This is a genomic window from Micromonospora sp. CPCC 206060, assembly GCF_036906895.1.
Lineage (GTDB): Bacteria > Actinomycetota > Actinomycetes > Mycobacteriales > Micromonosporaceae > Micromonospora.
In genome coordinates this window covers 1-45517 of the sequence record NZ_JBAKHU010000051.1, presented here as the reverse complement: position 1 = coordinate 45517, position 45517 = coordinate 1, and the positions used below count along the sequence as shown (strand labels likewise).

The 45517-nt window shown below is 71.8% G+C and carries 38 protein-coding genes and 1 pseudogene; 22 read left to right on the top strand and 17 right to left on the bottom strand.

The genetic code is table 11. From position 1 onward, the window contains the following. Window positions 1-616 precede the first annotated feature (616 nt). From V6U90_RS25035 to V6U90_RS25010, 6 genes are all read left to right on the top strand, one after another. The gene (locus tag V6U90_RS25035; protein ID WP_334441356.1) at window positions 617-1495 is read left to right on the top strand and encodes a helix-turn-helix domain-containing protein; all 879 of its coding nucleotides are present in this window, start codon (window positions 617-619) and stop codon (window positions 1493-1495) included. Then, window positions 1488-1688 (top strand): DUF397 domain-containing protein, encoded by a 201-nt coding sequence (locus V6U90_RS25030; protein ID WP_334441353.1) that lies wholly within the window; start codon window positions 1488-1490, stop codon window positions 1686-1688. The genes V6U90_RS25035 and V6U90_RS25030 overlap by 8 nt, the downstream gene beginning before the upstream one ends. Window positions 1689-1876: 188 nt before the next feature. After that, on the top strand, window positions 1877-2140 hold the full coding sequence (locus V6U90_RS25025) for a hypothetical protein (protein ID WP_334441350.1): 264 nt from the start codon (window positions 1877-1879) through the stop codon (window positions 2138-2140). A gap of 8 nt (window positions 2141-2148) precedes the next feature. Continuing rightward, window positions 2149-2409 carry a hypothetical protein gene (locus tag V6U90_RS25020; protein WP_334441348.1) on the top strand — a complete coding sequence of 87 codons (261 nt, stop codon included), beginning with the start codon at window positions 2149-2151 and terminating at the stop codon, window positions 2407-2409. Next, window positions 2406-3068 (top strand): hypothetical protein, encoded by a 663-nt coding sequence (locus V6U90_RS25015; protein WP_334441346.1) that lies wholly within the window; start codon window positions 2406-2408, stop codon window positions 3066-3068. The genes V6U90_RS25020 and V6U90_RS25015 overlap by 4 nt, the downstream gene beginning before the upstream one ends. Then, window positions 3052-3480, top strand: a complete 429-nt coding sequence (locus tag V6U90_RS25010; RefSeq protein WP_334441343.1) for a hypothetical protein — start codon at window positions 3052-3054, stop codon at window positions 3478-3480. The genes V6U90_RS25015 and V6U90_RS25010 overlap by 17 nt, the downstream gene beginning before the upstream one ends. Window positions 3481-3560: 80 nt before the next feature. On the opposite strand, the gene V6U90_RS25005 is transcribed toward V6U90_RS25010, so the two are convergent. Together V6U90_RS25005 and V6U90_RS25000 are read right to left on the bottom strand one after the other, a co-directional pair. Next, window positions 3561-3881 (bottom strand): hypothetical protein, encoded by a 321-nt coding sequence (locus V6U90_RS25005; protein WP_334441342.1) that lies wholly within the window; start codon window positions 3879-3881, stop codon window positions 3561-3563. A gap of 22 nt (window positions 3882-3903) precedes the next feature. After that, window positions 3904-5166 (bottom strand): acetyl-CoA C-acetyltransferase, encoded by a 1263-nt coding sequence (locus V6U90_RS25000; protein ID WP_334441340.1) that lies wholly within the window; start codon window positions 5164-5166, stop codon window positions 3904-3906. Window positions 5167-5292: 126 nt separating this feature from the next. On the opposite strand from V6U90_RS25000, the gene V6U90_RS24995 reads away from it, so the two are divergent. Genes V6U90_RS24995 through V6U90_RS24985 form a run of 3 tightly spaced genes read left to right on the top strand, consistent with a single transcriptional unit; the run spans window position 5293 to window position 11097 of the window. Further along, complete coding sequence (locus V6U90_RS24995; protein WP_334441338.1) at window positions 5293-10152, top strand: HD domain-containing protein; 4860 nt, start codon at window positions 5293-5295, stop codon at window positions 10150-10152. After that, on the top strand, window positions 10145-10483 hold the full coding sequence (locus tag V6U90_RS24990) for a hypothetical protein (RefSeq protein WP_334441336.1): 339 nt from the start codon (window positions 10145-10147) through the stop codon (window positions 10481-10483). The genes V6U90_RS24995 and V6U90_RS24990 overlap by 8 nt, the downstream gene beginning before the upstream one ends. After that, the gene (locus V6U90_RS24985) at window positions 10480-11097 is read left to right on the top strand and encodes a hypothetical protein (protein ID WP_334441334.1); all 618 of its coding nucleotides are present in this window, start codon (window positions 10480-10482) and stop codon (window positions 11095-11097) included. The genes V6U90_RS24990 and V6U90_RS24985 overlap by 4 nt, the downstream gene beginning before the upstream one ends. 22 nt (window positions 11098-11119) lie before the next feature. Here the strand turns inward: V6U90_RS24985 and V6U90_RS24980 are convergent, their stop codons facing one another. Next, the gene (locus V6U90_RS24980) at window positions 11120-11926 is read right to left on the bottom strand and encodes an SGNH/GDSL hydrolase family protein (protein WP_334441332.1); all 807 of its coding nucleotides are present in this window, start codon (window positions 11924-11926) and stop codon (window positions 11120-11122) included. Then, complete coding sequence (locus tag V6U90_RS24975; protein ID WP_334441330.1) at window positions 11923-13059, bottom strand: SGNH/GDSL hydrolase family protein; 1137 nt, start codon at window positions 13057-13059, stop codon at window positions 11923-11925. The genes V6U90_RS24980 and V6U90_RS24975 overlap by 4 nt, the downstream gene beginning before the upstream one ends. A 191-nt stretch (window positions 13060-13250) precedes the next feature. On the opposite strand from V6U90_RS24975, the gene V6U90_RS24970 reads away from it, so the two are divergent. Next, the gene (locus tag V6U90_RS24970; protein ID WP_334441327.1) at window positions 13251-13607 is read left to right on the top strand and encodes a DUF1232 domain-containing protein; all 357 of its coding nucleotides are present in this window, start codon (window positions 13251-13253) and stop codon (window positions 13605-13607) included. Window positions 13608-13690: 83 nt separating this feature from the next. After that, a complete protein-coding gene (locus V6U90_RS24965; protein WP_334441368.1) occupies window positions 13691-15061 on the top strand; it encodes a cystathionine beta-synthase in 1371 nt (456 codons plus the stop codon). Between the two features lie 394 nt (window positions 15062-15455). On the opposite strand, the gene V6U90_RS24960 is transcribed toward V6U90_RS24965, so the two are convergent. The 7 genes and pseudogenes from V6U90_RS24960 to V6U90_RS24930 all read right to left on the bottom strand — a co-directional run bounded on the left by V6U90_RS24960 (window position 15456) and on the right by V6U90_RS24930 (window position 19507). Further along, a complete protein-coding gene (locus V6U90_RS24960; protein ID WP_334441324.1) occupies window positions 15456-15965 on the bottom strand; it encodes a GNAT family N-acetyltransferase in 510 nt (169 codons plus the stop codon). Then, complete coding sequence (locus V6U90_RS24955) at window positions 15962-16891, bottom strand: ribonuclease Z (RefSeq protein ID WP_334441322.1); 930 nt, start codon at window positions 16889-16891, stop codon at window positions 15962-15964. The genes V6U90_RS24960 and V6U90_RS24955 overlap by 4 nt, the downstream gene beginning before the upstream one ends. Window positions 16892-17285: 394 nt before the next feature. Beyond that, a pseudogene (locus V6U90_RS24950) lies at window positions 17286-17597 on the bottom strand (N-acetylglutaminylglutamine amidotransferase); the annotation flags it as partial. 257 nt (window positions 17598-17854) lie between these two features. Next, window positions 17855-18517, bottom strand: a complete 663-nt coding sequence (gene msrA, locus V6U90_RS24945; protein WP_334441320.1) for a peptide-methionine (S)-S-oxide reductase MsrA — start codon at window positions 18515-18517, stop codon at window positions 17855-17857. 90 nt (window positions 18518-18607) lie between these two features. Next, entirely contained in the window at window positions 18608-18784 is a 177-nt protein-coding gene (locus tag V6U90_RS24940) for a hypothetical protein (RefSeq protein WP_334441318.1), read from the bottom strand. After that, a complete protein-coding gene (locus V6U90_RS24935; protein ID WP_334441316.1) occupies window positions 18774-18998 on the bottom strand; it encodes an NUDIX domain-containing protein in 225 nt (74 codons plus the stop codon). The genes V6U90_RS24940 and V6U90_RS24935 overlap by 11 nt, the downstream gene beginning before the upstream one ends. 107 nt (window positions 18999-19105) lie before the next feature. Next, window positions 19106-19507, bottom strand: a complete 402-nt coding sequence (locus V6U90_RS24930; protein ID WP_334441365.1) for an HIT family protein — start codon at window positions 19505-19507, stop codon at window positions 19106-19108. A 189-nt stretch (window positions 19508-19696) separates the two neighbouring features. On the opposite strand from V6U90_RS24930, the gene V6U90_RS24925 reads away from it, so the two are divergent. The 3 genes from V6U90_RS24925 (at window position 19697) to ilvA (ending at window position 24334) form a co-directional block, all read left to right on the top strand. Then, window positions 19697-20839, top strand: a complete 1143-nt coding sequence (locus tag V6U90_RS24925) for a cystathionine gamma-synthase (protein ID WP_334441314.1) — start codon at window positions 19697-19699, stop codon at window positions 20837-20839. A 17-nt stretch (window positions 20840-20856) separates the two neighbouring features. Then, the gene (locus tag V6U90_RS24920; RefSeq protein ID WP_334441312.1) at window positions 20857-22266 is read left to right on the top strand and encodes an amidase; all 1410 of its coding nucleotides are present in this window, start codon (window positions 20857-20859) and stop codon (window positions 22264-22266) included. An 847-nt stretch (window positions 22267-23113) separates the two neighbouring features. After that, the gene (ilvA, locus tag V6U90_RS24915; RefSeq protein WP_334441310.1) at window positions 23114-24334 is read left to right on the top strand and encodes a threonine ammonia-lyase; all 1221 of its coding nucleotides are present in this window, start codon (window positions 23114-23116) and stop codon (window positions 24332-24334) included. A gap of 41 nt (window positions 24335-24375) precedes the next feature. Here ilvA and greA read toward each other — a convergent pair whose 3' ends face one another. Further along, a complete protein-coding gene (greA, locus tag V6U90_RS24910; protein WP_334441308.1) occupies window positions 24376-24873 on the bottom strand; it encodes a transcription elongation factor GreA in 498 nt (165 codons plus the stop codon). A 231-nt stretch (window positions 24874-25104) separates the two neighbouring features. Next, window positions 25105-25530 (bottom strand): DUF4307 domain-containing protein, encoded by a 426-nt coding sequence (locus V6U90_RS24905; RefSeq protein ID WP_334441362.1) that lies wholly within the window; start codon window positions 25528-25530, stop codon window positions 25105-25107. A gap of 358 nt (window positions 25531-25888) precedes the next feature. Here V6U90_RS24905 and mca point away from each other — a divergent pair, with 358 nt between their 5' ends. The 4 genes from mca to V6U90_RS24885 all read left to right on the top strand — a co-directional run bounded on the left by mca (window position 25889) and on the right by V6U90_RS24885 (window position 31303). Continuing rightward, window positions 25889-26770, top strand: coding sequence for a mycothiol conjugate amidase Mca (mca, locus tag V6U90_RS24900; protein ID WP_334441306.1), 882 nt, complete (start codon window positions 25889-25891; stop codon window positions 26768-26770). A gap of 51 nt (window positions 26771-26821) precedes the next feature. Next, window positions 26822-27079: a hypothetical protein gene (locus V6U90_RS24895; RefSeq protein ID WP_334441304.1), complete on the top strand. Its 258-nt coding sequence runs from the start codon at window positions 26822-26824 to the stop codon at window positions 27077-27079. Between the two features lie 276 nt (window positions 27080-27355). Further along, window positions 27356-29854, top strand: coding sequence for a putative bifunctional diguanylate cyclase/phosphodiesterase (locus tag V6U90_RS24890; protein WP_334441359.1), 2499 nt, complete (start codon window positions 27356-27358; stop codon window positions 29852-29854). 267 nt (window positions 29855-30121) lie between these two features. Next, a complete protein-coding gene (locus V6U90_RS24885; protein WP_334441302.1) occupies window positions 30122-31303 on the top strand; it encodes a Cmx/CmrA family chloramphenicol efflux MFS transporter in 1182 nt (393 codons plus the stop codon). Window positions 31304-31460: 157 nt separating this feature from the next. On the opposite strand, the gene V6U90_RS24880 is transcribed toward V6U90_RS24885, so the two are convergent. Next, window positions 31461-32495: a phosphatidylinositol-specific phospholipase C domain-containing protein gene (locus V6U90_RS24880; RefSeq protein WP_334441300.1), complete on the bottom strand. Its 1035-nt coding sequence runs from the start codon at window positions 32493-32495 to the stop codon at window positions 31461-31463. 173 nt (window positions 32496-32668) lie between these two features. Between V6U90_RS24880 and V6U90_RS24875 the strand changes: the two genes are divergently transcribed. From V6U90_RS24875 to purE, 3 genes are all read left to right on the top strand, one after another. Continuing rightward, window positions 32669-34660, top strand: a complete 1992-nt coding sequence (locus tag V6U90_RS24875; RefSeq protein WP_334441298.1) for a thioredoxin domain-containing protein — start codon at window positions 32669-32671, stop codon at window positions 34658-34660. Between the two features lie 161 nt (window positions 34661-34821). Next, window positions 34822-35985, top strand: coding sequence for a 5-(carboxyamino)imidazole ribonucleotide synthase (locus V6U90_RS24870; RefSeq protein WP_334441296.1), 1164 nt, complete (start codon window positions 34822-34824; stop codon window positions 35983-35985). Continuing rightward, complete coding sequence (purE, locus tag V6U90_RS24865; protein WP_334441293.1) at window positions 35982-36488, top strand: 5-(carboxyamino)imidazole ribonucleotide mutase; 507 nt, start codon at window positions 35982-35984, stop codon at window positions 36486-36488. Before V6U90_RS24870 ends, purE begins: the two co-directional genes overlap by 4 nt. Window positions 36489-36632: 144 nt before the next feature. Here the strand turns inward: purE and V6U90_RS24860 are convergent, their stop codons facing one another. Together V6U90_RS24860 and V6U90_RS24855 are read right to left on the bottom strand one after the other, a co-directional pair. Next, the gene (locus tag V6U90_RS24860) at window positions 36633-41570 is read right to left on the bottom strand and encodes an SCO7613 C-terminal domain-containing membrane protein (protein WP_334441289.1); all 4938 of its coding nucleotides are present in this window, start codon (window positions 41568-41570) and stop codon (window positions 36633-36635) included. 175 nt (window positions 41571-41745) lie between these two features. After that, entirely contained in the window at window positions 41746-43173 is a 1428-nt protein-coding gene (locus V6U90_RS24855) for a UDP-glucose dehydrogenase family protein (RefSeq protein WP_334441286.1), read from the bottom strand. A gap of 269 nt (window positions 43174-43442) precedes the next feature. On the opposite strand from V6U90_RS24855, the gene V6U90_RS24850 reads away from it, so the two are divergent. Further along, window positions 43443-44606, top strand: a complete 1164-nt coding sequence (locus V6U90_RS24850; protein ID WP_334441283.1) for an acyl-CoA dehydrogenase family protein — start codon at window positions 43443-43445, stop codon at window positions 44604-44606. Between the two features lie 119 nt (window positions 44607-44725). Here V6U90_RS24850 and V6U90_RS24845 read toward each other — a convergent pair whose 3' ends face one another. After that, entirely contained in the window at window positions 44726-45376 is a 651-nt protein-coding gene (locus V6U90_RS24845) for a hypothetical protein (RefSeq protein WP_334441281.1), read from the bottom strand. Window positions 45377-45517 lie beyond the last annotated feature (141 nt).

Sequence of the window (45517 nt, the reverse complement as noted above, 5' to 3'; positions counted from 1 at the left end):
CCGCAACACCGCGTTTTCCCGCCGCAACACCGCGTTTTCCCGCCGCAACCCGGCGTTTTCCCGCCGCAACCCGGCGTTGTCCCGCTCCAACTCAAGAACCCGGGCCTCCAACCGGGCAAGCCGCTCAAGCAGCTCCACGATGGACGGCGTTCCGGACACCCAACCATGATCCAACCCGAACGACCCAGGTCAAGCCGACCCGCCGACGAGCACCTGACCAGTCACGCCAGAAGAAGACACGCATGACGGGACCTGCCTCTCACGGAAGGTGATCTCAGATGGGGGTGGGATGCCACCCGTCCGCCGCGAACGGGCACCACCCCACCCCCGCCCCACCACCGCCACTCCGGTTAGCAGCACAGCAGCAGGGCAGCCCAAAAACCCCAGGTCAATCAGGGTTTCCACAGTGGGCTGTGAGGGCAGTCAAGCACTCAGCAAGGTGAAATGCAATGTCTCACAGAAGGCGGATAACATGACCTGTAGAGATCAATACTTCCACTGAGTAGCGTGTCTATTGTTTCTGAGACATTGTGAGGGTCTAATTGAAACAGCGGCACGTCGCAAGTAATCCAACGACCGGAGGCGGGAATTGTCACAAGTAGTAACCGGATCGACGATGCTGCGGCGTCAGATCGGTCGTAAGTTCGAAGCCCTGCGCAAGGCAGCCGGCCTCACCATGGAGCAGGCGTGCGAACGCCTCGACCGGGCCAGGGCGACCCTGCACCGGATCGAGAGCGGCGCCGAGAACGTCCGGTACCGGCAGGCCGATGTTGAGCAGATGCTCAGGCTCTACGGCGCCTCAGCCGAGGACAGCGAACTCCTGCTCGCCATGACCGCCGCCACCCGGGAGAACAAGAACTGGTGGCACGACTACATCGGCTCGGGGCTCCCGCGCTGGTTTCAGCTCTACATCGGACTGGAAGCCTCAGCCGCTACCATCCGTCAGTACCAGGTCGAGCTGATTCCCGGCTTGCTCCAGACCCGCGCCTACACCGAGCAGCTATTTCGGATGCCCGGTGGTGCCATCGACGCGAACGACGACACCGAGCGCCAGCGAGCCGTGCAGTTGCGGATCGAGCGTCAGGCGCTGCTCACCCGCTTTGCGGCACCGCAACTCAGCGTGATAATCAACGAGGGAGTACTACGCCGGCAGGTGGGCAACGAGGCGGTCATGGCCGAGCAGCTCAGTCAGCTCGTGAAGGCCGCCGAGTTACCGAACGTGACCGTCAGAGTGCTGCCATTTTCTGCCGGACTGCACGCCGGAGCGATGGCCGGCGCCTTCTCGATCCTGGATTTTCCTCACGGACGCAACGACGAGGAGGTGGAGCCACCCGTGACCTACCTGGAGGCAGCCACCGGAGCCATCTACCTCGACAAGCCGCACGAGACGAGCGCCTACAACGCCATCTGGGCCGACATGGCGGCTCGCGCCCTCAACGACTCCCGGTCCATCACCCTGATCCAGCACATTGCAGAGGAGTACTCCCGTGCCTGACCTGACCGGCGCCCGCTGGCGCAAGTCCACCCGCAGCAACAACGGTGGCGAGTGCGTCGAGGTGGCCGACAACCTGCCCGGCGTCGTCGGCCTCCGGGACAGCAAGGACCCGACCGGCCCGACCCTGACCGTCTCCCCCACCACCTGGCGCACCTTCGTCGACGGCGTGAAGAGCAGCGCATTCGCTCGTTAATCCTGCAAGTTGAGGTGGACGCCACCGGTTACCCGACCTGGTTGGCGTCCACTTTTAGAACATGGCGTGATCGTCGGGGTATGTGCCCGCCACCTTACTTCCGATAGTGTTCGTCCAGCCACGCAGAGGGAGCAACCCTGGCCCCGCGCTGCGTCCGGCACCCTCGCCCCTCCACGAGGAAGGACGACATGGCCAGCATCGAGGACGTCAAAGCCGCACTCTTTCAGATCGCCGAGCAGGCCAACACCACGGTCCACCAGATCCAAGCCAGCCTCGAAAGCACGGAGCGGATGCTGATGCAGCTCCGTGCCATTGCCGCCGGCACCGGCCACCCCGCGATCGCTGAAGCCATCGCCCGTGCAGAGCAGAGCAAGCAGCGGCTGATGGAGGCCGCGACGCTCGCGCAGGGCAGCGCGGCGGCCACTCGTCAGTACATCAGCGTCCTCGGCTGATCCCGGCAATGAGCATCGAAGAGGTCAAAACCAACCTCGGGTTGGGTAGTCGGGCGTTGGACGAGGCACGCACCACCATCCAGCGTGCTGGCATGGAGCTAGCCGATGCGACCGCCTTGGCCCTGTCGGCGCTCCAGGGCACCTCACATCCTGATGCCGAGAAAGCGCGTGCAGTGCTGGCGAGCGCAGCCAAAGAAGTCGAACTGACGGCCCGGCGGGTCAATGTCGCAAAGGAGCACGCCGAGCGCTATCTGAAGGCCCTGGGATGACGATTCTCCTGGGAGAGGTGATTGGGCAGCTCCGTGCAGCAGTGGAACGTCTGGATGCCGCTTCCATCACTGCACGTCGCTCCCAGGAGGACGTGGAGCATGCCTACCGGCTATACGTCGCATCCGCAGGAAGCAGCAGCAAGCCGGATATCCGGGCAGCCATCAGCGAGAGTCGCACCGCAGCCGAAAAGGCCAGCAAAGTCGCTCGGCTAGCCAGTGTCGCCGCCACGCATCTCGCCGCCTACACGAACACGATCGCCCCTGGATCGATGCAGCCAAGTAAGGCAACAGATTCGGGGACACGCTCCGGTGAGGAAATAGCAAACGAGGCGGAGAGCAGAGGAAGCAAGGCCGAGGCATTTCTGCGGCGACACGTCAAGAAGGCCGACGAGACTGAGGGTAACCTGCAAAATGCGGAAAAATCGGCAACCGCAGGTTTCAAACAGCTCGCCCAAGAACTCAAGGGCGGTGCTGGCGGGACAGGCAGCACGACATCGACAGCACAGCCGAAGCCTGTTACACCGGCTGGTCAACCAGTGGTGGAGCACCCTGTCACGGCAGTAATCATGGCAACAGGTGCCGCCATCGTGGGCATCAAGGGACTGTGGAACGCGATCAAGAAACGCCAGGAAGGGAAACGCCGTGGCAGTCAACCGTGAAATGGTGGACTACATCCGCACGATGCTCAAAGGTGAGCACGCGGAAAACGACCGTCTGGAATCACTTCTGGACGAGCGCGGGTGGGACGGTTTCCCGACTCTACTCGGAGCGGTTTTCTATTTCGCTGTCAATCGGCGTTTCAGCGAGAGTGCAACTGCTGCCGAAATCATGTGGTTCGTCACGGAGATGCGGGCCAGTGCCCCTGCCGGCGGGTCCGAGACCGACGCTAACAGCGCCGAAAAGCTCATCCGTGCGGCGCTTGACCCGAGCATCGAGGCCGACGTTGAGCCGCAGATGGCCGGACGCATTCAGGGCATGGTGATTCTTCACATCCTCGGCGGAGGTAACGTCTCCGATGAGGAGCTTGATGCCCTGCTCGATGAGGCGTTCGGCCTCGCCCAGCGGCTGTAGCACGGCCTACGACAACTCGGGTACCCCACGGAGCAGGGACAACGCGTCCGGTCGGAGCTGAGGGCACCGCGTCGCTTTCGTCAAAGGGCGTGGCGGGTGGCGGCCACCTCGGCTGCCGCGTCGGCCAGCACCGCCGCCGGGGCACTGGCCGCCACCAGGTCCGCGCTGACCACCCGGAGCTGGTCGGGCAGGGTCAGGTCGTTGTCGAGCCGGGGTACCGTCCGGCGGGGCTGACCCTCGGCGTCGGCGGCCCGGTTGGCGATCTCCTGTACCAGCCGGTGCACCAGCGCGGCCCGGGAGGCGTTGCCTGTGGTGGCTGTGGCCCCCCAGCGTGGTCCCTGCCAGTGCCCCACCTGCCGGACGAGCAGGTCCACCGCGCGGGTCAGTTCGTCGACGCTCACCGGCCCGAGTCTACGAACCCGGTCAGCTCAGCCGCTCGATGACCATCGCCATGCCCTGGCCGCCGCCGACGCACATGGTCTCCAGACCGATCGTCTTGTCGTGCCAGTCGAGGGCGTTGATCAGGGTGCCGGTGATCCGGGCACCGGTCATGCCGAACGGGTGGCCGACGGCGATCGCGCCGCCCATCACGTTCAGCTTCTCCAGCGGGATGCCGAGCTGCCGGTACGACGGGATCACCTGGGCGGCGAACGCCTCGTTGATCTCCACCAGGTCGACGTCGTCGATGGTCATGCCGGCCCGCTTCAGCGCCTGCCGGGACGCCTCGACCGGGCCGAGCCCCATGATCTCCGGGGAGAGGGCGCTGACCCCGGTGGAGACGATCCGGGCCAGCGGGGTGATGCCCAGGTCCCGGGCCCGCTGCTCGCTCATCACGACCACGGCGGCGGCCCCGTCGTTGAGCGGGCAGCAGTTGCCGGCGGTGATCCGGCCGTCGGGGCGGAAGACCGGCTTCAACCCGGCCACACCCTCCATGGTCACCCCGGGGCGGGGCCCGTCGTCGGTGCTGACCACCGTGCCGTCCGGGGTGGTGACCGGGGTTATCTCCCGGCCCCAGAAGCCGTCGGCGATCGCCTTCTCGGCGAGGTTCTGGCTGCGTACCCCGAACTCGTCCATGTCGGCGCGGGTGACGTCGTACGCCTGGGCGAGGTTCTCGGCGGTCTGCCCCATGGTCAGGTAGATGTCCGGCAGTTCGCCGGCCTCGCGCGGGTCGGTCCAGACCGGTGCGCCGGCCTGGGTCCGCTGTGCCGAGCGCGTCCGGGCGGCGTCGAAGCGCGGGTTCTCCCAGCCGCCGCCGACCAGGGCCTGCGCCTCGGGCGGTAGGGCGTCGGAGTTGCCCCGGGCGTACCGGGAGACGCACTCGACCCCGGCGGAGACGAAGGTGTCGCCCTCACCGGCGGCGATGGCGTGGAACGCCATCCGGGTGGTCTGCAACGAGGAGGCGCAGTACCGGGTGAGGGTGGCGCCGGGCAGGGTGTCCAGGCCGAGCAGGGTGGCGACCACCCGGGCCATGTTGAAGCCCTGTTCGCCGCCGGGCAGGCCGCACCCCAGGTAGAGGTCGTCGATCTCGGTCCGGTCGAGCTGGGGGAGCTTGTCCAGGGCGGCCTGGACGATGGTGGCCGCGAGATCGTCCGGGCGGACGTCGCGGAGGGAGCCCTTGCCGGCCCGGCCGATAGGGGACCGGGCGGTGGCGACGATGACGGCGGTGCGGGACGGATCAGTCGGCATGAGCCAACGTTAACTCGTGAGTAACTTAGCTGGGTAGAGGGCTTGGGGCTACCACGGGACGTAGCGACGCTGTGGCATGATGTGCCCTCCCTCCGCCCCTCGTGGATCCCTTCGGAGACCTCCGTCATGACAGACCGTCTTGCGCTGCTGATCGGTGTCCCGGGCTGCGAGAACTCGCCGTTGGAGGTGATCCCGGAGTCGGTGGTCCGGGCCGATGTCACCCGGATGCGCGACGTGCTCCTCGACTCCGGCTACGCGGTGACCGTGCTCGGTGCGGCACCCGAGGCGGAGGCCGGGGAGACGGCTATCCGACAGCCCGCCTCCCGGGGGCTGATCATCGGGCAGATCAAGGAGGCGTGCCGGGGCGTACCGGTGGGCGGCACGGTGCTGGTCTACTTCTCCGGGCACGGGGTCAACCTCGACGGCAAGGACTGGCTGATTCCGACCGACGGCCACTGGCTGACCGCGGATGAGGAGTTCGACCCGGACACCCTGGTGCCATTGGACCCCGCGAGATATCTGGACCGCTGCCCGGCCCGACTCGTGCTCTTCGTCGTCGACGCGTGCCGGGACGGTGGCGGCGAGTTCGGTGGACAGGCCCTGGCCGCCACCCGTGCCCCGGTCGCCGCCCGCCCCGCCAACGGCGTCTTCGCCCTGCTGGCCGGCTGTTCCCCCCACGAGGTCTGCCGGTACGACGAGCAGGGCAGCTTCTTCACCCAGACCCTCGCCGACATCCTGGACAAGCGGCACCCGGCACAGACGGTGAACGCCGTCTTCGCGCACGTCAAGCAGCGGATGCTGCGTCGCTCCCGGCGCTCGGACGGCCCGCACCAGGAACCCCAGCTCAGCATCGCGCTCTCCGACGCGGATCAGGACACCCCGGCCGGGTTGCCGATCTGCGCGGGCGAGCAGGTCTTCGAGGCCTGGCAGGAGGCGGTCCGGCAGTCACCGCTGTGGCAGCTCTGCACGGATGTGCCGGCCGACCGGGTCGAACATCTCCGCGAGGGGCTGGCCGAGCTGGTCGAGGAGTACGCCCGGCAGTGGCGGGACGCCCAGGAACTGCTGACCAGCCGCAGCGGGCTCACCGACCCGTGGACCGACCACGACTATCCGGTACGGGTGACCGGCCGGCTCGCCCAGCTGCTCGATGTCGACGGGGACACTCCGCCGAGGCTCTCCCCAGCCGAGGCCGGTCTGCTGGTGGCCGCTCCCTTCCTGCGCGAGGCGGTACTCGCCGAAGGGCTGGCCGAAGCGGCCATGTCCGCCCCGACCGACTTCCGGCGTACCCACGCCCCCGGCCCCCGGTCGGACCTGGAGATCACCCACTCGATCCACCAGCACATGTGCCACCGGGCCGAAGGGCTGGCCGCCCGGGGCCGGACCGCCGAGCGGGACGCGCTGGCCATGTGGCTGGTGCACCGCTGGGTGACCGGCCGGCAGGACCTCTGGGACAGCTCGCGGACCGCCGAACTGTGCCGGCGGCTGGCCGCCCGCCTGCTCGACGAGCCGGCCGACGGCTCCGGACCGTGGACCACCGAACTGTCCGGGGTGCTCGCCGGCCTGGTCCCCTGCCTCGGCACCGCGATCTCCACGCTGAGCGGTGACGAGCTGACCGGGTGTGCCGTACCGCAGTTCCGGAGCCCGGCCCTGGGTGGCGTGCTCTCGCTGGCCGGGGTGCTCGCGGTGGACGTCCGTCGGCTCGACCCGGTGGTCGCCGACCACGTCGGCATCCGGGACGCGCTGGACCTCGACGAACTCCGGACGAACCTGAGCCGGCTGTACTGGGAGGGGGCGGCCGGGCCCAGCGGCCGGGGCCTGGACCTGCGGACGGTCTGTACCCATCCGGCCGTGCACCGGGCCCTGCTGGAGGTGGCCGAGCGGGCCGAGCAGAGTCGGGCGGCGGCGGTCCGGCTGGCCAGCCGACCCGGTGTGGATGCCAGGCTGTTCGCGGCGTTTCCGGTCGTGGTCACCGCAGAGGGCATCACCCCGGCGGGTACCGGGGTACGCAACGAACGCCGCTACGAAAAGGAGCTGCCGCGCTTCCGGCTCTCCGACGACAAGATCAAAGAACTGCTGATGGGCCGGCAGCTCTACGGCGACCCCGCGTTGGCGCTGCGCGAGTTGTACCAGAACGCGCTGGACGCCTGCCGGTACCGGCAGATGCGTCGGCGGTACCTGCTGGCGAAGGGTGTACCGGCGCCGGAGTGGCACGGTCGGATCATCTTCACCCAGGGCGTGGAGGACGGCCAGCCGTTCATCGAGTGCACGGACAACGGCGTCGGGATGGACGCCGACACGTTGAAGAACACCTTCGCCCAGGCCGGCCAGCGGTTCGTGCACCGTGACGCGTTCCGCCGGGAGCAGGCCCGCTGGCAGCGGGTCGACCCCGAACTGCGGCTGATCCCGAACAGCCAGTTCGGCATCGGGGTGTTCAGCTACTTCATGCTCGCCGACGAGATCTCCATCCGGACCCGGGCCACCAACGAGTACGCCGAAGCGGTCGGGGACACCCTGCGGATCGACATCAGCAGCAGCGGCAGCCTGTTCCGGATCCGGCGGGACCACGGCGTGCCGGACGGCGGGACCAGCGTCCGGCTGCTGCTGACCGGCGAGGAGAAGGTCTCGGTCCGGCGTACCCTCGACGAGCTGATCCTGCTGCCCGAGTTCGACCTGGAGATCCGCGAGGAGGGCCGGCAGCCGGAGCGTTGGCCGGCCGGCGAGCTGCGCTACATCGGCGGCGACGCCCTGCCGGTGCGGGTCACCGACCGGGTCTGGTGGGTGGCCGGCAGGGGCGGCCTGACCGCCGACGGCATCCAGACGGACGAGACCGGTCACGGTTACGTGGTGGACCTGCGGGACCGGCAACGCCCCCGGTTCACGGTGGACCGCAGGACGCTGCGCGACTGGGACCGTGACTGGGTCGCCGGGGCGCTGGACGAGGGACTGCCCCACCTGGTCGGCTGGCCCGGCCTCACCCTGCGCTGGCTCTGGACGGTGGCCGAGTCGAAGCCGGAGGTCGCTCAGCAGGTCTACGACTACCTGGTGGCGCACGGTGTCACCGTCCCGATGGGTGGCGAACTGAGCACCGACGAGGTCGATCCGGCCCAGGTCGGCTGTTTTCCCGGCGACGATTCGCTGCTGACGGCGCCGGAGAGCTTGTCATCACACTACGCACCCTGGCTCTGGGCTTGGCGGCGTGCCGCCTGGTCGATGCCCCCGCAGTTCGATGACTGGGCACTCCAGCCGATCTGTGTGGACGGCCATCCGGTCCCCGACGCCCTCGACGGGTTCCTGCTGAGCCAGTTCCTGCAGAGCGATCAGAACGTGGTCAGTGTCCGATCGTTTGTCGGGATCGTCGCGGACAGCGGCTGGCGGCCCGCACAGGTGTACCGCCGGATGCGCCGGTTCGTGATCGCCGGGCTGGACCTGCGGGCATTGCGGACCGCGTTGCGGGTGGACCTCGACCGCGTGCCTTCGGCGCTGCTGGCGGCGGTGCTCTCGGCTCTCAACACAACCGTCGAGCCGGATCCACCGGTTGCGGTGCTCCTGGTGCGCGCCTCCATCCGGGAGTCGCTCAGCATCCGCGAGGTGCTTGACCAGCTCCGTCCCTGGTTGCCGCCGGACAACCCGATCGCGTTGCTCGATTCGGCGGAGTTGGCCGACGACGTCTGTACCTCCGCCGATCTCGCGTTGCTCTCCCGGGACCTGGACGGGAAAGCACCCTGGATCCCGCTCCAGGTGCCGCTGGCGCACCTGAGCCGGGCGGCGAACAACAACCGGGTGTCAGTGGACGAGGTGTGGGAGTCGCTGCTCCGCTGGGCTCCGTTGGGCTACCAGCTACCGGACCGGAAGGCGACCGCCCTGTCGTTGAGCAAGCTCGAACAGGAGATTCTGCGGGGCATCGCGGGGCAGGGACCGGCGCGGCTCAGCCGCTGGTGGCTGCACAACTTCGCGGGCCCGGACCGGAGCATCCGGACGATCTTCGACCAGTTGAGCCGGCTGGTCGCGCAGGGTCTGGTCGACCTGCCTGCGGTCGGCACCGTGCCGGACCTGGTACCGGACGCGACGGACCGCGCGTTCGTCGGCCGGCGCGGCTTCGGCCGCGAGGACAACTGGCAGACCACGGCGAGGATCATCGCGGCGCTGATCGCGCCCGGGCCGGCCTGGGCCGGGACCGGACGGCCCGGTCAGCCCGCGCTGATTGCCGCGCTGGCGCGCAGCACCGGGCCGCTCACCGCGCCGCAGTTGTTCGCGCTCGCTGAGAGCAGCAGCCTGCCACCGGCTGCCTGCATGGCGGAACTGCGACGGCACGGCCTGGTCGACGAGGTGGACCCGCTCGCCACCGCCCTGGTCGAGGCGTCGGCGGAGGATTGCCCGACGGAGTGGGACGTCATACTGCTCTGTGTCGAGCAGGGCCACGACATCGTCTGGCGTACCCGGTTGGCGCCGGCCTGGGTGGTCAGGCACGCCTTCCAGTCCGGCAGCACGATCGCCAACACCATGCAGATGGCGGCCTGCTACCGGTCGCTCGGTGCCCCGGTGCTGGAACTGCCGGCGGATCTGCCCGACGCGTGTGCCGGATTGCGGCCGGATGCCGTGGATCTCGCACTCCTGCCGGAGGCCGACGATAGGGACGAGCCGGTCTCCGCCGTCACTGCCCTGCACCTGGTACGGGAGGCCGGACGGCTCGGGCTGACCCCGCCCGAGGCACAGCAGCGGCTGGACCGGTACGCCCCGCTGGGGCTGACCTTCGACTACGATCCGGCTGCCGTCCCGGACGGGGTGGTGCGCTGGCAGGACCTGATCCTGCTCTCCGCCCACTTCGACGGGTACGAGCCGACGGTCGGCCCGGTTGTCCCCGACGCGCACATCGAGCGCTGCGCCGACCTGACCGGGGAGACTCCGGCCTGGGTACGCACCCGGTTGCGCCACTACGCGCCCATGTTCGACCTCACCGTGCCCCCCGAGGAGGACCCGGTTGACTGACCAGCCGACCGTCGTCACGCCGCACAGCGGCATCAGCTACACCGAGCAGGGATTCGGCCTGCTGGCCGGGTTCGACGTGGTCCTGCGGGAGAAGGGCCTGGACATCACCGGGGTCTGCCCGGCCTGCCGGGGACGGACGGTGAGCAGCCACGAGATCGGCAGCCCGCACGGCTACAAGGGCATCTTCCCGAGACGGCGGGCCGGCTCGGCACCGAAACCGCCGGCCGGGCCGGTCACGGTGATCTGCGCCTGCGGTTTCCCGCACGCCGAGCGCCCGGCCGAGTCCGGTGAGTCCGGCTGCGGGGCGTACTGGAAGGTGACCCTGCCGTGAGTATCGCCGAGAAACGGTGGGCGCAACTGGCCCAGGAGACCCAGTTCCATCAGCTCGACTCGCTCCGCCGGCAGGCCGAGGGGTGGCGGACCGGGCTCGCCGGCCTGACCGCCCTGCTCGGCGCGGTGCTGATCGTCAAGGGCCGCAGCGACATCTCGAATCTGGCCCCCGGGGTCCGGTACCCGGTCGTGGTGCTGCTGGCGGTGGCCTTCATCCTGCTGGTCACCGCGTCCCTGCTGGCGCTGCGGGCGGCCTCCGGCTGGCCGGACGACGAGATCTATCTGACCGGTGAGTCGCTGCGGGCCTGGCACGCCGAGGAGAGCGACCGGATCCGCACCGGCATCCGGCGGGCCGCCCGGCTGATGGTCGCCGGCCTGGTGGTCCTCGCCGTCGCGGTCGGGCTGACCTGGCTCGGTCCGGGGGAGAGCCGGGCGCCGCTGGTGTCGGTGGAGACGGCCGCCGGGCCGGTCTGCGGCGAGTTGGTCGGGGTGCGGGACGGTCACCTGATCGTGGGCCCGGTCAAGGAGGCGGCGGGAGCTCAGCCCGACCGGCCGGTACCCCGGCTCATCTCGTTGCCGCAGGTGACCCGGCTGACCGTGGTGAAGAGCTGCTGACCGGCCCGGCGACCCGGGACGGTCAGCGGCGGGCGGCGGCTGCTGCTGCGGCGGCCACCGCCGGCAACAGCGCGTGCGCCCAGACCCGGTAGCCGTCCGCCGACGGGTGGAAGCCGTCGTGGCAGAGCGTGCCGGCATCGGCCCGGAACACCGGCCCGGTCTCGGCGCCGAGGTCCACCACCGCCCCGCCGGCCTCCAGTACCGCGTTGGCCTGGGCCTGCGCGGTCCGCCGGCCCAACCAGCCGACGACCTGCCGCAGCGGTGGTGCGATCGCCCGGACCGCACCCAGGTCGGGGCAGGTGCCGACGACCACCTCCACGCCCGCGTCACGCAGCCGGCGTACTGCGGCACCGAGGTAGGCGGCCGACTCGCTGGCCCGGCGGGCCGAGGTCGCGTCGTTGGCGCCGATCAGGATCACCGCCACGTCCGGCCGCTCGCCGAGCAGTGCCCGGGCCACCTGGGTGGCCAGGTCGGTCGACCGGGAACCGGAGACGCCCACGCTGCTCAGGCGTACCTGCCGGTCACCGGTCGGACCCTGCTCCTCGGCGAGCAGCCGGGCCAGCTGGCCGCCGATCGTGTCGCCCACCCGGTCCACGCCCACCCCGAGGGCCGACGAGTCACCGAGCAGGACCAGACGCAGCGGGGTGGCACCGGCCCGCCCGACGGTGGAGCGCAGGGCCAGCCCCAGTTCGGGCTGCGCGTACCGCCGGGTACGCGCGACGAACGCCTCCCCAGCGAGGACCGCCGCACCGCCGACCGTGCCGGCGATCAGCGTGAGGGCCGCCGCCCGACCCACCCGGGCCGCACGCCCGCTGCCGCGTTCGCTCATGCTCGTCCCTCCACTGCGGGTGCCTCGGTGGCCGTGTCCGGAGCCGGGGGCGCCGGGGTGTCCGTCGGGGCCCCCGCCTCGGGCGGATGCGGCGCCGATCCGGCCCCGAACAGGGCCCGTCGGCGGCGCAACTGCGCCCACCGGCCGGCCGGTCCCCGCTCCCGGCCACTGACCCGGGTGCCGCTGACCTCCGTCCCGGCGTGCCGCGCCGCCTCCTGCGCGGCCTCCGGCAGTGACCGTACGCCTTCGTGCCGGCCGAGGGCACCCCTGCGTTCCGGGGCGGAGCCGAGCGCGGAGAGCACCGTCGGCAGCAGGGCGGCCGCAGCGACCGCGTACCCCTCGGCGGACGGATGGAACCGGTCCCAGGCGAACATCCGGCCCGGCTCGGCGGCGAACCGGGGGCCGAGCAGGTCACCGAGGGAGACGCTCCAGCCGCCTGCCTCGACCACCGCCACGGTCTGCGCCGCCGCCAACTGCCGGCCCCACCGCCGGGCGACCCAGCGCAGCGGCGGCTTGATCGGCTGGATGGCGCCCAGGTCGGGGCAGGTGCCGACGACCACCTCGGCGCCGGCCGCGCGCAAGTCACGGACCGCGTCGGCCAGGTAGCGCACCGCCACCCACGGCGGGGTGCGGTTGGTGACGTCGTTACCGCCGATGAGGATGACCGCGATGTCCGGCTGCACCTCCAGCGCGGCCTCCACCTGGTGCGGCAGCCCGCTGGAGAGGCAGCCCACCACGGCGAACCGGCGCAGCTTCACCGGCCGGCGCAGCCGCCGGGACAGACCGGTGGCGAGCAGCGCGGCCAGGGTCTCCCGGGGGCGGTGCACGCCGTAACCGGCCGCCGAGGAATCACCGAGCACCACCAGGGTCAACGGTTTCCCGGGGAACTTGGGGCCGTAGAGGCCGTCACAGCGCGGTGGGGGCGCCTCCGCCATCGGGATGGTCCGGCGGGCCTGGCGGGCCTGCCCGAGCAGAACCCCGGTCGTGACGGCGGCGGTCAGCGCCGCCCCACCCGTGCCGAGGGCGGCCATCCGGGCCAACCGCAATGCCCGGTGCCAGGTCGAGCGGGCCGACGGGACCGACCGGGCCGGTACCACTGAACCGACTGGTACCCCTGACCCGGTCACACCCATGAACCGACAGTATCGCGCTGGCGCGACGACCGCTGTCGGCGTCACGGCTTGTCCGTGCCTACCCGGGTGCCCCGTTGGGTACGTGTCCAGGCGGGTCGGTACCGTGCCCGGCCCACCCGCGCCGCCCCCGGTCCGGCTCCGCGCCGGCCCTTGCCCCCGGGCGGCACCATGTGGCCACTAGGAGGGTGCAGATGACGAAGAATCTGAAGCGGACCGCTGCCTTCACCGCGCTGGCCCGCGCGTTGACGGCGGGGGCCAGGGGCGGCCCGTCGCTCGGGGCCCGGCTCATGGCGCTGCCCCGCATGGTCGGCGCGACCTTCCGTGGCGAGTACGACGGTGGCCTGCGGATCGCCGCGATGGCGGCGGCCACGGCGTACATCGCCTCCCCGGTCGACCTCATGCCGGAGCTGTTCCTGACCGTGTTCGGGCTGGCCGACGATGCGATCATGGTCACCTGGCTGGCCGGCGCCGTGCTCGCCGAGACCGAACGGTTCCTGGAGTGGGAGGCCCTCAAGGAGTCGGTGATCCCCGGCCACGTGGTGGGTTGACGGCACGTAGGCTGGCCGGTACACACAGCAGAACCAACGCCCGGCCATCAGCCGTCGGCGCCTTTCCGGAAGGGCACATCGAGGTGCGCTACTACGACAATGTCGTCGAGCTGATCGGCAACACCCCGCTGGTACGGCTCCGTAACGTCACCGACGGGATCTCGGCGACCGTGCTCGCCAAGGTCGAGTACCTCAACCCGGGCGGTTCGGTGAAGGACCGGATCGCCCTGCGCATGGTGGAGGACGCCGAGCGGGCCGGGCTGCTCAAGCCGGGTGGCACGATCGTCGAGCCGACCAGCGGCAACACCGGCGTCGGCCTGGCGCTGGTGGCCCAGCTCAAGGGCTACAAGTGTGTCTTCGTCTGCCCCGACAAGGTCAGCCAGGACAAGCAGGACGTGCTGCGGGCGTACGGCGCCGAGGTGGTGGTCTGCCCGACCGCGGTCGCCCCGGAGGACCCTCGCTCCTACTACAACGTCTCGGACCGGCTGACCCGGGAGATCCCCGGCGCCTGGAAGCCCGACCAGTACAGCAACCCGGCCAACCCGCGCTCGCACTACGAGAGCACCGGCCCGGAGCTGTGGGAGCAGACCGGTGGACGGATCACCCACTTCGTGGCGGGGGTGGGCACCGGCGGCACCATCTCCGGCATCGGCCGCTACCTCAAGGAGGCATCCGGTGGCACGGTCCGGGTGATCGGCGCCGACCCGGAGGGCTCGGTCTACTCCGGCGGCACCGGCCGGCCGTACCTGGTCGAGGGGGTCGGCGAGGACTTCTGGCCGCAGACCTACGACCGGGACATCTGCGACGAGATCGTGGAGGTCTCCGACAAGGCGTCGTTCGAGATGACCCGGCGGCTGGCCCGGGAGGAGGGGCTGCTGGTCGGCGGCTCCTGCGGGATGGCCGTGGTCGCCGCGCTGGAGGTGGCCCGCAAGGCCGAGCCGGACGACGTGGTCGTGGTGCTGCTGCCGGACGGCGGCCGGGGCTACCTTTCCAAGATCTTCAACGACTCCTGGATGGCCCGGTACGGCTTCCTGAGCACCGGCGGCTGCGAGGCGACGGTGGCCGAGGCGCTGGCCGGCAAGCCGGGTGGCATCCCCGAACTGGTGCACGTGCACCCCACCGAGACGGTCCGCGACGCCATCGACTACATGCGCGAGTACGGCGTCTCGCAGCTCCCGGTGCTCAAGGCCGAGCCGCCGGTGGTGACCGGTGAGGTGGCCGGTTCGATCGCCGAGCGGGACCTGCTCGACGCGCTCTTCACCGGTCAGGCCAACCTGCACGACACGATCGAGCGGCACATGGCGTCGCCGTTGCCGATGATCGGCGGCGGCCAGCCGGTGAGCGAGGCGGTCGCCCTGCTGGAGAAGTCGGACGCGGCGCTGGTGCTGGTCGACGGCAAGCCGAAGGGTGTGCTCACCCGCCAGGATCTGCTGACCCACCTCGGGGCCCGCTGACCTGGGGCTCTACCGCCGGGACCGGTCCGGGCTCTACCGCCGGGACCGGTCCGGGCTCTACCGCCGGGACCGGGGCCCGGTCCGAGGCACCCCCCGCCCTGTCCGGGTACGCCACCCTCGATCCACTCCGTTTTCAGGAAGTCGGGCTATCGGATCGGGGCTGACACCGCGACTACCAGGAAATCGAGTGGATCATAGAGCGGTGGTCGAGGCTGCTCAGGGCGGAAGCGGGTGTCCGGTGTCATGTCGGCGGGACAGTCGGCCCTCGTGCGCTGGCGCAGACGGTGCAGCTCGACAGGCGGCGAGTCAGAGGGTCTGCTGCGGCTGTTGACGAACGGGCGATACCGGATCGCCACGGACCGTCCGCCCCACCGCACCACGTACATCCTCACGGTCAGGGCAGGGTGCGGGTGTAGCGGAGCTGCCGGACGGTGACCGACCCGAGCTGCTCGTCGCGCTCGACGCCGTCCGCCACCCAGCCGCCGCGCTCGTAGAACCGCCGGGCCCGCCCGTTGTCGCGGAGCACCCAGAGCACGGCCCGGTGCCAGCCACGCCGGTGCAGGCTGGTCAGTGCGTCGGTCATCAGGGCCCGCCCGATTCCCCGTCCCTGCTGGCCCGGTTCGAGATGGATCGCGCAGAGCAGGCCGAGCGCCGGACCGCTCTCGTCCGGCCCGAGGTAGGTGAAGCCGGCGATCCGCCCGTCCTGCTCGGCGATGGTCAGCAGGTGACTGTCCCGCTCGTGCGACCACCGCTCGACCCAGTACCGGCCCATCATCTCCGCCGTCGGCTTGGCCAGCGCCTCCTTCGGCAGGAAGGGACTGTAGGCGGCGATCCGGGAGCGCTGGTGCAGGGCACCGATGGACATGAGGTCGTCGGCCGTCGCCGGCCGTAGTGTGATGATCACCCAGTTGAGGGTACCCGCCGGGGTGGCACCGAAACCGTACCGAGATCCTCGGCGACCACCAGGTCACCGTCGAAGTGCTCGCGGGCCTCGTCGGCGAAGCGCTGCGGGTCGGCGTACCGCTGGGAGAAGTGGGTGAGCACCAGCCGGCGTACCCCGGACTCGGTCGCCACCCGCGCGGCCTGGGCGGCTGTGAGGTGCCCGACCTCGGCGGCGAGCGCGGTATCCACGTTGAGGAAGGTCGACTCGATCACCAGCAGGTCGGCCTGCTCGGCGAGCGCGTAGACGCCGTCGCAGAGCCCGGTGTCCATCACGAACGCGAAACGCTGCCCGGGACGCGGCGCGCTGACCTCCGCCAGCGACACGCGACGGCCGTCGACGTCGAGGTGGCCGGCGCGGATCAGCTCACCGACGGCCGGGCCGCTGATGCCGTACGCCTTCAGCCGGTCGGGGAGCATCCGGCGCTCGTCCGGCTCGATCAGGCGGTAGCCGTACGTCTCGATCGGGTGCCGCAGCCGGCGGGCCTCCAGCGTGCCGACCGGGGTGGTGAGCCGCCACCCGTCCCGGTCCACCGGCTCCGCGCGGACGTCGGCGGTCTCGTGGAACGAGCTGGCGTGCCGCAGCCGGGCGAAGTACTCCGTACCGCCGGCCGGGAAGTGCACCGGCACCGGGTGCGGTACCCGGTCCAGGGAGAGCCGCTGGATCATGCCCGGCAGGCCGAGGCAGTGGTCACCGTGGAAGTGGGTGACGCAGATCCGGGTCAGGTCGGTGGCAGTGATGCCGGTGTACAGCAACTGCCGCTGGCTGCCCTCGCCCGGGTCGAAGAGGATCACCTCGTCGTCCCAGCGCAGGACGTACCCGTTGTGGTTGCGCCGCCGGGTCGGCACCTGACTCGCGGTGCCCAGCACGGTCAGCTCTCGCATCGACACGGGTCGGGCCTTTCGGATATGAAGCGACCCCCGGGGCTTCCGTGCTCGCGCACGGGCCGGCTGGACTGGGCCGGCACCCCGGGGGTCGGGTGGCTGACGTGGATTCGCCGCACCGCTGCCACACGGTCTCGACGATCTTGACTGTCAAGGACAGCGGCTAGCGGACAGCCACCTCACGAGTCCGATAACTACACAAAGCCTGGACCACCTCCCTTCCCGTGTATCGTCACGCTATCCACTTCCGGACGGCACCGGCAACGGAATTTGGTCACAGGTTTCTCAGTCCCCGGCGATGCCGATCGGGCCGTCCCGGGGGCCCTCCTCCGACGCGGGCTGCACGGACAACGACGGGAAGTCCGCCAGGTCGCCTTCCGGCTCGGCGTCCCACTCCGGGAAGGACCTCGCTGTCACCCTCGGAGAAGAAGCGGTGGCCCTTCGCGGCGAGTTCGGCACGCAGTTCGCGGTAGTTGTAGATGCAGCCGTTGAAGACGCCGGTCAGCCCGGCCGTCGGGTCGGTGATCGGCTGCCCGCTGGCTGCCGACAGGTCGATGATCTTGAGTCTGCGGTGACCGAGGGCGACCGGTCCCGCCGACCACGCCCCGGCGTCGTCGGGACCACGGTCGTCCATCGTCGCCGTCATTCGCTCCACCGCCGCCACGTCGGCGCGGGAGCCGTCCCGCCGGTACTCGCCAGCCAGTCCGCACATGCCAGGCAATGCTGCCAGAGGTCACCGGTAGCCGCCTGTTGAGCGGGTACCGGCACGACGCTCTGATTGCTAGAATACGCCACCCTGGTGACGGTGTGTTGCTGAAGCTGTCCGGCCTGCCGCCCGGACTGACACCTGATCCGGTTCCGACGGCTCGGATACCTGTGAAAAGGGCCTCAGTCGGGGCGGGTGCGTCCCGACCGGTGGGCGGGTCAGCCGGGCGGGTACCGGTCGGCTAGCCAGCGGTGCCGGCGGGTTCAGCCGGCGGTGCGGGCCACTCCGACCGGGCAGCTCATCCCGGTCGGGCCGTGGTTGCAGTAGCCGTCCGGGTTCTTCGTCGGAGCCAGGTACTGCTGGTGGTATGCCTCGGCGAAGTAGTAATCGCCCAGTTTGTCGATCTCGGTGGTGATGTCGCCCTTGCCGGCGGCCCGGACGACCGGGTTGAACGCGTCCCGGGACGCCTTCGCGGCGGCAAGCTGCTCGTCGGTGGTGGCGTAGACGGCCGACCGGTACTGGGTGCCGACGTCGTTGCCCTGGCGCATGCCCTGAGTCGGGTCGTGGTTCTCCCAGAAGACCTTCAGCAGGTCCTCGTAGGCGATCCGCGCGGGGTCGTAGACCACCTGGACCACCTCGGTGTGCCCGGTCAGACCGGAGCAGACCTCCTCGTACGTCGGGTTCTGGGTGATACCGCCCGCGTAGCCGACGGACGTGGTGATCACCCCCGGGAGGGTCCAGAACAGCCGCTCGGCACCCCAGAAGCAACCCATTCCGAAGACCGCGACCTGGGACCCCTCGGGGAACGGGCCGTTCAGCGGGGTGCCCAGCACCTCGTGCGGGGCGACCACCGGCATGGCGATCGGGCGGCCGGGCAGGGCCTGGTCGGGGGTGGGCAGTTCGGCCTTCATACGGCGCAGGAACACGGGGTCTCCTCTCGTACCTCTCCAGCCTGCAACACCGGAGGGTCGTGGATCCTTACCCGGTGTCGCCCGGATCAGGCTTCCGGCTGAGCCTCAGGACCACTCCTCGTCCGGCTCGTCGATCTCCTCGCCGGCCAGGAACCGCCCGAGCAGCGCCGGCAGCCGTCCGGGATAGAACAGGTCCGTGCTGCCGGTCACCTCGGTCACCGGCCACCAGCGGAAGTCGAAGTAGTCCTCGTCCTCGTACTCCACCCGCGCGTCACCGACCACGGCCGGTCCGGGCGTCGCCAGCCGGACCGCGACGATCACCTCGTTGTTGACCAGCCGCCGCCCCCGGTAGCGGAAGGTCGCGCACCGCCGCCTCGCGGTATGTCTCGCCCGGTTCGAGCCCGCCGCCGGGCAGCTCCCACCAGGTGCCCTGCTCGGGATAGGTCGGATCCTTGGTGTGGAAGAGCAGCACCCGGCCGTCGGAGTCCCGCACCACCAGCCGTACGACATCCGCTCGATGATCTGCACGGTTGCAGGGTCGCAGACCGGAGGTGTTAACAGGGGGCCCTTCCTCTACCGAAAGCGTTAACCGGGGGCCCTTCCTTACCGCAGTGCTGTGCTGATCTGGTCGGCGTACGCCCGGGCCTCGGCGTCGTCCGCGTAGCGGGTACGCGGCCAGAAGAAGCCGCGCAGTCCGTCGCCCTTCGTTCTCGGTACCACGTGGGTGTGCAGGTGCGGTACCGACTGGGAGACCCGGTTGTTCATCGCCACGAACGTCCCGCCCGCGCCGAGACCGATCTCCACCGCCACCGAGAGCCGGCGGACCAGCCCGAAGTAGGCGGCCAGCGCCTCGACCGGCAGGTCGGCCAGGGTGACCAGGTGGTCGCGGGGCACCACCAGCACATGGCCCCGGAAGACCGGCCGAGTGTCCAGGAATGCCACCCCGGCCGGCTCGTCGGCTACCCGGAACGCCGCCGTCCGGCCCGCCACGATCGCGCAGAACACGCAGTCCACCCGGCCAGGCTAGGGGACCGGCGGGCCGGGTGCGCCCGCGTGCCTCCCGGGCCCGCCGGGACAGCTGTTCCGGCGGGCCCCGGGTCGGTGGCGCCCGGCCGGACGGCGCCGCGCTGGCGGTGCCTGCGCGGCGCCGGGTTACGGCCGCCACCCGGGCACCGGGGGACTAGCCTCACGGGAATGACGTACGGCTTCGAGACTCTGGCGATCCACGCCGGCCAGGAACCCGACCCCCGGACCGGCGCGGTGATCCCGCCCATTTTCCAGACCAGCACCTACGCCCAGGACGCGGTGGGGGCGCCCCGGCTCGGCTACGAGTACAGCCGCTCGGGCAACCCGACCCGGGACTCGCTCCAGGAATGCCTCGCCGCGCTGGAGGGCGGTCAGGTCGGGCTCGCCTTCGCCAGCGGGCTGGCCGCCGAGGACGCCCTGCTGCGTACCGTCTGCGTCCCCGGTGACCACGTGGTCATCCCCGACGACGCGTACGGCGGGACGTACCGGCTCTTTGCTCGGGTGGCCCAGCGCTGGGGGCTGGACTTCACCCCGGCGAAAATCTCCGACCCGGACGCGGTACGCGCCGCGATCATTCCGGGCCGGACCAGGATCGTCTGGGTGGAGACGCCGACCAACCCGCTGCTCGGCATCGCCGACCTCGCCGCGCTGGCCGCCGTCGCGCACGACGCCGACGCCCTGCTGGCCGTCGACAACACCTTCGCCTCGCCGTACCTCCAGCAGCCGATCGCGCACGGCGCCGACGTGGTGGTGCACTCCACCACCAAGTACATCGGTGGGCACTCGGACGTGGTGGGCGGTGCGCTGGTCACCGCCGCGACCGACCTCGGCGAGGAGCTGCGCTACCACCAGAACGCGATGGGTGCGGTCAACGGGCCCTTCGACGCCTGGCTGACCCTGCGGGGCATCAAGACCCTCGGGGTACGGATGGACCGGCACTGCGACAACGCCGAGCGGATCGCCGACTACCTCAACGGCCATGCCAAGGTGGCCCAGGTGATCTATCCGGGTCTGCCGGAACACCCGGGCCACGAGGTCGCCGCCAAGCAGATGCGCCGGTTCGGTGGGATGATCTCGTTCCGGGCGGCCGGCGGCGAGGAGCAGGCGGTCGAGATCTGCAACCGGACCAGGCTGTTCGTTCTCGCCGAGTCGTTGGGCGGGGTGGAGTCGCTGATCGAGCACCCGGGCCGGATGACACACGCGAGCGTTGCCGGCTCGCCGCTTGAAGTTCCCGCCGATCTCGTGCGACTGTCTGTCGGCATCGAGACCGCCGACGATCTGCTCGCCGACCTGGAGCAGGCGCTCGGCTGAACCGCTGGCTGGGGAGGGTGGCCGTGCAGGACATCATGCCGACCTGGGTGGGCGCGACGGCGAAGCAGATCGCCCGGGCGGTCCGGCGCGGTGACGCGTCGGCCACCCAGGTGGTGGCCGACCACCTTGACCACATCGACCGGGCCGACCGGGAGCTGGCTGCTTTCCGGACGGTCCGGGGCGGTGAGGCGATCACCGAGGCCGAGAAGGTCGACGAGCAGGAGGACCTGGCCAACCTGCCGTTGGCCGGCGTGCCGGTCGCGGTCAAGGAGAACACCCCGGTGGCCGGGCTGCCCACCTGGAACGGCTCGGCCGCCGCGCGTACCCCGGTCGCCGAGGACGACCACGAGATCGTCCGCCGGCTGCGCGGGGCCGGCGCGGTGATCGTCGGGGTGACCCGGATGCCGGAGCTGGGGCTCTGGGGCGTCACCGACGACGACAGCGGGGTCACCCGTAATCCCTGGCAGCCCGACCGGACCCCCGGTGGCTCCTCCGGTGGCGCGGCGGCGGCTGTCGCCGCCGGACTGGTCCCGATCGCGCACGGCAACGATGGTCTCGGATCGATCCGCATCCCGGCCGCCTGCTGCGGCCTGGTCGGGCTCAAGCCTGGCCGGGGTGTGGTACCCAGCCAGCTCGGCGCGAGCGACTGGTTCGGCCTGGCCGAGCAGGGCATGCTGGCCAGCACGGTGGCCGACGCCGCGCTCGGCTTCGCGGTCCTGGCCGGTCGCCGCCCGGAGAAGCTGGTGCCGCCGCAGCGGCTGCGGGTCGGCGTCTCACTCCGGTCACCGGTGCGGGGCGTCAACCCGGACGCGCCCAACCGGGACGCGGTCGCCGTCGCCGGCCGGCTGCTCGCCGTCGCCGGGCACGACACCGTACCGGCCGACCCGGTGTACCCCACCGCGCTCGGCCTCAAGGGCTTGGCCACCTGGTTCGCCGCAGCGGCCCAGGACGTCCGGGCGGCCGGGCTCGATCCGCGTACCCTCCAGCGGCGCAGCCGCCGGCACGTCGCGTTCGGTGAGTGGGCGGAGCGGCGCGGGTACGTCCGGGAGGCCGACCGGGCGGCCTGGCGGGAGCGGTCCGTCGGGTTCTTCGCCGACCACTCGGTCGACCTGCTGCTCACCCCGGCCCTGGCCGCGGTGCCACCGGCCGCCACGGGCTGGGCGACCCGCTCCTGGCGCGCCAACCTCACCACCAACATCCGGTACGCCCCGTACGCCGCGCCGTGGAACATCGCCGGCCTGCCCGCGCTGGTGGTACCGGTCGGCCGGCGACCGGACGGACTGCCGGTGGCGGTACAACTGGTCGGCCCGCCCGGGTCGGAGCTGCTGCTGCTCGGGGTGGCCGGCCAGTTCGAACTGGCCGCGCCGTGGCCCCGGCACGCGCCCGGGTACCCGCGGGTGAACACCGGATCGACCGCCACCTGCTGACCGACCAGCGTGACGCACCGACGAGCGAGCACAAAGGACGGTTCGTCGGTGCGTCGCCAGACCTGCGGGGACGTGTCCCTGTGGGTTTCGTCGAGCGGCGATCGGTGTGGTGGGGCGGGCAGGCCGTGGTGGGGACGGTTCGGGTATCGCCCGTTGGTCGACAGCCGCAGCAGACCTCTGACTCGCAGCCTGTCGAGCTGCACCGTTTGTGCTGGCGCCCGAGGCCGGCTGTTGAGCCGGGATGACGCCGCCACCTGTTTCTGCCCTGATCGGCCTCGACCACCGCTCTATGATCCACTCGTTTTCCTGGTAGTCGCGGTGTCAGCCCCGATCCGATAGCCCGACTTCCTGAAAGCGGAGTGGATCGAGGCGGGTGTACCCGGACAGTTGCTGGGCGGTCGTCGGCGCTGCGCCCGACCGGCCGACCATGACGGCGGCTGTGCCTGACGGGTCCACCATGACGGCGGCTGTGCCCGACCGGCCGACCATGACGGCGGCTGTGCCCGACCGGCCGACCACGACGGCGGCTGTGCCCGACCGGCCGACCACGACGGCGGCTGTGCCTGACGGAAACGTGGCCGGGGTGCCGTGAGACGCTGCTCCGTCTTTGCTAGCAGCTCGACAGCGTCCCACCAGGGGATGCCCCGCACCGGCCGGGGGCAGGCCTCCACGGTTTTCAACGAGTGCGAGACCTGCCCACACCCCACTGGACGCCGGACCGCTCCACCTGGGGGCGCAGACGGCCACCGCGGGCGGGATCGGCTGGGCGGCTTCGGTCGCCCGGATCGCCCGGGGTGCCGGTCCCGCCGCCGACGGGGTCCATCGAGGCAGGTGGCACGATCGGGGCATGAGTGATCTGGTCGGTCTCACCGACGTACAGGCCGCCCGGGAACTGCTCGCGGGGGTCACCCGGACCACCCCGATGGAGCCGTCGCGGCCACTCACCGCCGCATTCGGTGGTCCAGTCTGGCTGAAGTGCGAGCACCTGCAACGCGCCGGGTCGTACAAGGTGCGGGGCGCGTACGTCCGGATCGCCCGGCTGTCGGAGGCAGAGCGGGCCCGGGGTGTGGTGGCGGCGAGCGCCGGCAACCACGCCCAGGGGGTCGCCCTTGCCGCCGGGTTGCTCGGCACGAACGCGACCGTCTTCATGCCGGCTGGTGCGCCGCTGCCCAAGGTCGCCGCCACCAAGGGGTACGGCGCCCGGATCGAGCTGGTCGGCAGCACCGTGGACGAGTCCCTGGTCGCGGCGCAGGACTTCGCCGAGCGGACCGGGGCGGTCTTCATCCACCCCTTCGACCACCCCGACGTGATCGCCGGACAGGGCACCGTGGCGCTGGAGATCCTGGAGCAGTGCCCGGAGGTACGCACCATCGTCACCGGAGTGGGCGGGGGTGGTCTGGTCTCCGGTATGGCGGTCGCCGCCAAGGCGCTACGCCCGGACGTCCGGGTCATCGGCGTGCAGGCGGCCGGCGCGGCGGCCTACCCGCCCTCGCTGATCGCCGGTGAACCGGTACGGCTGCCCGAGTTCGCCACCATCGCCGACGGGATCGCCGTGGGCCGACCCGGTGAGATCACCTTCGCGCATGTCCGCGAACTCGTCGACGACATGGTCACCGTCTCCGAGGAGGACATCTCCCGGGCGCTGCTGATGCTGCTGGAGCGGGGCAAGCAGGTGGTCGAGCCGGCCGGCGCGGTGGGTGTCGCCGCGCTGCTCGCCGGGGTGGTGGAGGTCGGGTCACCGGTGGTGGCGGTCCTCTCCGGCGGCAACATCGACCCGCTGCTGATGCTGCGGGTGATCGAGCACGGCCTCGCCGCCGCCGGCCGGTACCTGCGGTTGACGGTCCGCTGCTCGGACCGGCCGGGGCAGTTGGCCTCGCTGCTGCGGGAGATCGCCGAGCACCGGGGCAACGTGGTCGACGTCGAGCACCAGCGGGCGAACCCGCGCCTGCGGCTCGGTGAGGTGGAGGTGGCGCTGTCGGTGGAGACCCGGGGGGCGGAACACTCGGACAAGCTGATCAGCGCGTTGCGGGGCAGTGGCTACCAGGTCGGGTTCGCCGCCGGGGAGTGACTGCTCCCCGGCGGCGCTGCCGGCTGTCGTCGTCGGGCGGATCAGCCGCTGAACGGCTCGAACCGGACGACGGTGACCTTGATGTCCGCGCCGCTCGGGGCGGTGTAGGTGACCGCATCACCGGGCCGGGTGCCGAGGATCGCCTTGCCGAGTGCCGACTCGGGGCTGTAAACGGTCAGTTCGGTGGTCGAGGAGATCTCCCGCGACCCGAGCAGGAACGTCTCGGTGTCGTCGGTGTCGTCGTCGAAGTAGATCGTCACCACCATGCCGGGCGAGACCGTGTCGGCGTTGGGTGCCTCGCCGACCTGGGCGGTCCGGAGCAGTTCCTGGAGGTAGCGGATCCGCCCCTCCTGCTTGCCCTGCTCCTCACGGGCGGCGTGGTAGCCGCCGTTCTCCCGCAGGTCGCCCTCTTCGCGCCGGGCGTTGATCTCAGCTGCGATCACCGGACGGTTGGCGATCAACTCGTCGAGTTCCGCCTTGAGACGGTCGTGCGCGTCCTGGGACAGCCAGGTGGCGGGCGCCTCGTTGTCAGTGGACACTGGCGAACTCCTCGGTTGGTTAACTGGCTGATGGGTGAATTACCAAACTACCAGTGCGGCACATATCCGGCTGCCGGTGATCACTCGCGGACAACCGGTCACCCGGCCGCACCAGCCGTCGCCGGACAGTCTGCCCGGGTGGTCCGACAGAAACAGCCGGTGACGGTCCTGCGGCGGCTCACGGTGGCGGCCGGGTGAATCACCCGGCGGTGGATCAGCCGGCCGGGTGGATCACTGAGCTGCCCGGCAGCGCAACACCTCGCCGATGAACGGCCGGGCCGTGGTGGCCAGTTCGTACCGGGTGGCGACCTCCCGTTCGCCGGGGGATGCGGTGACCGGGACGTCCGCCAGACCCACCACGCCACCGTCGCGGGCCCGGGCCCGCACCGTGCAGACGGCCGACCCGCCGGCCGGCACCGTGACCCGGAAGTCGACCCGGATCCGCGAGTCGGTGATCCCGGTGTAGGTAATCACCTCGGCGTCGTAGTCCGGGTGCCCGTACTGCTGGTAGAGGCGTACCGCGACGAGGCCGGACACGGCCACGGCCGCGACCGCCAGCAGCGCGGCCAGTACCGGTCGGCGTCGCCCCGCCTCCCGACGACGGCCGTACCGGCCCGGCGGGAAGGCCGGGGCGGATGTGGCGTGGGTCTCGCTCACCACCGGGTATCTCCTACCATCGTTGTCGGTCTCATCGGCCAGAATGGCAGAGTCCTATTGTCCTCACCGTCGGTGCCCACCGGCGGAGGGTCCAGAACGCCGGTCCCACCGGCGACGAGTCCATATACCGCCGGTCTCCGCCGGCGCCGAATCCATACCGCCGGTTCCGCCGGCACCGAGTCCCATTCTCACGCCGCCGGCGCGCCGGCGCCGAGTCTGGTCCGCCGACCGCCGGCACCCCCGGTGCCGGGCCCATCCTCTCAGGTCACGGGTGTGCGGGCACCCGCCGGGTGGGCAGCGTCCGGCAGGTCGACCCGGTCCGTGCGGCAGGCGGCGGGCACAGACGAGGAGTGCCACTTTGGCAGAGCAACTGCGGCTCATGGCCGTGCACGCCCACCCCGACGACGAGTCGAGCAAGGGCGCGGCCACCATGGCGAAGTACGTCGCGGAAGGGGTCGAGGTCTTGGTCGTCACCTGTACCGGTGGCGAGCGGGGCAGCGTGCTCAACCCGAAACTCGACCGCCCCGATGTCTGGGCCAACATTGCCGAGATCCGTCGGGCGGAGATGGACGCCGCCCGGGCGATCCTCGGCGTCGAGCAGGCCTGGCTCGGGTTCGTCGACTCGGGGCTGCCCGAGGGGGACCCGCTGCCGCCGCTGCCCGAGGGGTGCTTCGCGCTCCAGGACGTCGAGGTGGCCGCCGGGCCGCTGGTCCGGCTGATGCGCGAGTTCCGTCCGCACGTCGTGACCACGTACGACGAGGAGGGTGGCTACCCGCACCCGGACCACATCATGTGTCACCGGATCAGCGTGGCGGCGTTCGACGCAGCCGGCGACCCGCAGCGCTACCCCGAGCTCGGCGACCCGTGGCAGCCGTTGAAGCTGTACTACGACATCGGTTTCTCCAAGGGCAAGATCATGGCGCTGCACGAGGGCATGATCGAGGCCGGTCTGGAGTCCCCGTACGGCGAGTGGCTCAAGCGCTGGGAGGACCGGCCGGACAAGGGGCCCCGGATCACCACCCGGGTCGAGTGCGCGGAGTACTTCCCGGTGCGCGACGACGCGCTGCGCGCCCACGCCACCCAGGTCGACCCGGACGGCTTCTGGTTCCACGTGCCGATGGAGTTGCAGCAGCGCGCCTGGGCCACCGAGGACTTCGAGCTGGTCCGCTCGTTCGTCGACAGCCCGGTGCCCGAGTCCGACCTCTTCGCCGGGGTCCGGGAGACGACCCATGCCCGCTGACCCCGGCCCGGAGTACCGTGGTCGGAGACTGTCCAACGAAGGAACCACATCATGCTGACCCTCGCGCAGGTGCTCGCGGAGAACAATTTCGGGGACACCCGCTCGGGTGGCCTGGCCGGGCCGGCGGGTCTGTTCCTCATCGTGCTGCTCGGCATCGCCACCGTGCTGCTCATCCGGAACATGAACACACGGCTGCGCCGGCTGCCGGAGAGCTTCGACGACCGGCCGGGCGGCGCGACCGGGAGCGGTCGGGCCGATTCTTCAGTCCTTGATCCGACACATGGCACCGGAAGTGAAGAATCTCGGTAACCGCGCCCAAGCAGCACCAGCAGCACGGTAACGGGCACTTCACGGCATGATTCACGGCAGACCGGGGCGACGACCCCTGTTGCGCCTCCCCGCTTTGGCTTAGCCTTCCGCCGGGGGGACCAAAAGTTCCCGGACCGTGTGCGGAAGGGGGGCGCTGATGACGGGCTCGCCATCGGGCGCCCCGGAGCAGGTGCGGAGGTGTCAGGTCGCCGATTGGCGTACCACCGTCGGCGGTGGTTCGTGACGACGGACGGCGCGGGGCGTGACCCGCAGGACCTGACCGGTTCCCGGACCACCCCGCTGCGCACCCTCGCGCTCACCGCAGCGGTGCTGGCCACCGCTCTGCTGGCCGCGATCATCGGCTTCACCGCACCGCTGGCCCTGCCACCGGACGACCCCCTCCCGCCGCTGGTCCGCTTCGTGACCGCAGTCACGCTGTTCGGGTTGGCCCAGCTCGCCCGGCTCAGGTTCCGCACCGCGACCGGTATGGTCAGCATCACCTGGGGCGAGGCGGCGCTCATCGTCTGCCTCCACCTCGTGCCGCCGGGCTGGCTACCCGCGGCCACCCTGCTCGGCGCCGGTCTCGCCTGGCTCGGCATGTCGATCGCCGCCGACCGGCGCCCCGTGGTGGACCTGCTCTACATCACCGGCTCGCTGACCGGTGCGGTCGCGCTCGGTGCGGTGGTCGCGACCGGACTCGGTCGACCGTTCGGCGCCGACCTGACTCCCGTGATGGCCCTCGCCCTGATCGCCGGGGCGGCGACCTACCTGCTGGCCAGCACCGGCCTCGGCGGACTCGGCCTGGCCCTGCGGCACGGCCTCCCGCTGGGAGCGCCGCTGCTCGCGGCGCTCCGCGGCAAACTGCTCATGTTCGTCGGCAACGTGGTCGTCGGGCTGGTCGTGGTGGCGCTGCTCCAACTCGACCCGCGCTGGCTGCTGCTGCTGCCGGCGCCGCTCTGGCTGCTCCAGCAGACCTACCGGTACCGGTTGCGCGCCGACGAGGAACGCCGGATCTGGCGGGCGTTCGCCGAGGCCACCAGCGCGTTGAACCAGCTCGACGAGCGGGGCGTCGCCCTGGCCGGGGTGCGGGGCGCGCTCGGTCTCTTCGGCGCGGAACTGGTCGAGGTGGACGTCAGCCGGGAAGACGGCCGGGTGCGCCGCTACCGGGGCGACGCCAGCGGGCGGATCGTCGAGCGGGACCTTCCGCCGGGTCCGGCCGCCGGGGGCGGCGAACAGGAGCTGACCCGGTCGCTGGACGTCGGCACGACGCACATCGGGGAGCTGCGGGTACGGTTCCCCCGCACCGCCCGGCCCGGTCCACGGGAGCGGGACGCGCTCGCGGCGTACTCGGACGCGCTGGCCGCCGCTCTGCACGACGCCGCGACGCACCGGGAGCTGCGGCAACTGACCGCGCGCTCGTCGTACGACGCGGTGCATGACGCGCTGACCAGCCTGGTCAACCGGGCGGCCCTGCTCGCCAGGGGCGACCAGGTGCTGCGGCGGCTCACCCACGACCACCCGGTGGCCCTGCTGGTGCTCGACCTCAACCAGTTCAAGGAGGTCAACGACACCCTCGGGCATGTCGCCGGTGACGAGCTGCTCCGGTTGACGGCCGCCCGGCTCGGCGAGATCGCCCGCCCCGGTGACCTGCTGGCCCGCCTCGGCGGGGATGAGTTCGCGCTGTTGATGACGTCCGTCCCGGTCCGCGCCGACCTGGTGGCCCCCCGGTCGTACGCGCTGCGGCAGGCCCGGGAGATGGTGGAACGGCTCGCCGCACCGACCGAGGTCGCCGGGGTGCGTATCTCGGTGGAGGCGTCGGTGGGTGTGGTGGTGGCCGGGGCCGGCACCGCCGACATGACCGAGCTGCTGCGCCGGGCCGACATCGCGATGTACCAGGCCAAGAGCGGTGGCACGAGCGTCGCCGAGTACGACCCGGCGACCGACGCGGCGAGCACCGACCAGCTCGCCCTCCTCGCCGAGCTGCGCGAGGCGCTGGCCGTCGACGACCAGCTGGTGCTGGCCCTGCAACCCGCGGTGGACCTGGACACCGGCGCACCGACGGGGGTGGAGGCGCTGATCCGGTGGCGCCATCCCCGGCGCGGCTTCCTCACCCCGGCGGATTTCATGCGTCCGGTGGAGGCGAGCGAGCAGCTCGGTGCGTTCACCCGGTACGTGGTGGACAAGGCCCTCGGGGTGGCCGCCCAGTGGGCCGGCGAGGGCCTCGACGTACCCATCTCGATCAACCTGTCGGCGCGTAGCCTGCTGGATCCCCGGTTGCCGGCGGTGATCGGTGAGGCGCTGCGCCGGCACCAGGTACCCCCGGAGCGGCTCGTCCTGGAGATCACCGAGACGGTGGTGATGAGCGAGCTGAAGGTGATCGACGAGGTGCTGGCCACGCTCCGCTCGATGGGCGTGCAACTGGCCGTGGACGACTTCGGCACCGGGTTCTCCTCGCTGACCTTCCTGACCCGGGTCACCGTGGACGAGTTGAAGGTGGACCGCTCCTTCGTGATCCGGATGGCCGACTCGCCGGAGGCCGCCGCCATCGTGCGTACGACGGTCGGGCTGGCCCGGGAACTGGGGCTCCGGGTGGTCGCCGAGGGGGTGGAGACCGCCGAGCAGCGGGCGGCGTTGGCCGAGCTGGGCTGCACCTCCGCGCAGGGGTACCACTTCTTCAAGCCGATGCCGGCCGACAAGATCACCGCAGTGCTCGGCTCGCTGCTCGACTCGGCGAAGGCGCCGGTCTTCCCGCTCCGCGCCGACGGCGCCTCCTAGCTGTTGCGGGGCACGAGGTTGACGACACGCGCCCCGGGCGGAATGCGGTTGCGTGATGACCGGCGGGGTTGCGTAGTGTTTGCGCCATGTCGAGCCCTGAGGCATCCAAGGTGGGGGCTTTCGGTCACGCCGTCAGCCCCCTGAACCGCTGAGTTCATAGCCCGCTTCCCAGCAGTCTTCGCTGCATGGGTCATCTGCGCGCACCCCTGGGGCGCTGGCCGCGGTGACGAGACGTCTCCTCGTTCTCTCTCACCTCGGGAGCCCTTGATGCCTCTGCCGCTCTACCTGCTTGCCGTGGCGGTCTTCGCCATGGGCACCTCGGAGTTCATGCTCGCCGGCCTGGTACCGGACATCGCCACAAGCCTCGACGTATCGGTCGGGGCCGCCGGGCTTGTGACCTCGGCGTTCGCTGTCGGGATGATCGTCGGCGCGCCGCTGATGGCGGCGCTTGCGCGCTGGTGGCCTGTCCGGGCCAGCCTGCTGGGCTTCGTGCTGGTTTTCGCCGTGGCCCACGTCGTGGGTGCCCTCACGACGAGTTTCGCGGTTCTGCTTGTTACCCGGGTGGTTGCCGCCCTGGCCAACGCGGGCTTCCTGGCTGTGGCACTGAGCACGGCAGCCACGCTCGTCGAATCTGATCAGAAAGGGCGCGCGCTGGCCGTGCTGCTCTCGGGTACGACGGTGGCCACCATCGCTGGAGTTCCCGGCGGTGCGGTGCTCGGCACGGTGCTTGGCTGGCGGGCAACCTTCTGGGCGATCGCGCTGCTCTGCCTTCCCGCTGCGTTCGGCGTCGTGAAGGGCATCCCGGCCCGTGTCGGAAGAACCCCTCGGGACACTCCGGCCGGCTCGTCTCTTCGGGACGAGATTGCCCAGCTCGCGATGCCCAGGCTGGTCCTGGTCATGCTGCTCGGTGCCCTAGTCAACGCCGCCACCTTCGCCACGTTCACCTTCCTGGCACCGATCGTGACTGACACCGCCGGTCTGGGCGAGTTGTGGGTCTCGGTCGTGCTGGTGCTCTTTGGTGTGGGGTCCTTCGTCGGCGTCACCCTCGCGGGACGGCTCTCCGATCGGCGTCCGGGCATCGTGATCGCAGTCGGTGGCCCGTTGCTGTTGCTTGGCTGGGTCGCGTTGGCGACCCTGGCTGCCCGGCCGGTGGCGCTTTTGCTCCTCGTGTTCGTGCAGGGCGCGCTTTCCTTCGCGTTGGGCAGCACCCTGATCACCAGGGTGCTCTATGAGGCAGCAGGCGCTCCTACCATGGGAGGGTCGTATGCGACGGCGGCACTCAACATCGGTGCTGCTGGCGGCCCCGTCGTCGCAGCAGCGACCCTCGAAGCCAATGCTGGCGACCTCGGCCCGGTGTGGGTCAGCGGCCTCCTGGTTGCGGTCGCACTGCTCATCGCCCTGCCGGTTCGGCGATTCATGGCCCCCCGCGGCGGCCAGGCGATTCGATGACCCACGCGAACGCTCCGCTGAGTGTCGCGGGACGGCGGCGACTCATCGAGCGCTGCCGAACCCGCCCAATCGCTCATGTCGCCGCGGAGATGGGGGCGCAACCGCAGCTGCTTTCCTCGCTCTCTACCTACGCGAGTTCACCAGCGAGGACGCACGATCAGCTCCGGGGCAGCACGTCGTCCAGCACCTGGGGCAGCGCGGCCCAGTCGGCGGAGGCGACGGTGGCGTGCCGCGCGGCCAGCTCGGCCACCCGGGCCTGCGCGCCGGCCAGGTCACCGGGGCCCACCGCCGGCGGCACGTTCTGTGCGTCGGTCATCACCACCAGGTAGTGGTTCGCGTGGTACCAGCCGGTGTCGATCCCGCCGGTGACGTACGCCGTGGCGTCCCCGTCGAAGAGCACGAACCAGGGCCGCAGGGTGGTGTCGGCGTACCGGCTCCGGGGATCGCCGGCCTGTGCCCGGTGTACGGCGGGGAACGCCTGCGCCCGGTCCAGGGTGCCGGCCGCCGCGAGCCCGGCCAGGTGCCGGGCGTACTCCACATCCGTCCACAGGGTGTCGGTCGGGTTCCCCTCCTCGACCGTGCCGGGGATGAGCTCGACGATCACCCGGCCGGCGAGCTGCTGCCGGGTTGGCCAGGCATCCGCCCGGGCTGCCGCGTCCAGGGTGGCGTGGCCGCCCCGCAACTCGGCCGGCCGGAACACGGCGGCACCGAGCCGCGCGGCGAGCAGCGCGTCGAGCTGGACCGGTCCCTGCCCGGTACGGCTGCTGAAGCCGGTCTTCAGCTCCAGTTTGAGCAGCAGCGGACCGGCGTCCGGGTGGGCGCCCAGCCAGAGCCGGATGTTGTCCAGGCAGTGCTCCAGGTTCTTGTTCCGGATACCCGTGTAGAGCTGGCCGGCGGTGGTGGCGGCCACGCAGTTGTTGTCGTTGCCGAGCGGGTTGGAGTGGCTGACCCGCCACTGTCCGGTGAAGATGTCCGGCCAGACGTCCAGCTCGATCAGACCGGCCCGGGTGTCGAGCGCCTGGGCCAGGTAGGTGTAGGTGCTCCGCTCGTACGCGTTGTGGATGCCCACCGTGGTCGCCGCCGAGACCCGGACGGTGGGCTCGACCACCGCCGCCGCGGCCGGTGCGGGGACCAGCCCCACGGCGACGAGTACGGCCGACGTGAGGGCGGTCAGGGCTCGGAATCTGCGCATGGTGTCCTCCCCGGACGGTCCGACGGGACGTTCGTCGGTTCGGTGCACAGATTGACATATATCGGTTCACTGCCGGGTCATCCCGCAAGCGTCATAACCCGGCGGCGCGGACCGGGCGTGGCCGGTGGGGAAAGCGACGGGCGGGACGCAGCGGTGGTGGATATGGTCGTCGGGTGAACCGACTCGCCAGCGCGACCAGTCCCTACCTTCAGCAGCACGCCGGCAACCCGGTCGACTGGTGGCCGTGGTGCGACGAGGCGTTCGCCGAGGCGAAACGGCGGGACGTGCCGGTGATCATCTCGGTCGGGTACGCCGCCTGCCACTGGTGCCACGTCATGGCCCACGAGTCGTTCGAGAACGACGCGGTCGGCGCGCTGATGAACGACAACTTCGTGGCGATCAAGGTGGACCGTGAGGAACGCCCCGATGTGGATGCCGTCTACATGACCGCCACCCAGGCGATGACCGGTCAGGGCGGCTGGCCGATGACCGTCTTCGCCAGCCCCGACGGCACCCCGTTCTTCTGCGGCACCTACTTTCCCCGGCCCAACTTCATCCGGCTGCTCCAGTCGGTCACCACCGCCTGGCGGGACCAGCGGGACGCCGTACTCCGGCAGGGGGCCGCGGTGCTGGAGGCGATCGGCGGCGCCCAGGCCGTCGGCGGCCCCACCGCCCCGCTCACCGCCGAGCTGCTCGACGCCGCTGCCGACCAGCTCGCCAAGGAGTACGACCCGACGAACGGCGGGTTCGGCGGGTCGCCCAAGTTCCCGCCGCACATGAACCTGCTCTTCCAGCTCCGGCACCACCAGCGCACCGGCTCGGAACGCGACCTGGAGATCGTCCAGCACACCTGCGAGGCGATGGCCCGGGGCGGCATCTACGACCAGCTCGCCGGCGGGTTTGCCCGGTACTCGGTGGACGGGCACTGGACCGTGCCGCACTTCGAGAAGATGCTCTACGACAACGCGCTGCTGCTGCGGGTCTACACCCAGCTCTGGCGGCTCACCGGCGACCCGATGGCGGCCCGGATCGCCGCCGAGACCGCCGCGTTCATGATCGACGACCTGGGTACCGGAGAGGGCGGGTTCGCCTCGGCGCTGGACGCGGACACCGAGGGGGTCGAGGGGCTCACCTACGCCTGGACCCCGGACCAACTCGTCGAGGCGCTCGGGGAGGAGGAGGGACGGTTCGCCGCCGACCTCTTCGCGGTGACGCCGGCCGGGACCTTCGAACACGGCATGAGCGTGCTGAAGCTGGCCCGGGACGTGGACGACGTCGACCCGACCGTGGCGCAGCGGTGGGAACGGGTCCGCGCCCGGCTGCGGGAGGTTCGGGACACCCGGCCCCAGCCGGCCCGGGACGACAAGGTGGTCGCCGCCTGGAACGGGCTGGCGGTGACCGCGCTGGTCGAGCAGAGCCTGCTCACCGGGGACCCGGTCACCGCGGCGGCAGCCACCCGGGCCGCCGAACTCCTCGCCTCGGTCCACCTGGTCGACGGCCGGCTGCGTCGGGTCTCGCGGGACGGTCGGGTCGGCGAGCCGGCCGGGGTGCTGGAGGACCACGGCTGCGTCGCCGAGGCGTTCTGCGCCATGCACCAGCTCACCGGGGACGGGAAGTGGCTGGAGCTGGCCCGGGGACTGCTGGACACCGCGCTGGCCCGGTTCGCCGCGCCGAACGGCGGCTTCCACGACACCGCCGACGACGCCGAACGACTCGTCGCCCGGCCGGCCGACCCGACCGACAACGCCACCCCGTCCGGGCTGTCGGCGGTCAGTGCCGCCCTCGTGGCGTACGCGGCGCTGACCGGCGAGACTCGCTACCGGGAGGCCGCCGAGGCCGCGCTGGCCACCGTCGCACCGGTCGTCGGTCGGCACGCCCGGTTCACCGGCTACGCGGCGACCGTGGGTGAGGCGCTGCTCGCCGGGCCGTACGAGGTGGCGGTGGTCACCGACGAACCGGCCGGTGACCCGCTCGTCGCGGCAGCGTACCGGCACGCCCCACCGGGCACGGTGATCGTCGCCGGCCGACCGGACGAGCCCGGGGTGCCGCTGCTCGCCGACCGGCCGATGCTCGACGGCCAGTCCACCGCGTACGTCTGCCGGGGCTTTGTCTGCGACCGTCCGGTGACCTCGACCGAGGAGCTGATCGCCCGGCTTGCCCAGTAAGGAAGGGCCCCCGCTTAACGCTTTTGGTAGAGGAAGGGCCCCTTATTAACACCTGCCCCGGTCACCGGGCCGCCCCGCTGGCCATGCCCTGCCGGGCGCCGGTGCCCACCGTGGTGGTGGATTGGCTGCTCCCCGACCCGCCCCGATAGGCTGGCGCCGCTATGGACTCCCGTACCGGTCTCCCCGTTGTCGGCATGGTGGGCGGTGGCCAGCTGGCCCGGATGACCCACCAGGCCGCGATCGCCCTCGGTCAGTCACTGCGTGTGCTGGCGCTCACGCCGGAGGACGGGGCCGCGCTGGTCGCGGCCGACGTGCACTACGGCGACCACACCGACCTGGCCGCGTTGCGGACCTTCGCCAAGGGCGCCGACGTGGTCACCTTCGACCACGAGCACGTGCCGAACGCGCACATCCGGGCGCTCGCCGCCGAAGGCGTGACCCTGTACCCGCCGGCCGACGCGCTCCGCCATGCGCAGGACAAGCGGGTGATGCGGGAACGGCTGACCGAGCTGGGCGCGCCCAACCCGGCCTGGCAGCCGGTCGAGGCCCCGAGCGACGTGGTGTCCTTCGGCGGTCGGGTCGGCTGGCCGGTGGTGCTGAAGGCGGCCCGGGGCGGCTACGACGGCCGGGGCGTCTGGGTGGTCCGGGACGCCGAGGAGGCGGCCGGGCTGGTGGAGACGCTGCTGGCCGGCGGTACCCCGCTGATCGTCGAGGAACGGGTACGCCTGCGGCGGGAACTGGCCGTGCAGGTGGCCCGCTCGCCGTTCGGGCAGGTCGCGGCGTACCCCGTGGTGGAGACCGTGCAGCGCGACGGCATCTGCGTCGAGGTCCTGGCCCCGGCCCCCGACCTGCCGGAGGAGCGCGCGGTCGCGGCGCAGCAGCTCGCCATCGATCTGGCCACCGCCCTCGGCGTGGTCGGCCTGCTCGCGGTGGAGCTGTTCGAGACCGACGCTGATCTGGTCGTCAACGAGCTGGCCATGCGCCCGCACAACTCCGGGCACTGGACCATCGAGGGGGCCCGGACGTCGCAGTTCGAGCAGCACCTGCGGGCGGTGCTCGACTACCCGATGGGCGACACCTCGCTGACCGCGCCGGTGGTGGTGATGGCGAACGTGCTCGGCGGTCCGGAGGGCGGCATGGCGATCGACGAGCGGCTGCACCACCTCTTCGCCGCCGAACCGGGCGCCAAGGTGCACCTCTACGGCAAGCAGGTCCGTCCCGGCCGCAAGATCGGGCACGTCACCGTGCTCGGTGACGACCTGGACGAGGTACGGGCCCGGGCCGCGCGGGCGGCCCGGTGGTTGCAGGAGGGGCAGGGTTCGTGAGTACGGCAGGTACGCCCGAGGTCGGCGTGATCATGGGCAGCGACTCGGACTGGCCGACCATGAAGGCGGCCGCCGAGGCGCTGACCGAGTTCGGCGTCGGCTACGAGGTGGGCGTGGTCTCCGCGCACCGCACTCCGGCAAAGATGATCGAGTACGGCCGGACCGCCGCCGGGCGCGGGATAAAGGTGATCATCGCGGGGGCGGGTGGCGCCGCCCACCTGCCCGGGATGGTCGCCTCGGTGACCCCGCTGCCGGTGATCGGCGTACCGGTGCCGCTGAAGCACCTCGACGGCATGGACTCGCTGCTCAGCATCGTGCAGATGCCGGCCGGGATCCCGGTCGCCACGGTCTCCATCGGCAACGCCCGGAACGCCGGCCTGCTGGCGGTCCGCATCCTCGGCGCGGCCGATGAGACGCTGCGCGAGCGGATGGCGGCGTACCAGGCCGACCTGGAGGCGATGGTCGAGCGGAAGGACGCCGCGCTGCGCGCCTCGCTGACCTGAGCGGCGCGCCCGTAGGCGGGTGCCGTGCGCGAGGTGGCGCGTGGGGTGCCGTGCTGGAGGTGGCGCGTGGGGTGCCGTGCTGGAGGTGTTAAGAAGGGGCCCTTCCTCTACCGAATGCGTTAATAGGGGGCCCTTCCTTACACCTCAGCGCATGGCGCGGAGTGCGGTCTGCAGGCGCTCCTGGGTACGGCGGCGGCGTTCGTTGCCCGCCCCCAGCACCAGCAGCACCAGGCCGACCGGGATCAGCACCAGCCACTGCCCGAGCGAGAAGAGCGCGTGCAGCGCGGCGATCGCGGTCACCGTCGCCCCGATGATCACCGGCGCCTGCTGCCGGCTGACCGAGCCGAAGATCAGGGTGACCACCCCACCGAGCAGCAGGAGCACCTGCCGCAGCGGGCCGGATTCGGTGAACAGCACGATCACCAGGGTCGGCAGGAACGCGGTGACCAGCGCCGGCCCGTACGCCACCCAACTGCTCAGCTCCGGCCGCTGGCGTACCTCCAGCAGCCCCACCAGCAGGGCCAGCGCGGCGAACGGCAGGGTGTACGCCTCGGGCAGCGCCACGTCGGCCACCCGCATCAGGATCCACCAGGCGACGATCTCGCAGGCCACCACCGACCAGAAGAGGATCCGGCGCTGGGTGGGGCCGCGTCCCGGCCGGGTGGCCGCCACCCCGAGCACGGCACCCCAACCGGCGAGCAGCGCGGCGATGTGCCGGGGCGAGTCGAAGGCCAGCGCCAGGGCGATCAGCGCGGCGGCGTACCCGCTCCACTCGACGGTGGCCGCCTCGCGGTGCGCCTCGGGGCGGCGCAGTCGGGGCAGGGTGGCCGAGAGGACCAGCAGGGCCGCGCCGACGGCCAGCACACCGAAGGCGGAGAGCACCGGCGGCAGGCCGGTGACCAGACCGGCGGTGAGCACGAAGAGCTGGCCCATCACCGAGGCGAAGAGCCAACCCAGGATGCGGGCCCGCTGGGTGGCCCCGGCGAGCGCGGCCACCGCGCCGACGGCGACCGCACCGCCCAGGGCGAGCAGGGTCAGCTCCCGGGTGGCGAGGCTGCCGGCCAGCCCGGCGCCACCGCCGGCCAGACCGATCACGAACACCAGCACCCGGGCGACCCGCAGCGAGCGGGCCCGCTCGGCCGGCGGCGGTGGCGGGGTCAGCGCCAGGCCGAGCATCGAGATGACGAAGACGGTCAGCGCGGCGAGGGTGCTGTTCGGCCAACCCGTACCGAGCGCGGTCGGCGTGATCAGCAGGGTGACCGCCGCACCGGGGAGCACCACCGGCACCGCCCGGGCCGGCCGTCCCCCGCTGAACCCGGTCGCGGCCAACCCGGCCGCGATGGTGAGCAGGAGTGCGGCCAGTACATGTGTGCCGTTCACCACGTCGGGCGGCGGGGTGACCAGCTCCGGTGGTGGGCCCTGCCAGATCCGGGTCAGCGTCCGGTACGGCTCGACCAGTGCGACGACCAGGGTGGGCGCCACCGAGGCGAGGGCGAGGGCGGTGGGCAGCGCGGCGGCGGCCAGCGCCCCCGCGCCCGGACTGGTCGACCACTGGCCGGCCCGCCAGCGTTGTGCCGCCGCCCACGGCGATCCGTCGCCGCGTACCGACCAGCGGTTCACGTGCTCCTCGGTGTCCGGCGGCGGTGTGGTGCTGGCCCGGACCAGTTCGGCGAGGACACCGAGCAGGGCCGCTCCGGCGGCGTACACCCCGACCGGCAGCGCGGTCGGCAACGAGGCCAGCGCGGTGATGGTGGCGCCGCCGGCCACGCCGACGGTCGCGTAGGGGAGGTAGTGCGGCACCCGGCTGCGGACCAGGGCGAGGATCGCCACCCCGAGGCTGGACGCGGCCAGTGCACCACTGAGCATCACCTCGGCCGGCCAGCCCAGTCCGGCCGCCGCCGCGGCGACCGCGCCGGGCAGGGCGAGCAGGGCGGCGGCCGTACCGGCCCCGCCGACCCGGCCCAGGTGCGACGGCATGCCCTCGGTCGCGACGTCCTCGACCAGCCCACCGGCCACGATCCGGGCCAGGACGGCCACCATGATCCCGATCAGGGCCACCAGACCGAGCGCGGCGGCGGTGCTCCACGGCCGGGCCAGACCCGCGCCGACGGCGTGCAGCGCCACCACGGCGGCCACCACGGCCCGGGAGAGCGCGGCGCGTGGGTCGATGGCGGAGACGGCTGCGGCGGCGTACGCGGTGGCCACCGCCGTACCCAGCACCACCGGGGACCACCAGGTCAGCCCGAGGGCCGCCGGGGCGCCGACGGTGGCCAGCGCCACGAGTCCGCCGGGTACGTCGTACCGCCAGGGAGCGGGCAGCAGAATCGCGGTGGCGACGGCGAGCAGCAGCAGCGCGACGGGTACCTCCCAGCCGGGGCCGGCACCCGGACCGATCGGCCACCGGCTCAGGTCGGCGTCCCAGATGGCACCCGGGTTGGCCAACGCCCGTATCCCACCCGCCACCGCGTGGTAGCCGGCGAACAGACCGATCACCCCGCCGCTGACCGCGATGCCGAGCATCGGCCCGCGCCGCCAGTCGGCCGGCATGGCCCGGGCCCCGACGGCGACCATCAGCACCAGGGCCGCAGCCACCGCGAGCAGGGCGCCGGGGGCGAGGATGGTGGCGATCCGGGCCAGCGTGCCGACCAGGGCGGCCGTCGCGGCGGCGGCGGCCAGGTCGGCGCCGTCCAGCAGATGGTCGGCTGCCCGGCGCCCGGCGTCGATCGACGGGGCCAGCACCAGCAGCGACGCGGCGACCAGCAGCAGCGCACCGACCCAGGCATCGGCGCTGGTGGCGCCGGGGGCGCCGAAGGCGGCGGCGCTGACCGCGAGCGCGCCGAGCCCGGTACCGATGGCCAACGGCGGGCTGATCTGCCGCTGCGACACCTGCACCACAGCCGAGTAGCCGAGGGTCACGCAGACCGCCAGGAAGCTGGCCGCCAGGATCGGTACCGTCACCTCCCGCAGCCCGGCCGGGGTCGGCGTGGGGTCGACCGGGACGGCCGACGCGACGGCGGCGGCGACGGCGCCCGGCAGGGCGAAGGCGGCCGCGCCGGCCCCCCACGCGGAGACCAGGTCGGCGGAGGCCGGGGCGTTCCGCAGGCGGGGGGCCAGCATGACCAGGACCCCGGCGGCGGCCAGGGCGAACAGCACGGCGGAGGTCAGTCCCGGCCGGGCCAGTGCGGCGCCAGCGCCGGCCGCCCCCACCAGCCCGGCACCGATGACGTGGGCCTGGGCGGCCCGCTGGGTCGCCGCCCAGAGCCCGGTCAGGCCGATGCCGGCTGCGGCGAGCACCGGCGGCCAGGGGGCGGCGGCCCAGCCCAGGCCGAACGACGCGGGCACCGCCACGGCGGTCAGGGCGGCGCCGGCCACGGCGAACTCGCGGCGGATCTCCGTCGGCAGGGAGATCACCGCCGCCACGGTGAGCAGGAACGCGGTCGCGGCGAGCTGCCAGGCGGCGGGTCCGACCGAGGCGGCCAGCCGGCCCGGGTACGCATCGAGGTCGGCCGCCCAGGCCGGCAGGGCGGCCTGGATCGGGGCGAGGCCGGCGCGTACCGCCCCGCCCGCGACGACGAGCCCGCTGACCGTGAGGGCGAGGGCGGCGGCGAGCTGCGGTCCGCGCCGGGCCTCCTCCGGGAGGGCGCGTACCGCCACGCCGACTCCGGCGATCACGAGGGCGATCAGCAGCAGTGCCCGCCCGGGCAGTGCCACCGAGGCCAACCGGCCCAGTGCGCCGATCACGGCGAGGGTGCAGATCCCGGCGGCCAGGTCCGGCAGGGGCCGGGTACCGACGGTCAGCGCCCCGGCCAGGCTCACTGCGGCGGCCAGCACCAGTGCCGCACCGGCGGCCAGCGCGGCGCCGGTCGTACCGGCGAGGACCAGCGCGGCGACCCCGAAGGCGAGGGCGAGGACGACGGCGGCGCCGTGCAGCAGCACCGTCAGTAGGCGGAGCCCGGGTACCGGGCTGACGGTCGCCGGCCGGGCCGGGCCGGCGGTGTGCAGGACCGCGTCGGCCTCCTCCGGGTCCGTTTCCGGCCGGGGCGCCGGGCCGTCGTCCGGTGCCGCCGGGCCGGGTGGGGGCGTGCCGGCGCGGGACGCAACCCGCTCGTCGGGGTCGACGACCCGCTCGGTGAGCAGGCCGGGCCGAGTGCCGCTGGCGAGCCGGAACAGCACCAGGTCGACGGCGGCCAGCAGGGCGAGCACCAGTGCCCACCCGGCCGGGCCGGTGACCAGGTCGTACGCCAGCAGCGGCAGCACCGGTTGCAGGGCGAGCACGGCGGCGTACCGGGGTACCCGCAGCCCGGTCCACGCCGCGTACCCGAAGCCGACCGCAGCGGTCGCCAGGAAGGTCCCGGCGGCGTAGCGGGTGCCGGAGGTCGGGCCGAGCCGGAGCTGGTCGACGGTCCAGAGCACGTACCCGTCCAGCATCACCAGGAGCAGGCCGACGGCGGCGACGGTCTCGGCGGTGGCGGTGAGCCCTCGACGGGCCAGCACCGGCGGGACCAGGAGCATCAGGACGGTGGCGGTGAGCAGGATGGCGACCCGGCTCAGGTCGTCCAAGGAGCTGATCGCCATCGCGGTGAAGACCACTGCGGCCACGCCGAGCAGCAGCGCGCCCAGGCCGAGCAGGATGTTCTGCACCTCACGGGAGGAGGCCTCGGGCGGGTGCTCCGGGTCGTCCACGTCCAGCCAGGTCGCGTCCATCGGCGGTGGAACCGCCCCGGGGCCGGTTTTCATGGCGGGGCCGCCCTGCCGCGGTACCCGGGGTGGGCCGCCGGTGCCGGCGGTCGGCGGGCGCTGGCCGATCCGGCGGCGCAGCACCCGCCGGGGCCGGGTGCTCTGCTTGATCTTCTCGGCGTTGGCGTGCGCGAGGATGTCCCGCTGGAAGAGCGCGGCCTGCATCTTCGCGGCGATCTGGCGCTGCTCGCTGGCGATCGCGGCCTCACGCGCCTTCATTTCGGCGATGGACCGCTCGATCTGGGCGATGTCCTCGGCCCTCGGCCCCTGCTCGGCACCGCAGTGCGGGCAGCGGACGGCGGGCGTCATCTCCCGACCGCAGGAGGAGCACTGGTAGCTACTCACGACACCCCTCCGCTTCAGCGCACCGCACAGTGGACTTCCACTGTCGAAGCATGCCGAAACAGCTACTGATTCGATAGTCCCCCCGCCGGTCGGTAACCGAAAAGACCCGGCCGCGGAGCAGGCTCCACGGCCGGGTCGGGTCGTCGTCGGGTGGCCGGTCGGACCGGCGGGCCGGTCAGGGGCGGCCCATGCCCCGGTACTCCCAGCCGGCCTGGGTCCACAGTGCCGAGTCGAGGCAGTTCCGGCCGTCGATGACCCGGCGGCCGGCGGCCAGCTCGCCGAGGGCACCCGGGTCGGCGTTGCGGAAGTCGGCCCATTCGGTGAGTACGCAGACCAGGTCGGCGCCGCGGACCGCGTCGTTCATGGTCGGCTCGTACGCCAGGTCGGGCTGCGCCCGCTGGGCGTTCTCCATGCCCTCCGGGTCGTAGACCCGTACGTCCGCCCCGGCCTTGGCGAGCAGGGCCGCGACGGCCAGGGACGGGGCGTCCCGGATGTCGTCGGTGTTGGGCTTGAAGGTGGCGCCGAGCACGGCGATCCGGGTGCCGGACAGGTCCGGCCCGGCCGGACCGTACCGGCGGCCGAGCAGCTCGGCGGCGAGCTGGAGCACCCGGGTCCGGCGGCGCAGGTTGATCAGGTCGACCTCGTGCAGGAAGCGCAGCGCCTCCCCGGCGCCGAGCTCCTGGGCGCGGGCCTGGAAGGCCCGGATGTCCTTGGGCAGGCAGGCCCCGCCGAAGCCGAGCCCCGCCTGGAGGAACCGGTTGCCGATCCGGGGGTCGTACCCGATGGCCCGGGCGAGCTGCGTCACATCACCGCCGGCCACCTCGCAGACCTCGGCCATCGCGTTGATGAAGGAGATCTTGGTGGCCAGGAAGGCGTTGGCGGCGACCTTGACCAGCTCGGCGGTGGCGAAGTCGGTGACCACCAGGGGCACCTCGCGGTCCTCGGTGGCGGCCAGGTCGAAGACCCCCTTGTGGGCGGCGTAGAGCATGCCGTTCGCCCATTCGGTCTTCACCCCGACCACGATCCGGTTGGGCCGCAGCACGTCGTCGACGGCGAAGCCCTCCTGGAGGAACTCGGGACTCCATGCCACCTCGACCCCGAGGTCGTCCGGGGCGTGCTTGCCGACCAGCTGCTCGACCCACTCCGCCGTGCCGACCGGAACGGTCGACTTGCCGACGATCAGCGCCTTGCGGGTGAGGTGCTGGGCGAGGCCGGTCACCGCCGCCTCGACGTACGAGAGGTCGGCACCCATCCCGTCCGCGCGCTGCGGGGTGCCCACGCAGATGAAGTGCACGTCGCCGAAGTCGGCGGTCTCGGCGATGTCCGTGCTGAACCGCAGCCGGCCGGCCGCCAGGTTGCGCTTGAGCAACTCGTCCAGGCCGGGCTCGTGGATCGGCACCGCGCCGGCGTTCAGCTTGGCGATCTTGTCGGCGTCGACGTCGTAGCCGAGCACCTCGTAGCCCAGTTCCGCGTAGCAGATGGCGTAGGTCGCGCCGAGGTAGCCGGTGCCGAGGAAAGTGACCCGTGGCCGGGCGGCGCCCGACGGTGGGGTGACGGCGGGGATTGCCGGCATGGGCTGGGTGTTCGGGTACGGGATCGTCACGCCTGTCTTCTCCGCTCGCGCTGGCGGCGCTTGCTGCGTCGCAATCGGTAGCGGCGCCTGGCCTAGGGCACCGGAAGGGGACATTCAGTCTTCATATGGTCGCCGAGTGCGCAGGCGCGGCGATAGTCCGTCAGCCTACGCGGCGGTAAGGATCAACAGAACCTTGGTCGCTATCCTTCAGTCTGCGCGTGAGCGGTGTGACACTCTGCGCGGTCTACGGTGACCAGACGCTACAGCTGGGCATGATAGCTGCCAAGGGGAGGGCCATGATGACGACAGAGCCGTCGTTCGACGTCTACCGGTTGCCGGAGGAGCACGAGGCGATCCGGGCAGCCGTCCGGGAGGTCTGCGACGCCAAGGTCGCCCCGAACGCGGCAGAAGCGGACGAGACCGGCGAGTTCCCCAGCGCGTCGTACGACGCGCTGCGGGCCGCCGACTTCCACGCCCCGCACATCCCGGAGGAGTACGGCGGCGCCGGTGCGGACGCCCTGGCCACCGCCATCGTGATCGAGGAGGTGGCGCGGGCCTGCGCCTCGTCCTCGCTGATCCCGGCGGTCAACAAGCTCGGCACCATGCCCCTGCTGCTGGCCGGGTCGGCGGAGCTGAAGCGGCGCTACCTCACCCCGGTGGCCAGCGGCGAGGCGATGTTCTCGTACTGCCTCTCCGAGCCGGAGGCAGGCAGTGACGCCGCCTCGATGACGACCCGGGCGGTACGCGACGGCGACCACTGGGTGCTCAACGGCGTGAAGCGGTGGATCACCAACGCCGGCGTGTCGGAGTTCTACACCGTCTTCGCGGTGACGGATCCCACAGCCCGGTCCCGGGGGATCTCTGCCTTCGTGGTGGAGAAGTCCGACCCGGGGGTGAGCTTCGGGGCGCCGGAGAAGAAGCTCGGCATCAAGGGTTCCCCGACCCGCGAGGTCTACCTGGACAACGTCCGGATCCCCGCCGACCGCATGATCGGTGCCGAGGGCACCGGCTTCGGCACCGCGATGAAGACCCTGGACCACACCCGGGTCACCATCGCCGCGCAGGCCGTCGGCATCGGGCAGGGCGCGCTCGACTACGCCAAGGGGTACGTCAAGGAGCGCAAGCAGTTCGGCAAGCCGGTCGCCGACTTCCAGGGCGTCCAGTTCATGCTCGCCGACATGGGGATGAAGCTGGAGGCGGCCCGGCAGCTGACGTACGCCGCCGCCGGCCGCTCCGAGCGGGGTGACGCGGACCTCACCTACTTCGGGGCGACGGCCAAGTGCTTCGCCTCGGACGCTGCGATGGAAATCACCACCGACGCGGTGCAGTTGCTCGGTGGCTACGGCTACACCCGGGACTACCCGGTCGAGCGGATGATGCGGGACGCCAAGATCACGCAGATCTACGAGGGCACCAACCAGGTCCAGCGGATCGTGATGGCCCGCCAGCTCCTCCGGGACTGACCGCCTGCTCCCCGGCGGACCGGGTGCGCTGCCGGCGCAACCTCCGTCCGGGACCGCCGTACCCCGGGGCCGGGCCGGTCGTGCCGGCCCGGCCCGGGGCCGGTCAGTAGGCGGGACGGTCAGGAGGCGGGAAGGTCCTGCTGTCCGCCCCCAGGGGGCGCGGACCACGGTGACGCGCCCGCCTCGCGGCGGGGCAGCGGCTCGGTCGGTGTCTGGTCCGGGTAGCCGAGGCTCAACGGGGTGGTGTCCCGGTCGGCCGGTTCGGGGGTCGGGGGCCAGTCGGTGAGAGCCCGGCTCTCGTCCGGGGTGTACGTCCCAGCCGTGGGGGCGGCGGCCGGGACGCGGGCCGGCCAGCGGCGCCAGCGCTGCACGCTGAACGTGGCGATCAGCAGCATCACACCGATCAGGAAGAGCGTGCCGTTCTCCACCGGGAGGCGCAGCGGCAGGGGATCGCCGAACACCTCCCAGCCGTTCGGCACCCGGTCGCGTACGCCGTACGGGGCGAGGAACATCCCGACGTACGGCATGACCAGCAGCAATCCGGCGGTCAGTGTGCCCAGTGGCGAGGTCCGCAGCGTGCCCACCAGCCCGAGCAGGATGCCGGCCGCAGCGAGGTAGACGGCCGGTTCGATCAGGTTGGCGGGGTTGAAGGTCCCTACCTCGACCCAGCGGTTGATGGTCCGGCCTGATCCGTCCTGACCCAATGTGATCAGCACCCAGGTGACCGGCGCCACCACCACCCCGGCGAGGAAGCTCCAGAGATGTCGCATCCGCGCACCGTACCGTTTCCGCCATGACCGAGCACCCCAGCACCGCGCCCGCCGGCAAGCCGACCTCGTACTCCCGGGGTGACTGGTCAGGTGGTCGCTGCGCCGGTGGGTAGCCAGGGACAGCCGGCGACGAGTTCGGTG

Excerpts from the sequence above, each read along its gene's own strand:
- ilvA (WP_334441310.1), top strand. The coding sequence starts at position 23,114 with ATGAGTGATCTGGTCGGTCTCACCGACGTACAGGCCGCCCGGGAACTG.
- V6U90_RS24880 (WP_334441300.1), bottom strand. The coding sequence starts at position 32,495 with ATGCGCAGATTCCGAGCCCTGACCGCCCTCACGTCGGCCGTACTCGTC.
- V6U90_RS25015 (WP_334441346.1), top strand. The coding sequence starts at position 2,406 with ATGACGATTCTCCTGGGAGAGGTGATTGGGCAGCTCCGTGCAGCAGTG.
- V6U90_RS24895 (WP_334441304.1), top strand. The coding sequence starts at position 26,822 with ATGCTGACCCTCGCGCAGGTGCTCGCGGAGAACAATTTCGGGGACACC.
- V6U90_RS24995 (WP_334441338.1), top strand. The coding sequence starts at position 5,293 with ATGACAGACCGTCTTGCGCTGCTGATCGGTGTCCCGGGCTGCGAGAAC.
- V6U90_RS25025 (WP_334441350.1), top strand. The coding sequence starts at position 1,877 with ATGGCCAGCATCGAGGACGTCAAAGCCGCACTCTTTCAGATCGCCGAG.
- V6U90_RS25035 (WP_334441356.1), top strand. The coding sequence starts at position 617 with ATGCTGCGGCGTCAGATCGGTCGTAAGTTCGAAGCCCTGCGCAAGGCA.
- V6U90_RS24970 (WP_334441327.1), top strand. The coding sequence starts at position 13,251 with ATGACGAAGAATCTGAAGCGGACCGCTGCCTTCACCGCGCTGGCCCGC.
- V6U90_RS25020 (WP_334441348.1), top strand. The coding sequence starts at position 2,149 with ATGAGCATCGAAGAGGTCAAAACCAACCTCGGGTTGGGTAGTCGGGCG.
- V6U90_RS24925 (WP_334441314.1), top strand. The coding sequence starts at position 19,697 with ATGACGTACGGCTTCGAGACTCTGGCGATCCACGCCGGCCAGGAACCC.
- V6U90_RS24850 (WP_334441283.1), top strand. The coding sequence starts at position 43,443 with ATGACGACAGAGCCGTCGTTCGACGTCTACCGGTTGCCGGAGGAGCAC.
- V6U90_RS24845 (WP_334441281.1), bottom strand. The coding sequence starts at position 45,376 with ATGCGACATCTCTGGAGCTTCCTCGCCGGGGTGGTGGTGGCGCCGGTC.
- V6U90_RS25000 (WP_334441340.1), bottom strand. The coding sequence starts at position 5,166 with ATGCCGACTGATCCGTCCCGCACCGCCGTCATCGTCGCCACCGCCCGG.
- V6U90_RS24980 (WP_334441332.1), bottom strand. The coding sequence starts at position 11,926 with ATGAGCGAACGCGGCAGCGGGCGTGCGGCCCGGGTGGGTCGGGCGGCG.
- V6U90_RS24885 (WP_334441302.1), top strand. The coding sequence starts at position 30,122 with ATGCCTCTGCCGCTCTACCTGCTTGCCGTGGCGGTCTTCGCCATGGGC.
- V6U90_RS24870 (WP_334441296.1), top strand. The coding sequence starts at position 34,822 with ATGGACTCCCGTACCGGTCTCCCCGTTGTCGGCATGGTGGGCGGTGGC.
- V6U90_RS24975 (WP_334441330.1), bottom strand. The coding sequence starts at position 13,059 with ATGGGTGTGACCGGGTCAGGGGTACCAGTCGGTTCAGTGGTACCGGCC.